Annotated in this window: 53 protein-coding genes (1 of these 53 cut by a window edge); 24 read left to right on the top strand and 29 right to left on the bottom strand. The window is 52.0% G+C overall.

Going from position 1 to position 57,671, the window contains the following annotated elements; translation table 11 throughout:
* Positions 1–1,097 carry the 5' portion of a glutamate 5-kinase gene (gene proB, locus ccrud_RS10480; protein ID WP_074025630.1) on the bottom strand. It extends 13 nt beyond the left edge of the window, so only the first 1,097 of its 1,110 coding nucleotides appear in the window; it begins with the start codon at positions 1,095–1,097; its stop codon lies off the left edge, out of view.
* A 229-nt stretch (positions 1,098–1,326) separates the two neighbouring features.
* A complete protein-coding gene (obgE, locus tag ccrud_RS10485) occupies positions 1,327–2,835 on the bottom strand; it encodes a GTPase ObgE (RefSeq protein WP_066567266.1) in 1,509 nt (502 codons plus the stop codon).
* Between the two features lie 218 nt (positions 2,836–3,053).
* Between obgE and ccrud_RS10490 the strand changes: the two genes are divergently transcribed.
* Positions 3,054–4,988 (top strand): solute carrier family 23 protein, encoded by a 1,935-nt coding sequence (locus ccrud_RS10490; RefSeq protein WP_169816473.1) that lies wholly within the window; start codon positions 3,054–3,056, stop codon positions 4,986–4,988.
* Positions 4,989–5,049: 61 nt separating this feature from the next.
* Here ccrud_RS10490 and ccrud_RS10495 read toward each other — a convergent pair whose 3' ends face one another.
* The gene (locus ccrud_RS10495; protein WP_066567270.1) at positions 5,050–5,967 is read right to left on the bottom strand and encodes an aldo/keto reductase; all 918 of its coding nucleotides are present in this window, start codon (positions 5,965–5,967) and stop codon (positions 5,050–5,052) included.
* Positions 5,968–6,066: 99 nt separating this feature from the next.
* On the opposite strand from ccrud_RS10495, the gene ccrud_RS10500 reads away from it, so the two are divergent.
* Both ccrud_RS10500 and ccrud_RS10505 read left to right on the top strand, forming a co-directional pair.
* Positions 6,067–6,690 (top strand): hypothetical protein, encoded by a 624-nt coding sequence (locus tag ccrud_RS10500; protein ID WP_066567272.1) that lies wholly within the window; start codon positions 6,067–6,069, stop codon positions 6,688–6,690.
* Between the two features lie 222 nt (positions 6,691–6,912).
* A complete protein-coding gene (locus ccrud_RS10505) occupies positions 6,913–7,185 on the top strand; it encodes a hypothetical protein (RefSeq protein WP_066567274.1) in 273 nt (90 codons plus the stop codon).
* A 320-nt stretch (positions 7,186–7,505) separates the two neighbouring features.
* On the opposite strand, the gene rpmA is transcribed toward ccrud_RS10505, so the two are convergent.
* From rpmA to ccrud_RS10520, 3 genes are all read right to left on the bottom strand, one after another.
* Complete coding sequence (rpmA, locus tag ccrud_RS10510) at positions 7,506–7,772, bottom strand: 50S ribosomal protein L27 (protein ID WP_066567276.1); 267 nt, start codon at positions 7,770–7,772, stop codon at positions 7,506–7,508.
* Positions 7,773–7,822: 50 nt separating this feature from the next.
* Positions 7,823–8,128, bottom strand: coding sequence for a 50S ribosomal protein L21 (gene rplU / locus ccrud_RS10515; RefSeq protein ID WP_066567277.1), 306 nt, complete (start codon positions 8,126–8,128; stop codon positions 7,823–7,825).
* 225 nt (positions 8,129–8,353) lie between these two features.
* Entirely contained in the window at positions 8,354–11,455 is a 3,102-nt protein-coding gene (locus ccrud_RS10520) for a translation initiation factor IF-2 N-terminal domain-containing protein (RefSeq protein ID WP_066567279.1), read from the bottom strand.
* A 281-nt stretch (positions 11,456–11,736) separates the two neighbouring features.
* Between ccrud_RS10520 and ccrud_RS10525 the strand changes: the two genes are divergently transcribed.
* The 3 genes from ccrud_RS10525 to ccrud_RS10535 all read left to right on the top strand — a co-directional run bounded on the left by ccrud_RS10525 (position 11,737) and on the right by ccrud_RS10535 (position 13,968).
* On the top strand, positions 11,737–12,402 hold the full coding sequence (locus tag ccrud_RS10525; RefSeq protein ID WP_245670248.1) for a hypothetical protein: 666 nt from the start codon (positions 11,737–11,739) through the stop codon (positions 12,400–12,402).
* A gap of 69 nt (positions 12,403–12,471) precedes the next feature.
* Positions 12,472–13,515, top strand: coding sequence for a pirin family protein (locus tag ccrud_RS10530; RefSeq protein ID WP_066567284.1), 1,044 nt, complete (start codon positions 12,472–12,474; stop codon positions 13,513–13,515).
* Entirely contained in the window at positions 13,516–13,968 is a 453-nt protein-coding gene (locus tag ccrud_RS10535; protein ID WP_066567287.1) for a carboxymuconolactone decarboxylase family protein, read from the top strand.
* Between the two features lie 51 nt (positions 13,969–14,019).
* Here the strand turns inward: ccrud_RS10535 and ndk are convergent, their stop codons facing one another.
* Positions 14,020–14,430 carry a nucleoside-diphosphate kinase gene (gene ndk, locus ccrud_RS10540; protein WP_066569839.1) on the bottom strand — a complete coding sequence of 137 codons (411 nt, stop codon included), beginning with the start codon at positions 14,428–14,430 and terminating at the stop codon, positions 14,020–14,022.
* A 49-nt stretch (positions 14,431–14,479) separates the two neighbouring features.
* Positions 14,480–14,800 (bottom strand): hypothetical protein, encoded by a 321-nt coding sequence (locus ccrud_RS10545; RefSeq protein ID WP_066567295.1) that lies wholly within the window; start codon positions 14,798–14,800, stop codon positions 14,480–14,482.
* 64 nt (positions 14,801–14,864) lie between these two features.
* Between ccrud_RS10545 and ccrud_RS10550 the strand changes: the two genes are divergently transcribed.
* Complete coding sequence (locus tag ccrud_RS10550) at positions 14,865–15,209, top strand: GNAT family N-acetyltransferase (protein WP_066569842.1); 345 nt, start codon at positions 14,865–14,867, stop codon at positions 15,207–15,209.
* Between the two features lie 273 nt (positions 15,210–15,482).
* On the opposite strand, the gene ccrud_RS10555 is transcribed toward ccrud_RS10550, so the two are convergent.
* From ccrud_RS10555 to ccrud_RS10575, 5 genes are all read right to left on the bottom strand, one after another.
* On the bottom strand, positions 15,483–15,956 hold the full coding sequence (locus tag ccrud_RS10555) for an SRPBCC family protein (RefSeq protein WP_066567307.1): 474 nt from the start codon (positions 15,954–15,956) through the stop codon (positions 15,483–15,485).
* 69 nt (positions 15,957–16,025) lie between these two features.
* Positions 16,026–16,451: a DUF4233 domain-containing protein gene (locus ccrud_RS10560; protein WP_066567309.1), complete on the bottom strand. Its 426-nt coding sequence runs from the start codon at positions 16,449–16,451 to the stop codon at positions 16,026–16,028.
* Positions 16,448–17,980: a bifunctional tetrahydrofolate synthase/dihydrofolate synthase gene (gene folC, locus ccrud_RS10565; protein ID WP_066567311.1), complete on the bottom strand. Its 1,533-nt coding sequence runs from the start codon at positions 17,978–17,980 to the stop codon at positions 16,448–16,450. Before folC ends, ccrud_RS10560 begins: the two co-directional genes overlap by 4 nt.
* Positions 17,980–20,691: a valine--tRNA ligase gene (locus tag ccrud_RS10570; RefSeq protein ID WP_066567313.1), complete on the bottom strand. Its 2,712-nt coding sequence runs from the start codon at positions 20,689–20,691 to the stop codon at positions 17,980–17,982. The genes folC and ccrud_RS10570 overlap by 1 nt, the downstream gene beginning before the upstream one ends.
* A gap of 60 nt (positions 20,692–20,751) precedes the next feature.
* A complete protein-coding gene (locus ccrud_RS10575; protein WP_066567315.1) occupies positions 20,752–22,329 on the bottom strand; it encodes a peptide ABC transporter substrate-binding protein in 1,578 nt (525 codons plus the stop codon).
* A 231-nt stretch (positions 22,330–22,560) separates the two neighbouring features.
* Here ccrud_RS10575 and ccrud_RS10580 point away from each other — a divergent pair, with 231 nt between their 5' ends.
* Entirely contained in the window at positions 22,561–24,015 is a 1,455-nt protein-coding gene (locus tag ccrud_RS10580) for an Hsp70 family protein (protein WP_066569844.1), read from the top strand.
* A 268-nt stretch (positions 24,016–24,283) separates the two neighbouring features.
* On the opposite strand, the gene ccrud_RS10585 is transcribed toward ccrud_RS10580, so the two are convergent.
* Both ccrud_RS10585 and ccrud_RS10590 read right to left on the bottom strand, forming a co-directional pair.
* Positions 24,284–24,871: an LOG family protein gene (locus ccrud_RS10585; protein ID WP_066567318.1), complete on the bottom strand. Its 588-nt coding sequence runs from the start codon at positions 24,869–24,871 to the stop codon at positions 24,284–24,286.
* Positions 24,872–24,881: 10 nt separating this feature from the next.
* Positions 24,882–25,868 (bottom strand): malate dehydrogenase, encoded by a 987-nt coding sequence (locus ccrud_RS10590; protein ID WP_066567321.1) that lies wholly within the window; start codon positions 25,866–25,868, stop codon positions 24,882–24,884.
* Between the two features lie 311 nt (positions 25,869–26,179).
* Here ccrud_RS10590 and ccrud_RS10595 point away from each other — a divergent pair, with 311 nt between their 5' ends.
* A complete protein-coding gene (locus tag ccrud_RS10595) occupies positions 26,180–26,959 on the top strand; it encodes a TetR/AcrR family transcriptional regulator (RefSeq protein WP_066567323.1) in 780 nt (259 codons plus the stop codon).
* On the opposite strand, the gene ccrud_RS10600 is transcribed toward ccrud_RS10595, so the two are convergent.
* Positions 26,956–27,546 carry a PadR family transcriptional regulator gene (locus ccrud_RS10600; RefSeq protein WP_066567328.1) on the bottom strand — a complete coding sequence of 197 codons (591 nt, stop codon included), beginning with the start codon at positions 27,544–27,546 and terminating at the stop codon, positions 26,956–26,958. The genes ccrud_RS10595 and ccrud_RS10600 overlap by 4 nt on opposite strands.
* Before the next feature lie 183 nt (positions 27,547–27,729).
* On the opposite strand from ccrud_RS10600, the gene ccrud_RS10605 reads away from it, so the two are divergent.
* The 3 genes from ccrud_RS10605 to ccrud_RS10615 are packed head-to-tail and all read left to right on the top strand — an operon-like array spanning position 27,730 to position 31,216.
* Positions 27,730–28,857, top strand: coding sequence for an aromatic ring-hydroxylating dioxygenase subunit alpha (locus tag ccrud_RS10605; protein WP_066567331.1), 1,128 nt, complete (start codon positions 27,730–27,732; stop codon positions 28,855–28,857).
* Positions 28,858–28,860: 3 nt separating this feature from the next.
* Complete coding sequence (locus ccrud_RS10610) at positions 28,861–29,856, top strand: PDR/VanB family oxidoreductase (protein WP_066567334.1); 996 nt, start codon at positions 28,861–28,863, stop codon at positions 29,854–29,856.
* Between the two features lie 10 nt (positions 29,857–29,866).
* A complete protein-coding gene (locus ccrud_RS10615) occupies positions 29,867–31,216 on the top strand; it encodes an MFS transporter (RefSeq protein ID WP_066567337.1) in 1,350 nt (449 codons plus the stop codon).
* Here the strand turns inward: ccrud_RS10615 and ccrud_RS10620 are convergent.
* Both ccrud_RS10620 and clpX read right to left on the bottom strand, forming a co-directional pair.
* Complete coding sequence (locus ccrud_RS10620) at positions 31,202–32,134, bottom strand: AEC family transporter (protein ID WP_066567340.1); 933 nt, start codon at positions 32,132–32,134, stop codon at positions 31,202–31,204. The genes ccrud_RS10615 and ccrud_RS10620 overlap by 15 nt on opposite strands.
* Positions 32,135–33,415: an ATP-dependent Clp protease ATP-binding subunit ClpX gene (clpX, locus tag ccrud_RS10625; protein WP_066567345.1), complete on the bottom strand. Its 1,281-nt coding sequence runs from the start codon at positions 33,413–33,415 to the stop codon at positions 32,135–32,137. It lies immediately after the preceding gene.
* Between the two features lie 129 nt (positions 33,416–33,544).
* On the opposite strand from clpX, the gene ccrud_RS10630 reads away from it, so the two are divergent.
* Positions 33,545–34,633 carry an SGNH/GDSL hydrolase family protein gene (locus ccrud_RS10630; RefSeq protein ID WP_066567347.1) on the top strand — a complete coding sequence of 363 codons (1,089 nt, stop codon included), beginning with the start codon at positions 33,545–33,547 and terminating at the stop codon, positions 34,631–34,633.
* Here the strand turns inward: ccrud_RS10630 and ccrud_RS10635 are convergent.
* Both ccrud_RS10635 and ccrud_RS10640 read right to left on the bottom strand, forming a co-directional pair.
* A complete protein-coding gene (locus tag ccrud_RS10635; RefSeq protein WP_066567353.1) occupies positions 34,620–35,255 on the bottom strand; it encodes a CoA transferase subunit B in 636 nt (211 codons plus the stop codon). The genes ccrud_RS10630 and ccrud_RS10635 overlap by 14 nt on opposite strands.
* Positions 35,255–35,998, bottom strand: coding sequence for a CoA transferase subunit A (locus ccrud_RS10640; protein WP_066569848.1), 744 nt, complete (start codon positions 35,996–35,998; stop codon positions 35,255–35,257). Before ccrud_RS10640 ends, ccrud_RS10635 begins: the two co-directional genes overlap by 1 nt.
* A gap of 73 nt (positions 35,999–36,071) precedes the next feature.
* Here ccrud_RS10640 and ccrud_RS10645 point away from each other — a divergent pair, with 73 nt between their 5' ends.
* From ccrud_RS10645 to ccrud_RS10660, 4 genes are read left to right on the top strand one after another with little or no spacing between them, the layout of a single operon-like run.
* Positions 36,072–36,839 carry an IclR family transcriptional regulator domain-containing protein gene (locus ccrud_RS10645; protein ID WP_066567365.1) on the top strand — a complete coding sequence of 256 codons (768 nt, stop codon included), beginning with the start codon at positions 36,072–36,074 and terminating at the stop codon, positions 36,837–36,839.
* 15 nt (positions 36,840–36,854) lie between these two features.
* Positions 36,855–38,081: an acetyl-CoA C-acetyltransferase gene (locus ccrud_RS10650; RefSeq protein ID WP_066567368.1), complete on the top strand. Its 1,227-nt coding sequence runs from the start codon at positions 36,855–36,857 to the stop codon at positions 38,079–38,081.
* Positions 38,082–38,083: 2 nt separating this feature from the next.
* The gene (gene pcaD / locus ccrud_RS10655; protein ID WP_066567370.1) at positions 38,084–38,839 is read left to right on the top strand and encodes a 3-oxoadipate enol-lactonase; all 756 of its coding nucleotides are present in this window, start codon (positions 38,084–38,086) and stop codon (positions 38,837–38,839) included.
* A gap of 10 nt (positions 38,840–38,849) precedes the next feature.
* Positions 38,850–40,910, top strand: coding sequence for a helix-turn-helix domain-containing protein (locus tag ccrud_RS10660; RefSeq protein WP_066567373.1), 2,061 nt, complete (start codon positions 38,850–38,852; stop codon positions 40,908–40,910).
* Here ccrud_RS10660 and pcaC read toward each other — a convergent pair.
* From pcaC to catA, 8 genes are all read right to left on the bottom strand, one after another.
* Positions 40,896–41,264, bottom strand: a complete 369-nt coding sequence (gene pcaC / locus ccrud_RS10665; protein WP_066567376.1) for a 4-carboxymuconolactone decarboxylase — start codon at positions 41,262–41,264, stop codon at positions 40,896–40,898. The two genes, ccrud_RS10660 and pcaC, sit on opposite strands and share 15 nt — an antisense overlap.
* Positions 41,264–42,355, bottom strand: a complete 1,092-nt coding sequence (gene pcaB / locus ccrud_RS10670; protein ID WP_066567379.1) for a 3-carboxy-cis,cis-muconate cycloisomerase — start codon at positions 42,353–42,355, stop codon at positions 41,264–41,266. Before pcaB ends, pcaC begins: the two co-directional genes overlap by 1 nt.
* A gap of 8 nt (positions 42,356–42,363) precedes the next feature.
* Positions 42,364–42,978, bottom strand: a complete 615-nt coding sequence (gene pcaG, locus ccrud_RS10675; protein ID WP_066567381.1) for a protocatechuate 3,4-dioxygenase subunit alpha — start codon at positions 42,976–42,978, stop codon at positions 42,364–42,366.
* A 12-nt stretch (positions 42,979–42,990) separates the two neighbouring features.
* The gene (gene pcaH / locus ccrud_RS10680) at positions 42,991–43,683 is read right to left on the bottom strand and encodes a protocatechuate 3,4-dioxygenase subunit beta (RefSeq protein ID WP_066567382.1); all 693 of its coding nucleotides are present in this window, start codon (positions 43,681–43,683) and stop codon (positions 42,991–42,993) included.
* Between the two features lie 159 nt (positions 43,684–43,842).
* Positions 43,843–44,040 carry a hypothetical protein gene (locus tag ccrud_RS10685; protein ID WP_066567383.1) on the bottom strand — a complete coding sequence of 66 codons (198 nt, stop codon included), beginning with the start codon at positions 44,038–44,040 and terminating at the stop codon, positions 43,843–43,845.
* A 165-nt stretch (positions 44,041–44,205) separates the two neighbouring features.
* The gene (gene catC, locus ccrud_RS10690) at positions 44,206–44,499 is read right to left on the bottom strand and encodes a muconolactone Delta-isomerase (RefSeq protein WP_066567386.1); all 294 of its coding nucleotides are present in this window, start codon (positions 44,497–44,499) and stop codon (positions 44,206–44,208) included.
* Positions 44,500–44,511: 12 nt separating this feature from the next.
* Entirely contained in the window at positions 44,512–45,633 is a 1,122-nt protein-coding gene (locus ccrud_RS10695; protein ID WP_066567389.1) for a muconate/chloromuconate family cycloisomerase, read from the bottom strand.
* A gap of 77 nt (positions 45,634–45,710) precedes the next feature.
* Positions 45,711–46,568, bottom strand: a complete 858-nt coding sequence (catA, locus tag ccrud_RS10700; RefSeq protein WP_066567392.1) for a catechol 1,2-dioxygenase — start codon at positions 46,566–46,568, stop codon at positions 45,711–45,713.
* 418 nt (positions 46,569–46,986) lie between these two features.
* Here catA and benA point away from each other — a divergent pair, with 418 nt between their 5' ends.
* The 7 genes from benA to ccrud_RS10735 all read left to right on the top strand — a co-directional run bounded on the left by benA (position 46,987) and on the right by ccrud_RS10735 (position 56,981).
* Positions 46,987–48,483, top strand: a complete 1,497-nt coding sequence (gene benA, locus ccrud_RS10705) for a benzoate 1,2-dioxygenase large subunit (RefSeq protein WP_066567395.1) — start codon at positions 46,987–46,989, stop codon at positions 48,481–48,483.
* 37 nt (positions 48,484–48,520) lie between these two features.
* Positions 48,521–49,015: a benzoate 1,2-dioxygenase small subunit gene (benB, locus tag ccrud_RS10710; protein ID WP_066567400.1), complete on the top strand. Its 495-nt coding sequence runs from the start codon at positions 48,521–48,523 to the stop codon at positions 49,013–49,015.
* Between the two features lie 12 nt (positions 49,016–49,027).
* Positions 49,028–50,566: a benzoate 1,2-dioxygenase electron transfer component BenC gene (benC, locus tag ccrud_RS10715; protein ID WP_066567406.1), complete on the top strand. Its 1,539-nt coding sequence runs from the start codon at positions 49,028–49,030 to the stop codon at positions 50,564–50,566.
* Positions 50,563–51,393, top strand: a complete 831-nt coding sequence (locus tag ccrud_RS10720) for a 1,6-dihydroxycyclohexa-2,4-diene-1-carboxylate dehydrogenase (RefSeq protein WP_066567416.1) — start codon at positions 50,563–50,565, stop codon at positions 51,391–51,393. The genes benC and ccrud_RS10720 overlap by 4 nt, the downstream gene beginning before the upstream one ends.
* 72 nt (positions 51,394–51,465) lie before the next feature.
* On the top strand, positions 51,466–54,153 hold the full coding sequence (locus ccrud_RS10725) for a helix-turn-helix transcriptional regulator (RefSeq protein WP_066567419.1): 2,688 nt from the start codon (positions 51,466–51,468) through the stop codon (positions 54,151–54,153).
* Positions 54,154–54,312: 159 nt separating this feature from the next.
* Positions 54,313–55,653: an MFS transporter gene (locus tag ccrud_RS10730; RefSeq protein WP_066567423.1), complete on the top strand. Its 1,341-nt coding sequence runs from the start codon at positions 54,313–54,315 to the stop codon at positions 55,651–55,653.
* A gap of 86 nt (positions 55,654–55,739) precedes the next feature.
* Positions 55,740–56,981: a benzoate/H(+) symporter BenE family transporter gene (locus tag ccrud_RS10735; RefSeq protein ID WP_066567426.1), complete on the top strand. Its 1,242-nt coding sequence runs from the start codon at positions 55,740–55,742 to the stop codon at positions 56,979–56,981.
* 45 nt (positions 56,982–57,026) lie between these two features.
* On the opposite strand, the gene ccrud_RS10740 is transcribed toward ccrud_RS10735, so the two are convergent.
* Positions 57,027–57,653: an ATP-dependent Clp protease proteolytic subunit gene (locus tag ccrud_RS10740; protein WP_066567429.1), complete on the bottom strand. Its 627-nt coding sequence runs from the start codon at positions 57,651–57,653 to the stop codon at positions 57,027–57,029.
* Positions 57,654–57,671 lie beyond the last annotated feature (18 nt).

The following is a 57,671-nucleotide window of genomic DNA, read 5'->3' on the forward strand; positions in this document are numbered from 1 at the left end:
GCGTAATTAGACAAATAATCTGCATGCACCACAGGACGCTGCATATCATCTGGTAGTTCTTGAGTTTGCATACCGACCATGGACTGCAAGGTATCAGAGTCATAAGACACTTCACCTCGACCAATGATCTGGCCTTCTGGGCCTAAGATCTCCACGATCTCACCCTGCTGAAAATCACCAATGATTTCTGTGATACCCACGGCTAACAAAGATTTTCCACCAGAGGTCACAGCTTCCGCGGCACCAGCATCAAGGCGAATCTTTCCTGCAGTATCTGCTGCATAAAGCGCCCAGAATTTCCACGCAGAAAGTCGGTTTTCTTTCGGGTGGAACACTGTACCCACCTGAGCATGTTCCAGAGCTGGACCAATATTTGCAGCTGAGGTCAAAAGAACCGGCACTCCACTTCGGGATGCCAAACGGGCAGCAGAGACCTTTGAAGCCATACCGCCGGTACCAACTTTTCCACCGTCTCCGGCAATCACATCTTTCAGATCCTTGCCATCTCGAACCTCAGAGATGAACTTTGCAGTGGGATCAGTTGGGTTTTTATCAAAGAGTCCATCAACATCGCTGAGCAATACCAATGCATCTGCGGAGACAAGGTGCGCCACGATGGCTGCTAGTCGGTCATTGTCTCCGAAGTTCACACCAGTGGTTGCCACGGTGTCATTTTCATTCACAATTGGAATCACACCAAGGAAGCGCAATTTATCGATAGTGCGCTGTGCATTTCGAGCACGGTCGCGTTGGCCAGCATCAGCTGCAGTGAGCAAGACCTGCCCAATAGGACGCCCATAACGTGCAAAGGATCGTCCCCATTGGTGCATGAGGTGAACTTGACCGACAGCAGCAGCTGCCTGCTTCACAGCCAAATCAGTTGGTCGGGTGGTCAAACCCAAAGGAGCCATGCCTGCTGCCACGGCACCAGAGGACACAACAATGAGGTCCGATCCGGCTTCCATGCGAGCTTGCAATGCATTGACGATAGTGTTGATGCGATTGGGATCAACGGTGTGTCCATCTTCGTCGTTGGTGAGCGAAGACGAACCAATTTTCACCACCACTCGCTTCGCGTTGGTGATGAGCTCTCGCATACTGGACTCATGCCCGTATGCGGCGCTGTCTTTGGTTTCCGGGTCTACAGCCGGGAAGCTTGCACCAATGCTTGCTTCCTGGCTGTAAGGGGTGACAGGAAGCCCTGTCACCGGCGCCATTTGAGTTGGCCTAGGGAGATTATCCCGGAGTCGAACGCTTTCAGGTGTATTCTGCGTGTCATTCATAGCGATCCCATCGTATACACGCAGACATGAAAAATGTTGTGTTTTATCCTTCCCAGCGTTCGCGGGATGCCTTTTGGCCATCGCCAAAGTCCAACTCATCGATCAGACCACGACGCACCTGAGATGCACGTTTACGCTCTTCAGCGGAAATTCGATTGTTCTTTTCCAGGCGCACATCTGTACCGCGACCAGTCAAAATTGGATCGTCACCAGCGGACGTCATTGGTTCCCATTCGAAGGTAACTCCACCGATGGTGACGTTAGATCCGGTCTGTGCGCCAGCCTTACGCAAGCCTTCTTCAATGCCCAACTTGGCAAAACGGTCTGCGAGGTAGCCAACAGCTTCATCGTTTTCGAAGTCAGTCTGCAAGATCCAACGCTCTGGCTTATCACCGGTGATGATGAAGCTATCAGGGTGCTGTGGATCAGGATTGACTTGGAACTGTCCCTTGGTACGGTGATCGATAGCCTTTGGCTTGATGATCACAGACTCTGCAAGCTTGTCCTTCGGACGCTTCTTACGATCTGCCTGCACGATTTCCAGCAGCTTATACTTCAGTGGATCCAGACCCTTGCGAGCAACAGCGGAAATGATCAGCACAGGCCAACCGAATTGTTCCTCGATGTCTTCCTTGAGGAACTCTGCAAGCTCCTCAGCTTCTGGCACATCAGCCTTATTCAGCACGACGATGCGTGGACGCTGACTCAGATCACCAAGTCCGGTGTCTTCGTCCAATGCGGACTGGTAGGCAGCAAGTTCGGCTTCCAGAGCTTCAATATCAGAGATTGGATCACGGCCTGGATCCATCGTTGCGGTATCCACCACATGCACAAGCACGGCGGTGCGTTCGATGTGGCGCAAGAAATCAAGGCCAAGGCCCTTGCCTTCAGATGCTCCAGGAATGAGGCCTGGAACGTCTGCCATGGTGAAGGTTTCATGTCCAACGTTAACCACACCAAGGTTTGGCTGCAGGGTGGTGAATGGGTAATCACCAATCTTTGGCTTCGCAGCAGACATCACGGAAACCAGCGAAGACTTACCTGCAGAAGGGAAGCCAACGAGTCCGACATCAGCCATGGATTTGAGCTCAAGCACGAGGTCATGGGCTTCGCCTGGCTCACCGATCAACGCAAAGCCTGGAGCCTTACGAGCATTAGAAGCCAATGCCGCGTTGCCCAAACCGCCGTTGCCACCTGCAGCCGCAATGAATTTCATGCCCACTGTGGTCAAATCAGCCAAGGTTTCACCCTTAGCATCAAGTACGACGGTTCCTGGAGGAACTTCCAAAACGAGATCTTGTCCACGTGCACCATTGCGGTGATCGCCAGAGCCATTGGTTCCACGCTCTGCCTTGATGTGCGGGTGGAAGTGGAAATCCAGCAGGGTGTGAACCTGGGAGGTGACTTCCAAAACGATGTCACCGCCGTGTCCACCGTTACCACCATCTGGTCCACCGAGCGGCTTAAACTTTTCGCGGTGCACCGAAACACAACCATTGCCGCCGTCACCTGCGGCGAGGTGTAGCACAACGCGGTCAATAAATCGGTTCATAAAACGGGGTCACTCCTGATCAAAGTAAAACGGCGCCAACTTAAAAAATTAACGGAGAAGTATGGACGCCAAGGTTCTTCGATCCTACCAGTGCCAACGCCGATGTGAATAACTGAAAACTAACGAGCTTATCTCATTATTTTGTACAGTGTCGAAAAAAGTGGACAATACTGTTGGATAAATTTCATATCGAGGACGAAGGGACTCCCCCGAACGCCGTGACAACAACGACACAAACCCGGGCTAAACATCCGGTTGACCAAGTGCCCCCCGCACCCAAACTGGCAGCCCTTGGGCTCCAACATGTGCTTGCATTCTATGCAGGCGCTGTTATTGTTCCGCTTCTTATCGCGCAATCCCTTAACTTGGATGCAGCGACAACGATTCACCTGATTAACGCAGACTTATTGACCTGTGGCATCGCCACATTGATCCAGTCCATTGGTATTGGCCGCCACATTGGTGTGCGCTTGCCGATTGTCCAAGGTGTCACCACCACGGCTGTCGCTCCCATCATTGCCATTGGTTTAGGCGTGACCGATGGCGAAGGCGGCGTAGCCTCCCTTCCAGCTATTTACGGCGCAGTTATCGTCGCTGGCATTTTCACTTTCTTTGCAGCACCAGTATTTGCGCGTTTCCTCAAGTACTTCCCACCTGTTGTTACTGGCACTGTACTGCTCGTGATGGGTGCTTCCCTGCTCTCCGTGTCTGCAAATGACTTTGTGAACTACGCAAGTGAAGTTCCTGCAGCTAGAGACTTGGCTTATGGCTTTGGTACCTTGGCTGTCATCATCTTGGCGCAGCGTTTCTTCCGTGGCTTCATGGGCACCTTGGCGGTACTCCTCGGCCTGGTAGGCGGCACCGCAGTTGCCATTCTGCTTGGTGATGCGAACTTGGAAGAAGTCGGTAAGGCCGAAGCTTTTGATATCACTACCCCGTTCTATTTCGGTGTTCCAGAATTCAACGCGGTAGCTATTTTCTCCATGATTATCGTCATGATCATCACCATGGTGGAGACCACCGGTGACGTATTCGCAACGGGAGAAATCGTCGGCAAGCGTACTCGCCGCTACGACGTCACCCGTGCGCTGCGCGCTGATGGACTGTCCACCCTGATCGGTGGCGTCATGAACTCTTTCCCATACACCTGCTTCGCCCAGAACGTGGGCCTCGTGCGCATCACCGGAGTGAAGTCTCGTTGGGTTGCTGCAGCTGCTGCGGGCTTCATGATCATCCTGGGTGTGCTGCCTAAGGCCGGCGCAATCGTGGCTTCTATCCCGTCACCAGTCCTCGGTGGCGCGTCCTTGGCGTTGTTCGCCAACGTTGCATGGGTAGGCATCCAGACCATCGCTAAATCTGACCTGACTGATGGCCGCAACTCCGTCATCGTCACCTCCGCGCTAGGCCTGGCAATGCTGGTCTCCTTCCGCCCAGATGTCGCCCAGGCGTTCCCTGAGTGGGCACGCATTTTCGTCTCCTCCGGCATGTCCGTTGGTGCGATTACTGCAATCCTGTTGAACCTGCTGTTCTTCCATGTAGGACGCCAATCCGGCGGACAAATAGCCACCTCAAAATCCGGCAAACGCGTCACGCTTGAAGTGGTAAACCAGATGGATCGCGCAGAGTTCGTAGACACTTTTGCACCACTGTTCAACAGCAAAACTTGGCCACTGGAAACCGCGTGGGAATCCCGCCCATTCGTCAACGTCACAGAGCTCCGCGAAGCCATCCAGGTTGCAGTTTTGACTGCACCAATCAAAGACCGCGAAGCCCTCATCCACGATTACCCAGACATGGCCCAGCTCATCTTGGCCACCGAAGAAGAAGCCGCCTCCATCTCCCAGGACCGCGGATCCCTCGGTTTGGTTGATTTGGACGATGTTGATCAAGAAAAGCTCATCACGGTCACAGAACAGTACCGCGAGCGTTTCAACATGCCATATGTGGCCTATTTTGACACCATGGACACCGTTGACTCAGTTGTCACCGCCGGCCTGCGCCGTCTCGACAACTCCGATGAACAAGAGCACCGTCAAGCACTCTCAGAGATCATTGAAATTGCCAATGATCGCTTTGATATTTTGCTTGCCGACGCCAACCCGGCGCGCTCAGCGTTCGACCGTAAGTTCACCGACACCGATTTCCTCGGCTAAAAGCTTGCTTTACGACGAAATCCCCCGGTACGTATACCGTACCGGGGGATTCTTCTTTTTTTTAGTTCAGATCATTAGGATGCGAACCGCCTCGAGCGCCACGCTCCAAGGCTGAAATAGCTGCCATTTCCTCATCGCTGAGCAAGAAATCAAACACATCAAGGTTTTCCACCATACGACTCTTGGTCACAGTCTTAGGGAAAACAATGTACCCATTCTGCAAATGCCAGCGAATAACTACCTGCGCAGGGCTCTTGCCATACTTGCTTGCTGCAGCCCCCAGAGGCTCCTCAGCGCCCAGGTCATAGCGACCCTGCCCCAATGGTCCCCAAGACTCCACAGCGATGCCAGCGGCTTCTGTAGCCTCTACAGCATCACGCTGCTGCAGCGCTGGATGCAATTCAATCTGGTTGATAGCTGGAACAGTGATTGCTTCCGCAAGCAACTTCTCCAAATGCTCCGGAAGGAAGTTACACACACCAATAGAACGCGCACGATCCCCCAGCTTCTCCAATGACTTCCACGCAGCAACGTAGTTGTCATTCTTTGGCGCAGGCCAGTGCACAAGATAAAGATCTACATAATCCAGACCAAGCTTTTCCAAAGACTCCTCAAATGCAGCCTCTACATCAAGGTGGCGATCATTCCACACCTTGGTGGTAATAAACAGCTCTTCACGAGGAATACCCGACTTAGCAATCGCCCGGCCAACGCCTTCTTCATTGCCATAAATCGCAGCAGTATCAATATGACGGTATCCCACCTCCAGAGCTTCCAAAACAACACGCTCTGCCTCGGCAGGATCAACCTTAAACACACCAAAACCAAGCTGCGGAATGGTCTTGCCGTCATTCAACGTGACCACAGGAATACCCTCAGGAGTTGACTGCTTATTCTTTTGATCCATCAAAGACTGCAGCAACTTATCGCGTTCTTCTTCTGGGGACCCAAAAAACTGGCCAGTACCCACAACAGACATACATTCTCCTTCAGAAGCCTTCATAGCTAGATTGCAGCTAAGGCAATAGTTAGGGACAAATTCGATTGCCCAGACTACTCGTCTCTACACTTGAATACCATGAGCTATGACTTTGTCCTTTTTGAAACCGATGGCGATCCAGGCAGCGCCCGTATTTCCAAAACTCCGCTAACCGAACGCATCGATTTCGCCACTCCATCCACCACCCCAGTGTTGGAATCCCTTGCAGCAGGCCTCGCAGAAACTGCACCAGAAGGCGTCAAACTTGAAGAAGATGCCATCCACCTCTCCGGTGATCGCTGCCTCTATGTAGTCACCAACTACAACTCCGCAGAAGAAGCAGCCATCTGGCTCACCTCAATCGCATTTGATTATGGATTAGGCCTTGCCGATATGAACGCCGACACAATCTTGTTGTTCGGCGACGAAGACGCCGATGCAGTTGTTCAAATCGATGACTGGTTCTCCCCCGCGTTCTCTTTCTACGGACTCCCCCACCTCTTGGTGGAAGTCATGCGACTCAAAGACTCCAAGACCCCATACCTCCGAGTCACCCTTACTGCCGATGATTCCAAATACATCCAAACTCTGTACGAAACCGACAATAAGCAATGGTTGGTAGAAACTTCTTCCACTACAGGAACTGACGAAATCCACGTCAAGACAATCAATGACGTGCTAGAACTCATTGAGAAGTGGTTCAACCAAGAAACTGCAGTGTAGTTTTTAGCAGCTTCGAGTTACTCAAACAGGTGCTGGCATAACAAGTGCTCTTCAAGGCTGTGAGAAGCAGACATGAAAAGGCTTAAAGCCTGGCACCTGATTGGACTTTAGGGGCACTCGAAGCAGCAGTTAAAGAGCCCAAAAGACATAATCCCTGTATAGGTTGAGTAGTTAGAAACTGTTTATTTTCCTACACCCTTGCGCGTTATTTAAGGAGACACAATGGCTTTAGGCGGCGGGGAACTGATGATTCTACTCATCCTGTTCGCTCTTTTCCTGGGCACAATCGCAGTGATAGCCCTCATTATCTTCAAGTTGATCCAGGGGGCTAAGAAACGTGGCTCCTCAACAACAGCCACAATTGACATTGATCAGAACCTTCATGCTGCGTTAACCGAGATCGCAGTTAGGGACGGGGTGACGGTTCCTAGAATGGTTAATGACCTTCTGAACGATTACATCAATAAACGAAGGCACTGGCCACCTACGCAATAGTTGTTTGCCCAAAAGGGACTTTTCTGTTCCAGGGATAACTTATCTACATCAAAAATTAGATGAAACGGGCCCAACTGACAATGCCCCGATGTCTCTTAATGCCCGTTGTGAATTCGACACCAAGATTTCCTAATTTCGGCCACCATTTTACCGAAATCTTGGTGCCGAAAGTACGCGTGGAAGAACATAATCTTCCCTTAACCTGAAAAGCCCCACACACATTCACCCCACAACGCACCCAAAAACCAAAAAAACTGCCCCTCACCTTCCATGAAAGGAAGGTAAGGAGCAGTTAGTCTCTCATCGAGTGAGGTGATGACTTAAGCGTCAACAGCCTCGTTCTCAACGATGTTCACCATGCGACGGTTGCGCTTGGTGGAGAACTGGACAGCGCCAGTCTTCAGTGCGAAGAGAGTGTCGTCGCCACCGCGACCGACGTTCTCACCTGGGTGGAACTTGGTGCCACGCTGACGGATCAAGATCTCGCCTGCGGAAACCTGCTGGCCACCGAATCGCTTAACGCCAAGGCGCTTGGACTCGGAATCACGACCGTTGCTGGAGCTGGATGCACCCTTCTTGTGTGCCATGTGGTAATTCCCTCCTTCAAAAGGAAAAACTCATAGAAAGCCCAGAGGGCTTACTTGATTCCGGTGACCTTCAGAACGGTCAGGGGCTGACGGTGTCCCTGGCGCTTCTTGTATCCGGTCTTGTTCTTGTACTTCAGGATCTTGATCTTCGGGCCCTTAGCGTGCTCGACGATCTCGGTGTTGACGCTCACAGAAGCGAGCTTGTCAGCGGCGGTGGTTACATCGGCGCCATCGACGAGCAGAACCGGGGTGAGAGCCACGGATGCACCCGGCTCACCCTCGATCTTCTCGACCTTAAAGAGGTCACCTTCGGCAACCTTGTACTGCTTTCCGCCGGTCTTGACGATCGCATACATAGAGGGCTACCCCTTATCTGATTCTCGGCTCAGGCACTCGGATATGAGCCCCTGAATGGACTTACGTTTACAATTGCGTTTTAGACATGAAAAGCCAGTAATGACTTAACGTCATGCACACATTCGCCGTGAAATGGGCGAATGGGAAATTATGACATTGCCTAAAACAGCGACTGTCCAAGATTACCCTTAAAGGCGGCTTCAACACAAACCGCCTTCTATACCTTAGCTGCGAGGCGCGCGTCGGGTAGCCCGTCGACGCCGGCCTGGGTTAGTGGTGCCACCTGCAGCAGCCCCACTTTGCGGAGCCTTCTTCGGTGCAGGTGCCTGGCTTTTCGACGCCACCTTCTGCTCAGCAATCGGCTCTGAAGTCACGCGTACCGCACGACGACGCTTTCTGCGCCCCTCAGACGACTGCTCGAAGATTTCCACCTGAGGGGCCTCTGGCTGTTCTGAAACGAGTTCTGGAGCTACCTCGACTACAACTTCAGGAGCTTCCACTTCTTGCCTACGAACTGCACGTCGGCGGTTCCTTGTAGATGGCGCAGAAGACGGTGCACCCACGCTGACTTCGCTTGGTCGGTTCCGTCGTGGAGTCTTCCGTTCAGTAGCTTCAGCAACCGGTTCTTCAGCAACTACTGGTGCAGATACAAAATCTTCTGCCTTTGGTGCGTGATCGGAACGTGAATTGCCACGAGTCTTCCTGCGCCTGCGTGGGCTGGATTCAAATGCTGCACGAGCCTGTTCATAGTCAACAGATTCTTCTTCAGAAGGTTTAACAGACTTCAAAGGTACTGAAAACTCAGATATCCCAGCAGCTTCAAAGTCTGAGACGTAGGAAGAACCGGAAGGTTCATCTGGATCTTCTTCATCAGCGATATCTACCGCAGCAGCAGCAATCGCTGCAATATCATCGGCTGCATTAACCAGCCCACGTCGACGAGCCCGCCTGCGTGGTCCTTCTTCTGGTTCCACAGTGGATTCAGCCAAGACACGCTCTGGCTCATCCAGATTGTCGTTGACTACGCCCTCAACGACATCGTCAAGATCAGAATCATCAAGAACGATGACTGATGCAGCCAGCTCCTCAAATTCTTGATCCAGATCATGATCATCGCTTTCGACAAGATCACGCATGGCAACAACCATTGGGTGCTCCGCAGCCTTTTTGGAGCTATCCGAAGAATCTCGGCTATGTCGACGGCTACGCTCTTCTGCCTTAGCTTCCACGCGCTCATCAATATGATCCACTGGATCTTCCAGAATCATGATTCCGCGGCCTTCACAGTGCTCACACTCTGTGGAGAACGTCTCCAACAGACCAGCGCCGATACGCTTGCGAGTCATCTGCACAAGTCCAAGTGAGGTAACTTCAGAAACCTGGTGGCGAGTGCGATCGTTTTCTAGGGCTTCGTTGAGCCTGCGCAGCACCAATTCTTGGTTTTCTGGCAGCACCATATCAATGAAGTCAACGACAATCATGCCGCCCAAATCGCGCAGACGCATCTGTCGCACGATTTCTTCAGCAGCCTCAATATTGTTGAGGGTAACTGTTTCTTCGAGGTTTCCGCCGCCCTTGCCGGTGTATCGACCAGTGTTGACGTCAATAACTGTCATGGCTTCGGTGCGGTCAATGATCAGGGATCCACCGGATGGCAGGTTCACCTTTCGTGACAGCGCTTCTTCCAGCTGAGTGTTGAGATCAAATGCCTCAAAGGCATCCTTGCCATCAAACTCTGCGCGATCAAAGTGCTCCACGCGGGAGACTAAATCTGGTGCCACAGACTGGATATACGCACGGACAGTATTCCAGGCGCGGTCGCCATCAACGATCAACGTGGTGAAATCTTCGTTGAACAGGTCACGAATGACCTTGACCAGCATATCTGGTTCTTCATACATGGTGACTGGCTTAGAACCGCGAGACTTCTTTTCCTTCGCGGCACGGTCCTTGACCTGCTCCCACAGGGTATGCAGACGGTTCACATCAGCTGAGATGTTTTCTTCCGATACGCCTTCAGCTGCGGTACGAATAATCGTGCCACCTTGTGTAGGAACAACGCGTCCCAGGATTTCCTTCAGGCGCTTGCGCTCTGGTCCAGGAAGCTTCCGGGAAATACCTGCGCTACGACCGCCAGGAACGTACACCAAATAACGACCAGCCAAAGAAATCTGAGTAGTCAGTCGGGCACCCTTATGACCCAAAGGATCTTTAGAGACCTGCACGAGGACTTGATCGCCAGCTTTCAAAGCCTGTTCAATTCGACGTCCACGTCCGCCAAGGCCAGCAGCCTTCCAGTCCACTTCACCGGCATAAAGCACGCCGTTGCGGCCTTTTCCGATATCAATAAACGCAGCTTCCATGCTTGGCAGCACGTTTTGCACGCGGCCCAAGTAAATATTGCCCACCATAGACATCTGCGCATCAGAGGTGACAAACTGCTCCACCAACTGATCGTCTTCCAACACACCAACTTGGGTGACAATTCCTGGGTGATCATGACGCTGACGCTCACGCACAATCATGCGACGCTCCATGGATTCGCGGCGTTCCAGGAATTCCTGAGTGCTCACCACATGGCGCTTCTTCTTGTTTTCTTCGCGCATTTCGGTACGGCGACGGCGTTGCGCCTCCAAACGAGTGGAACCTTTAATACCGATTGGCTCGTTTACCTCTTCTACCTCGCTTGTCGACGCCTCCTCGTGCGCCTCCGCTACGGTTTCCGTTTCGACTCCACGTCCGCGTCCGGTGCCGCGACGACCACGGCGCTTGCGCGCCGAGCGTTCGCGGGCTTGTTCATCGTCGGTTTCTTGAATATTTTCCGTAGGAATCACCGCAGGTGCCACAAAGATTGGAGTGTATGCCGGAGCTTCCGCTGGAGCTGGGGTGATTTCTGAGATGATATCTTCCAGAAGTTCTGCAGTAGCTTCTTCAAGTGCAGCGACTTCGAAATCATTAGGCTGCGCCACAGCTGCGAGTTCGCGCTCTACCTTTTCTTCGATTTGGTGGATTTCATTTTCCACATTCTTTTCCACACGGCGACGAATCTTTTCTACTGGTTCAACGTCGGGGACGGCAGCAGGTGCAACTTCGCGCACTGGCTGAGACAGGGCGTCGAGAAGCTTTTCTACTTCTTCTTTGCTCAGGTTAGACTGCGCAACCTTAACCAGGCCGATGCTATCAAGCGCGACAACAACATCTTTGGATGCCATACCAAGCTGCTTTGACAGCTGGTGGACGCGGGTTTTCTCTTTCAATGAGTCCCGGTCAAATTCCGCAGCTAATACAGCTGAGGGAGAAACTTCTGCTGCCTTATTATTGGGCACAGTGATACTCCTATTTTCTTATCTCCGCGGTCAAGCAGAATACCCGGGCGCTGGTAGGGACAAGATCTCCTACCGCCGCCGCACAGGCGTTGCATCAACCTGAATTTGTATTGTTAAAATTTCCGATCCGTGAATTAAACACAGGCCTATGGCTATTCTTCCACAACTCTTAGGTCAAGCTTGCATTTATTTAGCTAATGTTGGAAATTATGGGCGAAATTGCAAAACGAATGGGATCGCGACCTCCAGCGCTCTGGAAATTTATCCCCTTAGTAGCACTCGTGACTTCTGGACGTATCGCTTTAGAATTCGAGCCTTGGCTAGCGATACCACTATTCGCACTTGCAGCTGTGTCACTATTATTACCTTTCCCCATCTCGAAGAATAAAGGCCTTCACGATATTGATGCGTGGAAAATACACACTACAGAAGGCGATAAAAATAGGGCCGTTGCAAGATTAATCATCCCAGCAACCGTCCTAGCCATTGACTCCGTCAGTGGCCCTTCGTTATTTAGCCTATCCCCGCTCACTTCTGCTGCTGTCTATGGAAGCGTTTATGGAGTCTCCATAGCCTGGTCCGCCTACCGAGCACATCAATTGCCATTCATCCATGCGAAAGAAAGACTCACTGAACTCATGCAAGGGCTTTCACTTGACGGTGTTCGCACTGCCGATGTCGAAATCCTTGATCAATCAGATTCGCGCGAATTAGTGCGATGCTTATTGGCTCACGGTGCCGTAGATGGCACACGTGTCATGGCCAGGCAGGTGGCAAAAGTTCTAGATACTGAAGTTGATGAGGTCCATCAGGTGGCGCGAAGTCTGGAAAAGCAAGGTTTAGTGAGTCGTTCCACCATCATGTCAGGTGGAGATCCAGCAAAGATTTATCTCGAGGTATCCGTCAAAGGACTCTCCGCAATCAAGGCCTTAGAGTCCGGACGCTAGGTTGTTGATACATCAACTTCTTTCTTGGCTATACTTGAAACACATTCCTTTTAAGCCTTGGAGAGTTCCATGTCTAATGCAGAATCCAACCCAGTTGAATTTGAAATCAATAACCATGCCCCTGGCACCGCACTAAATCCGCAGTGCGAAGACGGAGCAAATGTAGAAATCATCACCTCACGCGCAGTCCCCCTCGGCGGACCACGAGCAATGACCGTGCAGCGCACACTCCCCCAGCGTCAAAGATCGCTCATCGGCGCGTGGTGTTTCGTGGATCATTACGGCCCCAACGATGTCTCCCTCACCGGCGGCATGGACGTGGCCCCACACCCTCATACCGGTTTGCAAACTGTCACCTGGCTTTTCCAAGGAGAAGTCACTCACCATGATTCCGGCGGTAACCATGCAGTAGTCCTCCCTGGCGAAGTCAACCTCATGACAGCCGGCGCAGGAATCTGCCATTCAGAGGTATCCACCATCTCAACCACCATCCTTCACGGCGTACAGCTATGGACAGTCCTTCCAGAAAAAGACCGTCAAGGCCCACGTCGCTTTGATCACTACCGCCCTGAAGAAATCTCAGTAGAGGGTGGATCAGCCCGAGTTTTCTTAGGCTCTCTCTTCGGACAACAATCTCCAGTCACTACTTTCACTCCGCTACTCGGCGCTGAAATTCACATCAATCCAGGTGAAACTGTCACCATTGATGTTGATCCCACCTTCGAGCATGGCCTTTTAGTAGACGCTGGAGAAATCCAACTCGAAGGCATCACCGTCAAACCCGCCCAGCTTGCCTATACCGGCGTCAATGAAACCCAGCTTCGCATCCGCAATACCGGCACAACCCCGGCGCGCACGGTACTGCTTGGCGGTGAGCCGTTCGAAGAGGACATCGTGATGTGGTGGAACTTCATCGGAAGAAGCCATGAAGAAATCGCCGAATACCGGGAACAATGGCAAGCAGAAGCAGAGCGCTTTGGCGTTACCCACGGATACATCGGACACACCCCGGATGGACTCCACAGGCTTCCTGCCCCAGAACTACCGAATGCTGCCATTAAGGCACGTAAAAATCCTGCACCAACCGCACGTCCAGAAACGAGAATTGATTAAATGAGCTCCGCACACGGCCCTTATATTGATAAGTTTTTCCCTGAGCCTTACAAAAACATGCTGGAACTCACCAAAACTTTGCGAAAGATCTACCCTGACGTTGATCTCCCTACTTCATTGATTGAGCTGATCAATGTTCGTGTCTCCCAGATCAATGGTTGTGGCACATGTTTGAGTGTGCATGTTCCAGCAGCACGTAAAGCCGGAGTTCCAGAAAAGAAACTTGATGCTCTGGCTGCCTGGCAGATGGTCGATGAATTTAGTGAGCAGGAAAAAGCTGCCCTGCAATTGGCAGAATCCCTGACTCTCTTGAATTCCCGTGAAGGCCACCTAGCTGCACGCATTGCATGCGATGTCTTTGCTGAAGAGCAGGTTGCGGCCCTGGAATGGTCAATTATTGCCATCAATGCCTTCAACCGCATCTCTATCGCAAGTGGACATCCTTTACTCTAGACATGTAAAAAGCTCCCGACCTTAAATGGTCGGGAGCTTTAACAACGTTGTTTAGACGTTAGGGAACCAGATGGAGATCTCGCGCTCAGCGGACTCTGGGGAATCAGAGCCGTGAACAACGTTCTCGCCAACAGTCAGTGCGAAATCACCGCGGATGGTGCCTGGGGTTGCCTTAGCAACTGGATCGGTGCCACCAGCAAGCTGACGCCATGCATCGATTGCGCGCTCGCCTTCGACGATGCCCGCGATCAGTGGTGCGGAGGTGATGAACTCAACGAGCTCACCGAAGAATGGCTTGTCAGCGTGCTCTTCGTAGTGCTTTTCAGCGGTTTCGCGGTCTGCAACACGCAGATCCAGAGCAGCGAGCTTGAGGCCCTTGCGCTCAATACGTGCGATGATTTCGCCGACGTGTCCGTTAGTAACACCGTCTGGCTTGATAAGGATGAGAGTACGTTCAGTCATGTTGAAGAATTCTACCCAATGGTGCTCTGCTTCGCGCACTCAACTCGACTTAGAGATTCCTCACAGCATCTGCCACGGCTTCATTTGATGATCCCCTACTCCACAACTGAGCCTGACGAATTGCTGCAGCTTCTTGTCCACGCGACTTTAGCTCTTGCAATTGCTCAACTTGTTCAGCGGTGAACACCACTGGTTGATCCACCAATTTCGTGCCCATGCGATTATTCAGGCCAATGAAAAGCGCAATCGCCGCCACGATAATGGCCAAAATCGGGATTATCGTTGGAGAACCTGCAATACGTGTAATCACTGCAATGACGCAAAAGAGTGCAGCTGCAGAAAAAGCAAGGCCAGTTTTAGGATTTCGCATGGTTATCAACGCTACGGCGAGTTTGCGCACACCGCTACTTGGCAAACTCCGTATTCTTAAAGCTATGACTTTAAAAGATAAGCAGAATAATGAAGTAGCGGTCACTGATAATTCAGAGAAGCGTCAGTTTGAGATCAGCTACCCTGCGGATGCTGTTACTGCTGGTTTCACTGCCTACATCGATGAGGAAGATTCTCGAATTTTCTATCACACCGTGGTCGGCGATGAATTCGGTGGAAAAGGTTTGGCATCAATTCTGGTTGCGGAAGCACTCACTGCAACTAAAGAAGCTGGCCTTACCGTTGTTCCAGTGTGTCCGTTTGTGAAGGGCTACGTGGAAAAGAACGCTTTTGAGGGTTACCGCAAGCCAACCCGTCAAGACATTGAGTTGGTTAAGAGCCAAGGATAGTTGCTGAGTTGCAAATTTTCGTTCCACAATCGAGACCGACCTCGAAATGGAACGAAGATTTGCATCCCGCCGACGGTGAGACGCAAATCTTCGTTCCAGACGCCTGGTAAAATCCGAAATGGAACAGATTTTTGCACCAGAACCTCACAGGATTCTCAACCGCCCCATATGCCTCAAAATTAACCCGTCCCAGATGCTCGTCTAAGCGCCTTAACGAGCCCATACCAGGCAAATACCCCATCAGAGCCTTAGAACCGTTACAGCCCACATAAATTAGTGGCTTTGTTCAATGATGTGTTTCATCGCAGCGAGGGTTTCAGGGATTCCGGCAACAGCTGCCAAACGTCGGTTTTCAATTTCTTCAGGTGCTTTGTCGCCAAACTTTTCCACAAAAAATTCTTGGCCCTTAGCTGTGAATTCCCATGATTCGGTGAGCGTGGTTTCGTTGCCACACGGTTCCATGGAATACACCCAGTGCACGTTTCCTTCTGACACGCTCCAGCCAAAAGCCTTATTGGGTTCTGCAATGATGACTTTGCTGCGGGTCTCCCAGGTTCTGCCAGGGACTACGTTGCGGCCAGTAAAATAAGCGCCTACTTCTGGGCCGTCACTTTCATCATCCCACCAGCACTTCTGGCATACCGGGGACCATTCTCCGGTGCGCGTGATATCAGAGACAGTTGCATAGACCGCAGATGTTGGTGCGTCAATGGTGATGGAATCAGAATATTTTAGAGAGTCAGCCATTCATAAAGTTTAAACGACGAGAGGGAGACGTCGAAAAGCAAAAAGACCCCAGTGCTGGGGCCTTAAAGTTTAAAGATGCTGCGTGGAAAGCAGACCGCGTTTCATGCGATCCACCATGTTGGACCGCAGATAAAGCAGATACGCCCACACGATGATGAAAATGATCGCAGCGATACCCATCGAAGGGTGCACAAAGAAACCAGCAAGAGCCAGTACTTGCAGCACGATGTTCATCGGGATGGACCAGCTAAACCTTTGCAAGAATGCAGCAATGAAGTGTGCACCAGCGACAGCGGAAACATAGACCCAGTTGAATGTGGTCCAGTAGATGCCATCATCCACGCGCAAAATCACAGTGAGTACGAGCGCCAACGTGATGGCCTCCATCACCATGGTGCCAGCCATGACTCCTCGGATGCCCTTCATTGGGTCTTTGAGCGGGTCGTGGCCTTTTCCTAGCGGGCCATACTCAACTGATTCTTCAGGCTTGCTCATGCAGGTTCCTTTCCAAACAGCGTGCGCGCGTCGCCGGCAGTGACAATCGAACCGGTGATCACAACACCTGATCCGGACTGTACATCGGTGTCTTCTGCCAGTTCAATGGCTAGTTCCACTGCGCCGGCAAGATCTTCTTGGACGTGCACACGCTCATCGCCGTAGATCTCTCGAGCATATTCAGCCAACTCGTAGGCGTCCAATGCACGCTCGGAAGCGGTTTGGGTACATACGATTTCGTGGATATAAGGTTCCAAAGCTTCCAAGATGCCGCGAGCATCCTTGTCACCAAGTACGCCAACGACACCAACTAGGCGGCGGAATTCGAAATCTCGATCTAAAGCTGCTCCGAGTGCTGCTGCACCATGTGGGTTGTGAGCAGCATCGATGAATACGGCCGGAGCAGAGCGCAGACGTTCCAAACGGCCTGGTGATTGCACCTGAGCAAAGCCCTCACGGACAGTCTCAATATCAAGCGTGCGACCAGCTGATGCACCAAAGAATGCTTCCACTGCTGCTAGTGCGACAGCTGCATTATCTGCTTGGTGTGCACCTGATAGTGGCAGGAAGATATCGGTGTATTCACCGCCCAAGCCCTTGATGGTAAGTTGCTGTCCGCCAACGGCCACAGCAGATTCGACTACGCCGAATTCCATGTTCAAACGTGCCACAGCGGCGTCTGTATCCACAGCTTGCTGCAGGATGACAGTCATCGCCTCAGGCTCTTGCTTGCCGACGATCACCACGTTGGCTTCTGTCTCCACACCATCTTCAACAGCTGGGCGTGCCTTGATAATGCCAGCTTTTTCACCAGCAATCTCAGCCAGGGTGTTGCCCAAACGATCAATATGATCCATGCCCACTGGGGTGATCACAGAAACCGCCGCGTTGATGACATTGGTGGCATCCCAACGTCCGCCAAGTCCAACTTCAACAACTGCAACATCAACAGGAGCATCAGCAAATCCTGCATAAGCAAGCGCAATGAGCACCTCGAATTTGCTCATGCGCGGTCCGCCCTCAGCCTCAGACCATGCATCAGTCATCTCAATATACGGTTTGATTTCTTCATAAATCCGTACGAAATCACGAGGATGAATCGGCTTACCATCAATTGCAATGCGTTCGGTGACTAATTGCAGATGTGGGCTGGTGGTCCGTCCGGTGCGTCGGTGGAAAGCACGCAGCAAAGACTCAATCATGCGAGTGGTTGAAGTCTTACCATTTGTGCCTGCCACATGGATCGCTGGGAACGCATCCTGCGGCTGTCCCATCAGATCCATAACATAGCTCATCCGGCGGAAGGTTGGATCAATTTCGGTTTCTAACCAACGTAGATCCAATTCAGCTTCCACCTGAGCCAGGCGCAGCAGATCTTCTTGGGTGATCTCTTCCGAAGCAGGTGCTTCGACTTCACCGGTCAGATCGATCGGCAAAGACAACCCGGTCTCACCCAAAGTGACATCTCCTAAGGTGACGTCCTCATTGTCCTCATTGCCTGGGTGTGCAGCCTCAAAGTTGTTAGCCACTAGGCCAGTTCCTCCAAACGCTTGTTAATGCGTACTACTTCTTCTTGTGCGATTTGCTGGCGTCCACGAATCTTATCCACCACAGCATCCGGAGCCTTAGCCAAGAATGCTTCGTTTCCAAGCTTCTTCGCGGTGGTCTCTAGTTCCTTGGTTGCGGTAGCAAGATCCTTTTCCAAACGTTTGCGCTCTGCTGCCACATCGACAGTTCCAGAAGTATCCAGCTCAACGGTGATAGTTGCTTGGCTGAGGCGAATCTCCAGGCTTGCAGATGCTGCAAAATCTTCTGCTGGCTCTTCGATACGCACGAGGGAGCGGACAGAATCTTCCAGATCTTGCAGATCGCATGCTGCGAAATCAAAACGAGCTGGAACCTTCTGGGAAGGCTTCACGCCTTGGTCAGCGCGGAAACGACGAACCTCTGTAACCAGCTTTTCGACGTCGCTGATGCGCCTAGCTGCATCCGCATCGACGGCGACGCCACCGTTGGTGTCGGCTGCGGTTGGCCAAGGAGCCACCACAATAGAGGTGCCATCAGTCAGTGTCTGCCACAGCACCTCAGTGATGAAAGGCATCGCTGGGTGCAGCAAACGCAGGAGGGAATCCAGCACATGACCGAGTACCTTCTGTGTATTTTCACCCTGAATGCTGGTGCCTTCGCGTGGAATCTGTACCTTAGCGATCTCCAGGTACCAGTCACAGAACTCATTCCATGCGAACTGGTACAGCTCTTCATTGGCCTTGGCGAACTGGTAGTTATCCAGGTAAGCATCAACATCAATGCGTACCTGCTCCAAACGGTCCACGATCCAACGATCTGCATCGGTGAGGTCTTCGCGCGCTGGAAGTCCCTCTGATACGGCACCGTTCATGAGGGCAAACTTGGTTGCGTTGAACAGCTTGGTGGCAAAGTTACGGGAGCTCTGTGCGGAATCCTCACCAACAGGCAGATCTACGCCTGGGTTTGCGCCACGTGCAAGGGTGAAACGCAGTGCATCGGCACCATAGTTTTCCACCCAATCCATAGGATCAATGCCGTTGCCCAAAGATTTAGACATCTTGCGGCCATGTTCATCGCGAACTAAACCATGCAGGAAGAGGTCAGTGAATGGAACCTGTGGGCGTCCATTCTTACCTGTACCCAAAAGTTCTGGGGTTTCCTGAGCTGCGAAGGTGCCGAACATCATCATGCGGGCAACCCAGAAGAACAAAATGTCATAGGCAGTGACCAGCACTGAAGTTGGGTAAAACTTTGCCAACTCATCGGTCTTTTCTGGCCAACCCATGGTGGAAAATGGCCACAGAGCTGAAGAGAACCAGGTATCCAGAACGTCTGGATCCTGAACGTATCCCTCAGGTGCTTGCTCATCAGGACCCACGCAGACGATTTCGCCATTTGGTCCGTACCAAATTGGGATGCGGTGTCCCCACCACAGCTGACGGGAAATGGTCCAGTCATGCATGTTGTCTACCCAGTCGAAGTAGCGAGGCTCCAAAGACTTCGGGTGAATGGTGGTGTCGCCTTCGCGCACAGCGTCGCCGGACATCTTGGCAAGCTGCTCAACCTTGACGAACCATTGCAAGGACAGGCGTGGCTCGATGGCTTCGCCAGAGCGCTCAGAGTGGCCAACAGAGTGGGAATAAGGACGAATTTCCTTCACGATGCGGCCCTGAACAGCAAGTTCTTCACGAATCTTGATGCGTGCTTCTTCGCGGGTCAGACCGTCAAACTGAGTTCCGGTATCTGCGATACGTCCGGTCTTGTCCATGATGGTTGGCATGTCCAAGTTGTGGCGCAGGCCAAGAGCATAGTCATTAGGGTCGTGTGCCGGGGTGATCTTCACTGCACCGGAACCGAACTCTGGATCTACGTAATCATCTGCAACAACCTTCAGGGAGAGGTCATCGCGGAATGGGTGAGGCAGAGTCTTTCCAACCAGATCCTTGTAGCGCTCATCTTCTGGGTGGACAGCCACAGCGACGTCACCAAGCATTGTTTCCACACGCGTGGTGGCAACAATAACGTGTGGCTCATCATCATTGAGAGAACCGTAGCGAATGGAAACAAGCTCGCCTTCAACATCTTTGTAAATCACTTCGATGTCAGACACAGCAGTTTCTAGCACTGGAGACCAGTTGACTAGGCGGTTTGCCTGGTAGATGAGGCCGGCGTCGAAAAGCTTCTTGAAAATCGTTTGGACCGAGCGGGAAAGTCCCTCGTCCAAGGTGAAACGCTCGCGGGACCAGTCCACAGAATCGCCGATGGCGCGCATCTGATCGCCGATCTTGCCGCCGTATTCCTTCTTCCACTCCCAGACCTTTGCGATGAACTCTTCGCGGTCATAGTCGTAGCGAGTTTTGCCCTCGGTCTCCTTCAGCATCGCTTCGACCTTGGTCTGAGTCGCAATACCTGCGTGATCCATGCCAGGCAGCCACAGAACCTCAAATCCCTGCATGCGCTTGCGACGTGCAAGAGCATCCATGAGAGTGTGGTCCAGAGCGTGGCCCATGTGCAGCTGGCCGGTCACATTTGGAGGTGGCAAAACAATGGAGAATCCCGGCTTATCGCTGGCAGGATCGGCGGTGAAATAACCCGCATCCACCCAGCCCTGGTACAGCTCAGCTTCTACAGCTTTCGGATCCCAGGACTTAGGCAGCTTGTCTGCGCGGTTCTGGCTGGTGTTCTCATTATTCTGGTCAGTCACGCTGACCATCTTAACCCTTGCACGGAGTAATCAAGTATCCGGATTTAGGTTAAGAAAATTTGCACGAAATTATTGCTTAGTAATAGCCCAATAAACTGGAATGGCCTTCCAGTTAACGGAGACATTATCTACCGATTCTGAGTAGCCTCCAACAACATTTGGGTACCACAGTGGAATAGCAGGAAGATCACGCAGCAACATTTCCTGAGCCTTCGCATACTCTTCGAAAGTCTGCTCCTTGGTGGAAGCGCCCGCGGCATCAGCAATCAACTGATCAAACTCTGGGTTTTCATATTTAGAGTCATTGGAAGCCACACCGCTGGTGTAGTTAGGTCCAAGGAAATTGCCGATGCTTGGGTAATCCGCAAACCATGCGGTGCGATATGCACCATCCAAACCAGTGGTGCGGTAGGTATCGCGGAAGGACTTGAAATCAGGGAAAGGATTGCCCACAGCTGATACATCAAGCTCATTGCTAATGCTGTTAGCCACAGCATCTACCCATTCCCGGTTTGGCACATCGGCGTTATAGCTAATCTGCAATTCACCATTAAAAGGCTTAATCTCTTCTGCTTCTTCCCATAGCTCGCGGGCCTTTTCAGGCTGGAAGGTCAGTACATCATTGCCTTCGAGGTCATCGCGCCAGCCATCAAGCACAGGTGCCGTGAAATCAAGGGCCGGAGTGTAGGTGCCATTGAAAATCTGCTGCGCGATTTCCTCGCGGTTAATCGCCATAGAAATTGCTTGTCGACGCAACACGCCTTGTTCCCCTTCAAAGTTCGGGGACTCCATGCGAATAGACAATTCCAAATAAGATGCCGCCGGCTGGTTAATGGAACGGCCGGATAATTCAGATTCATAAGTGGTGTACGCAGATGGTGGAATCAGATCCAACACGTCCAAGTTTCCGGCAAGAAGGTCCGAGTATGCCGCATCATTTTGTGCATAGAAGACGTACTTCAGGCCCTCATTTTGCGCTGCTCGAGGCCCGTCATATTCTTCATTCGCCACAATTTTCAGCTCAGCATTGTGATCCCACTGCTCCAATTTGTAGGGACCAGAAGTGATGGGGTTTTCACCAAATGCATCAATGTCATCACGTGCAGAAGCCGGCATTGGCGCAAAACCGTAGTAACCAATGCGCTGGGTGAATTCAGAATCCGGTTGGGTGAGCTCGATGGTAAACGTGCGCTCATCCACCACGTTTAGGCCTTCGAGGCTGTCCACGCCTTCTTCATAACCCTTAATCGGAGAGAAGAAGGAGACATTGAGCAATTCATTGGCGACAACAAAATTCCAGGTATCCACAAAATCTTGGGCAGTGATAGCTGATCCATCACTGAATTTGATACCTTCACGCAGCGTGATCTTGTATGTGGTGTCAGATTCTTGATCGATGGATTCTGCCAAGTCGTTTTGAGCAACGCCCGCTTCATCAAAGTAGACAAGCCCGGAATACAGCATGTCCACAACGCGTCCGCCACCGTTTTCATTGGTGTCTCCTGGAATGAGTCCACGCTGTGGTTCCGTACCGTTGACAGCCACATAATTGATATCAGCAGTGTCAGTAGAACTTGAACATGAGGCAAGCCCAATGGTCAAAGTTGAAGCCACCACTGCTGCGATGACGGTTTTGGCTATGCGCATGAATACTCCTTGGTGTTTTCGCATTGCTGTTTGCAACGCCTTCAGGGCCTTTAAGGTGTGGCCGAAAAATACAACAAGGAAATTTAATCAGTGAATCAACACACATTCATTATATTTCATGGCTTAAGTCTCTCAACTACCCCCGGATAGGTACTGTGGTTCAGAGTGACGCGTGCATTAAATCGCTTCCTTCGACCTGCACAGCGTGAAAATACTGCTAGGGTCAAGTTCATGCGATTTGGACTTGACCTGGGAACTACCCGCACCATAGCGGCCGCAGTGGACCGTGGAAATTACCCCATTGTCACTGTGGAAGATTCCTTAGGCGATGCCCATGATTTTATTCCGTCAGTGGTAGCGCTTAAAGCAGACAAGATAGTGGCAGGTTGGGATGCCATAGAAGTAGGCACAGACCATTCTTCTTTTGTGCGTTCTTTCAAGCGTCTTCTATCCGAGCCGAACGTCACCGAAGCAACCCCTGTTTCCCTAGGTGAACACACTCGCCCACTTGGTGCGGTGCTTGCGGCTTTCGCGGAAAATGTCGTCTCAGCGTTGCGTTCCTTCCAGGCAAGCTTGGGTGATACTTCAGAAATTGAACTAGTCATCGGTGTTCCGGCTAATGCGCATAGTGCACAGCGTTTGCTCACCATGTCTGCATTCAGTTCCACAGGCATCACGGTTGTCGGACTGGTCAATGAACCCAGCGCTGCCGCTTTTGAATACACACATCGCCATGCCAAAACACTTAATTCCAAGCGCCAAGCAATCGTGGTCTATGACTTAGGTGGTGGCACTTTTGATGCGTCACTCATCCGTATCGATGGAACCCATCACGAAGTGGTCTCCTCTATTGGTATTTCACGCCTGGGCGGCGATGATTTTGATGAACTTCTTTTACAATGCGCACTCAAGGTCGTAGGTAGAGAGCATGATGCATTTGGCAAGCGCGCTAAAAACACGCTTCTCGACGAATGCCGCAACGCCAAGGAGGCTCTGGTCCCCCAATCTCGCCGTTTGGTCCTAGAGATTGGCGACGACGATGTCACCGTGCCCGTCAACGATTTTTACGATGCAGCCACTCCCCTGGTAGCAAAATCTTTAGCAATCATGGATCCCCTCATCGGTGTCGGAGACCTCAAAGATTCCGATATTGCAGGAATTTATCTTGTCGGCGGAGCCTCCTCGCTTCCCCTCGTCTCACGATTGCTGCGTGAAAGATTCGGCCGACGAGTACACCGCTCGCCTTTTCCTTCCGGATCCACAGCAGTGGGATTAGCTATTGCAGCCGATCCTTCTTCCGGCTTTCACTTAAGAGATCGAGTTGCCCGTGGCATTGGTGTTTTCCGGGAACATAATTCCGGCCGCGCAGTAAGTTTTGACCCTTTGATCGCACCCGATACAGACTCCGCCACCGTGGTAGTCCGCCGCTACACAGCAGCGCACAATATCGGCTGGTTCAGGTTTGTTGAATATGCCACCGTTTCCGCAGATGGCAGCCCAGGAGATATTTCCCTACTCAGCGAGATCAAAATTCCTTTTGACGGATCAATCACTGATGTAGAAAATACTCCAATTGAAAAATTTGAGGGCCCTGAAGTAGAAGAAACCATCACGGTCAATGACAACGGTGTGGCCTCTATTCACATCAAAGTGCTCGGCGGTGTGGCCATCGAGCACACCATTTAACGCTGACCAAACGACAGTGCCCACGGGAACTGATTTTAGGCTCCGTGGGCACTCTCATGTGGTTATCCGGGCTCGAAACCGGACACAGCTGCCCACCGATCAGGTTTTAAGCTGCCGTGGGCACTGTCGTTTGGTCTGGCTAGAAATCTCGCTTAAAACCTAAGAAAAGTGACCTTTCAGAATCGCTTTTGAGCGCTTGTCAGGATCTCCTCCAGATAAAATGCTCATGCCAAAAATCTGAGGCCTTAAATGGGCAAATTAGCCTTGGTCACCACTTTGGTGCTGGTGGTGTCCAATTTTGCATTGCATCCAGCAGTTGGTGTGGGTCAGATTCCACGATGAGGCATTCAAAGAAATCTCGTTTGATAAAGCCACGCTGAGTCATTTGCTCCAGCATTTCTAGAAGTGGCTGCCAAAAACCATCGACATCATAAAGTGCGACCGGCTTGTGATGGATTCCTAGTTGTTGCCAGGTCCAGACCTCAAAAAGTTCTTCCAAGGTTCCAGCACCACCCGGCATTGCAATGAATCCATCGCCGAGCTCTGCCATCCGGTGTTTGCGAATATGCATGTTGGGAACCACCTCTAGTTCGGTGAGCTTTTCATGTCCAAGCTCCCCGTCCATGAGGGATTCTGTAATCACGCCAAATACTTCGCCGCCAGACTCGAGGAACGCATCCGCAACAACGCCCATGAGGCCTACTTTTCCGCCACCATAAACCAGGTCCATGCCGCGGTCCACTGCGATTTTCGCTAGTGTTTGTGCTGCTTGTTCATACAGCGTTGAGTTGCCTAGCGCGGAGCCTGTGAAAACGGTGAGGCGGTGCAGGGGCGGGGCGTCGAAAAGCGAAGTCATGGGTTAAAGATTAAAGCAGATCGCGTACGGCTTCACGCTCGGCCTGTAGTTCCTTCACATTTGCATCGATGCGGGCGCGCTGGAAATCAGAAATCTCTAGTCCCTCAACGATTTCCCATTCACCGTTGCGGGAAATAGTTGGCAGACCCACGATGATGCCCTCAGGGATACCATAAGCGCCGGTAGATGGAATTGCTGCAGAAGCCCACATATCCGTGCCCTGTACCCAATCACGCATGTGATCAATAGCAGATGATGCTGCAGACGCTGCCGAAGATTTGCCACGCACTTCAATGATCTCCGCGCCACGGTTTGCGACACGTGGGATGAATTCATTGACGTACCACTCATTATCCACCAGGTCAGATACCTTTTCTCCGCCAACAGTGGCGTAGGTAATATCCGGGAATTGGGTTGCAGAGTGATTTCCCCAGACCACGAGGTTTTCAAATTCAGCAGCACCACGGTCCAGTTTGGTGGCCAACTGAGAAATTGCGCGGTTGTGATCGAGTCGCATCATGGCGTTAAAACGGGATGCTGGAACGTCTGGTGCTGCGGCTAAAGCAATCAATGCGTTGGTGTTTGCAGGATTGCCAACAACCAATACGCGAATATCATCTGCTGCATGATCGTTAATGGCCTTGCCCTGAGGGCCAAAAATCTTGCCGTTGTTCGCTAGAAGGTCTGCGCGTTCTTCGCCCTTGCCACGAGGCTTAGCACCGACGAGGAACGCAGCATTAGCACCATCAAATGCTTCATTGGCATCTGCGGTGATCGTGATGTTACGCAGGAGTGGGAATGCGGAATCCAACAGCTCCATGGCAACGCCTTCTGCGCCGCTCAGAGCTTGTGGGATCTCAAGCAAGTTAAGTTCCACAGGAGTGTCAGTGCCAAACACCTCACCATTGGCAATACGCCACAGGAGTGAATAGGAAATTTGACCAGCTGCGCCGGTGACAGTGACCTTCTTTGGGGAGATATTCTGCGGGGAATTCATCAACAATCCTCAATCCTTGTAGGGGGTCCTCTAAGTACCCATGCTATCCCGGCAAAAAGATAACAGCCACAACTTTTAGGTGATCTTGGCGATACCCGAAAATCACCCCCGAATTCTTCCTTTACGTACCCCTTACCTGCCAAAAATTGGGCTTCAACCAACCAGTGGCGTGGTGTGCGAGCAATTTTCCCTAATTTCGGGCACCATTTATAGGTGTCAGTTGGGATTAGCTTATGGTGTTATCTTTAATATTCACTTTGCCGCTTTTACTTATTCAAGTTTTCTCGTTACCCGAAAGGAATTAATCGATTATGGCGCCATCAGATCGAGATGCCGACAACCTAAACTTTAACGGTAGCGAGTTTACTGCAGCTGATTCAGGCCACACCGCCACTCCTGAAGAGGTTGTTGCAACAGCCCTGAGTTTCTTCGCCGAGCAGGGATTCAGCGAAACCAAACTAGAAAAAATTGCCAAGGCATCCGGAATGTCCAAGCGCATGATCCACTATCATTTTGGCGATAAAAAAGGCCTTTACATTAAGACCGTTTCCCACGCCCTCCAGCTACTTCGCCCAGAAGCTGAAGCCATGCAACTTGATTCGGCGGTTCCAGTTGATGGTGTTCGTAAAATCGTGGAAGCGGTTTACACCCAGATCACTCAGCACCCAGAAGCCGCACGTTTACTGCTGATGGAAAACCTGCACAGCCAAGACAGTAATGATTCCGCTGTGGCTTATGCAGATGAATCCAATGTGTTGCTCAACCTGGACAAGCTCCTCATGTTGGGACAAGATGCCGGAGCTTTCCGCCCAGGAATCTCCGCCGAAGATGTCTTGGTACTGATCAGTTCACTCGCCTACTTCCGCGTATCCAACAAATTCACCATGAAAAACCTCTACGCTCTCGACTTGGGGTCAGAGGCCAATATTGAGGGCATGAAGCGAATTGTTGTGGATACCGTGTTGGCATTTTTGACGTCCAACATCCAAAATTCTGGCAACTCCAGCTATCTCGCAGTTGGCGCCAAGGCAACAGAGCCAGAAACTGATGACAGCGTCTATAACTTTGATACGGATGTTTTCACGGACTAGCTTCCACTTCCCAGGACATCGAGAAGCTTTAAGCCCTTTTCCGCCCACCCTATCTCTGCCTGAGCATGTGCAATTTGCCCCTCATAAGCAAGTACCTTGAAGGCAACAATTCGCACATGCTCTTCATCTGGAGCTCCAGCGAGTCTCCTCGCTAATGTTGGATGAGTTTTAGCTTCTAACTCTTCAATCATGGATTCTGATTGAATTTTCATTTTCTCAAAATGTGCGATGTGAGCACGAAGATGTCGACGCGCATCTGCATTTGACGCAATCTCAAAATATGCGGATTTCAAGCGCGCAGGATCACGATTAGGCCCATAGACTATCGGCGCAATCCACGCTTTCTTCAAGGCCTCCCAGCCCTTGTCACTGAGAGCATATTCCGTCTTTGTGGCACCTTTTGAGCCCCACGGAACCTCTTCGCCGACCAATAATTCTTCGGCCTGCATTTTTCGCAATTCGGGATAAATCTGCGAATCAGAAGCACTCCACACAAAGCCCACCGATGCCCCAAACCGTTGGGAGGCGTCATATCCCGTCAAAGGACCAGCGCTAAGCAACGCAAGTAATGCGGATCGAAGAGTCATTTATCCATTGTTGCACATTGCTACCCCCTCTCAGTCATGAATATCTGCAGCTCACGGGCCCCAGGTGACAAAAGGCCACATTTACCTATTGACAGTGAGATACCCCACATGCAAAATATGACCCAGACCATAAACTAACTAAGGGTTTAGGTATTTGCTTAAGTAGTTGCATAGGAGCGCAAGATGACACTTTCAGAACGCAAACTCACCACCACCGCAAAAATTCTTCCTCATCCCCTCAATGCGTGGTACGTCGCAGCCTGGGATTATGAGGTCACTGCAAAGAAGCCAACAGCCCGCACCATCGCCAATAAACCACTGGCCTTATACCGCACAAAAGATGGCCGCGCTGTAGCCCTAGCTGACTCCTGCTGGCACCGCCTTGCTCCACTATCCAAGGGAAAGCTGGTGGGCAATGATGGAATCCAATGCCCTTATCACGGCTTGGAATACAACTCTGCTGGTCGCTGCATGAAAATGCCTGCGCAAGAAACTCTAAATCCTTCAGCTGCAGTAAATTCTTATCCCGTTGTGGAAGCACACCGCTTTGTATGGGTCTGGCTAGGAGATCCGACACTGGCAGATCCCACCCTGGTGCCTGATATGCATCAAATGAAGCACCCCGACTGGGCCGGAGACGGACACACCATTGCAGCAGACTGCAACTACCAATTAGTCCTTGATAACTTGATGGATCTCACCCATGAAGAGTTCGTGCACTCCTCCAGTATCGGTCAAGATGAACTCAGCGAATCCGAATTCATAGTTACCCATACTGAAAATTCAGTCACAGTCTCAAGGTGGATGCGCGATATCGATGCCCCACCGTTTTGGCAAAAGAATATGAATGATAAGTTCCCAGGCTTCGAAGGAAAAGTGGATCGCTGGCAAATCATCCACTACTACTACCCTTCTACAATCTGCATCGATGTAGGTGTAGCCAAGGCTGGAACAGGTGCCCCAGAAGGGGATCGCAGCCAGGGGGTTAATGGTTATGTCATGAACTCAATCACTCCAGATTCTGATCGTTCATCCCATTATTTCTGGGCATTCATGCGCGATTACTGCTTGGATAGCCAAACCATCACCACGCAGCTACGTGACGGGGTTACAGGCGTATTCAAAGAAGATGAAGACATGCTGAAGGCTCAACAAGATGCCATCGATGCAAACCCTGACCACGAGTTCTATAACCTCAACATTGATGCAGGTGGAATGTGGGTGCGCCGGATCCTCGAAGAGGCTCTAGAAAAGGAAGGTCGGCTCAATATCGCCACCACTTTCCCTCGTCCTGCAAAGCCGGAGGTATAAGCCATGTTGTCTAAATCTGAATGGCAAAACGCGGTGGTCACATCAAGTGAAATCATCGCAGAAGATATTCGAAGAATAGAACTAGCACCGAAATTTGCGATTCCGGTAAAACCCGGCGAACATCTCAAGATCATGGTGCCCTTAAAAAGCGGACAGGAAAAGAGATCTTATTCCATTGTTGATGCCCATCACGATGGTTCGACTCTTGCCTTAAGTGTGCTTAAAACCAGAAACTCTCGCGGAGGATCTGAGTTTATGCATACTCTTCGGCCAGGAGATGAAATCTCGGTCTCGAGGCCGTCTCAAGATTTTCCTCTTCGCGTAGGAGCACCTGAGTATGTACTTGTTGCTGGAGGTATCGGTATCACCGCTATTCGGGGCATGGCTTCCTTGTTGAAAAAATTGGGCGCAAATTATCGTATTATTTTTGCAGCACGCAGCCCTGAAGCCATGGCTTATAAAGATGAGCTGATCGCAGAACATGGCACCAATCTGCATCTCCATTTTGATTCCGATGGCAGCACCATTGATGTCGAGCAACTCATCGATTCACTCAACCACAATGTCGAGCTGTATATGTGTGGCCCCATCCGCTTGATGGATGCCATCCGACGGGCATGGAATCAGCGCGGCCTGGACCCCACTAATTTACGTTTTGAAACATTTGGCAACAGTGGCTGGTTTTCTTCAGAGGTCTTTAACATCGAGGTCCCGGAACTGGGTATTCACACCACGGTAAAGAAGGACGAAAGCATGTTGGAGGCTCTGCAACGCGCTGGTGCCAACATGATGTTTGATTGCCGTAAGGGTGAGTGTGGTTTGTGCCAAGTCCGCATCCTTAATGTGGATGGCCACGTGGATCACCGTGATGTTTTTCTCTCTGATCGCCAAAAAGAATCCGATACTAAGGCCTGTGCCTGTGTCTCCCGAGTAGTTTCTTCTCCTGTTTCATCATCACCATCATCCCCTACCTCGACCATTTCGGTCGCCCTCTCCTAAAGGAGTTTGCATGGATATTCGCCACACGATCAACAGCACGTCGATGTCGACGTATCAGTGGTTCATTGTTTTCATCGCGGTCATGCTCAATGCACTAGATGGTTTCGATGTTCTTGCTATGTCGTTTACTGCAAATGCAGTAACCCAAGAATTTGGCCTAAGTGGCAGCCAGCTTGGTGTATTGCTCAGTTCTGCACTGTTCGGCATGACGATGGGATCTTTGCTGTTCGGTCCAATCGGTGACCGTTTTGGCCGTAAGAATGCACTAATGATTGCGCTGCTGTTCAACGTAGTGGGATTGATATTGTCCGCAACTGCACAGTCCGCAGGTCAGTTGGGCGTGTGGCGTTTGATCACAGGTATCGGCATCGGCGGAATCCTTGCTTGTATCACCGTGGTGATCAGTGAGTTCTCCAACAACAAAAACCGCGGCATGGCGATGTCTATCTACGCTGCGGGTTATGGAATCGGCGCATCCTTAGGAGGCTTCGGAGCCGCGCAGCTGATCCCAACGTTTGGTTGGCGGTCGGTGTTTGCAGCCGGTGCAATCGCAACAGGTATCGCCACCATCGCTACTTTCTTCTTCCTTCCGGAATCTGTTGATTGGTTGAGTACTCGCCGCCCTGCGGGCGCTCGCGACAAGATCAATAATATTGCTCACCGTTTGGGCAAGGTTGGCACCTTCGAGCTGCCAGGCGAGCAACGCTTGTCGACGAAAAAAGCCGGTCTCCAATCGTATGCTGTACTGGTTAACAAAGAGAACCGTGGCACCAGCATCAAGCTGTGGGTTGCATTCGGAATCGTGATGTTCGGCTTCTACTTTGCTAACACTTGGACTCCGAAGCTGCTCGTGGAAACCGGCATGTCAGAAGAACAAGGCATCATCGGTGGATTGATGTTGTCCATGGGCGGAGCTTTCGGTTCCCTGCTTTATGGTTTCCTCACAACCAAGTTCAGCTCCCGCAATACTCTGATGACCTTCATAGTGTTGTCTGGACTGACACTGATTCTGTTCATTTCCTCCACTTCTGTTCCATCCATCGCGTTTGCCAGCGGCGTTATCGTGGGCATGCTGATCAATGGTTGTGTGGCTGGTCTGTATACCTTGTCCCCACAGCTGTACTCCGCTGAAGTACGCACCACTGGTGTGGGTGCTGCGATTGGTATGGGCCGTGTCGGTGCGATTTCTGCGCCACTGCTGGTGGGTAGCCTGCTGGATTCCGGCTGGTCCCCAACTCAGCTCTATGTGGGTGTTGCCATCATCGTCATCGCTGGTGCAACCTCATTGATCGGACTGCGCACTCAAGCGGCAGCAGTCGTCGAGAAGCAGCCTGAAAATCAGCCCTTAGCGGCCAAATAGGGCCGCGATTCCTAGCATGCCTATCAGTGCTAGGAATGTCGTTAAAAAGACTGTATCGCGGGCAAGTATTTCGCCCTTACGGTACGTCGCCGCGTAGTTATAAACATTCTGTGCAGCCGGTAGCGCTGCCAGAATGACCGCGGCATAAAGATAATCGCCTTCCAGTCCAAAGGCCTTGGCAATCAGCCAGGTGATCGCCGGCATACCCACAATTTTCATTGCTGTTGCCGTGAGGACGCTGGGGCGATCGGCTTTGGAAGACAAGACATTTGTCGATGGCAATGAGGCACCAAAGCTCATCAAGATGAGTGGAATAGATGCACCGCCCAAAATAATGGTTGGTTCCATTACTGCTGCAGGAAGTTCAATTTCTAGCAGACATACAATCAGCCCCGCGATGGAAGCCAGCACGATCGGGCTGAGCAAAGATCCTTTAATGGCCGCCCAGATCTTTTGCCCACGTGATCCTTTCGTATCGCCAGAAGTCAAAGCAGCTAGGATCATGGGTGCAAAAATCACCATCTGCATGACCAAAATCGGAGCTACATAAGCGCCTGTTCCAAGCACATAAATGGAGACCGGCAGGCCAATATTGTTGGAGTTCACATAGGCGGAAGCCGCGGCGCCAGTAGCTGTTGTGGCTATGTCTTTTTTAAAGAAAATTGCTGAAATAATGCAATAGACAACTGCTGTGACGATGGTGGCAATAAAGGTCACCACGATTACCGGTGAGATCAATTCACTGGGATCCGATTGCGCTACAACATTAAAAAGCAACGCTGGGGTCGCAGCATAAAAAGCAATGCGGTTTAACACCAAGCGTTGTTTATCATCGTTAATCACGCCGAGCTTTGCCAACAGAAATCCGACTCCAATGACGGATAAAATAATGGCAAAGCCCGTGATAACTCCGGTCAACTAAGCAGTCTTTTCTTCTGCTGCAGCATCAAGCATTTCAGGTTCGGCCTCACCACGGACCACGGAGCCAGAGATAATAACTTCGGTGACGTCTTCGCGATCAGGTAGGTCATACATGATCGGAACCAGGATTTCTTCCATGATGGCGCGCAGTCCTCGGGCACCAGTTTTGCGTTCCAGGGCTTGGTTTGCGATCTCTTCTAGAGCATCATCAGTAAAAGTTAGTGCTGCATCATCCATCTCGAACAGACTCTGGTACTGCTTGACCAAAGAGTTACGTGGCTCGGTCAGGACCTTAACCAAAGATTTTTGATCCAGGTTGGATACCGTGGCCACAACTGGCAGACGACCAATGAATTCTGGAATAAGACCAAATTTCACTAGATCTTCAGGGCGCACATCTTTAAAGATATCGATAATATTGGCTTCTTCCTTCTTGGAAGAAACCTCTACGCCGAAACCAAGCCCCTTCTTGCCATTGCGGTCAGCGATTACTTTTTCCAGACCGGAGAAAGCACCAGCAACAATAAACAAAATATTGGTGGTATCGAGCTGAATGAAATCTTGGTTCGGGTGCTTACGTCCGCCTTGCGGTGGGATCGCAGCAACGGTGCCTTCTAGAATTTTCAGCAGGGCTTGTTGCACGCCTTCGCCAGATACATCACGTGTGATGGAAGGATTTTCAGATTTGCGGGAAATCTTATCCACTTCGTCGATGTAGATGATGCCGCGCTGGGCACGCTCTACATCGAAATCGGCAGCTTGGAGCAGTTTAAGCAAGATGTTTTCCACATCTTCGCCCACATATCCGGCCTCAGTCAATGAGGTGGCATCCGCGATAGCAAAAGGTACATCAAGCAGTTTTGCCAAAGTTTGAGCCAGGAAAGTCTTGCCGGAACCGGTTGGGCCAAGCATCAAAATATTGGATTTAACAAGCTCAATTTCTGCTTCATCGCCACGACGACGGCTGATGGTCTCAGCAGCGCGCAGACGCTTGTAGTGGTTGTATACGGCAACCGACAAAATGCGTTTCGCTGGATCCTGTCCAATGACATAGGTATCTAAGAACGCAGAAATTTCAGAAGGCTTAGGAAGCGCGCTTCGATCTTCATCCTCATGCTGAGCCTGCCCGAGCTCTTCTTCAATAATCTCGTTGCACAGCTCAATGCACTCATCACAGATGTATACGGCACCACCTGCGATGAGTTTTTTTACCTGCTTTTGGCTCTTGCCACAGAAAGAACATTTGAGCAGATCGGCGCTTTCCTGCATACGTGCCATAAGAGTGTGAGACCCGCTTCCACGATCGAAAAGATTTACTGCTTACAACTCTAACCAACAATATTGGCAATGGGTTGTTCCATCTTAGCGCTTCCCGCATTGACTCTGCAGAGCGGTACGCTTTGAGGAATGAATATTGATTTTTTCCACGGCACAACAGAGATAGAAACCACCACACGCGGCCTGCGCCCACATAGGCTCCCCGCTAAGCTCGTTGAAAATTATTGTGATCGTCAGTTCAGTTCCATGGAACGCCAGCCCTCAGGTGTGCGCATCATGTGTCGCACCACCGCCACACATATCACCTTAACCACTTTTTCCACGCGCGTTGTCTACCTTGATTCCGGTAGGTCGGGTGGCAAAATTGATGTGCTTATCGACGGCGCCCCAGCGCTTTCCACGCCAACCTCCGGAGGCGAGACGACGCAGGTCGATTTCACCACGGGTGCTACAACGCACAGCGTTGAGGCACCTCAAAAAATCACCCTAGAAAATCTCTCTGCAGCAGAAAAGGTGGTGGAATTTTGGTTGCCTCACAATGAGGAAATCGAGGTCATCTCACTAGATGCCAATGCGCCACTGGAAACAGTTGAAGATACCCGCCCAGTGTGGATTAATTATGGCAGTTCGATTAGCCAGGGTTCCAATGCTACCTCCCCCACCGCCATCTGGCCTGCACTAGTCGCACAAGCCAAGCAGCTTAATCTCCGCAACTTGGGTTTTGGCGGCAGCGCAATGCTTGATCCATTCATGGCGCGGTTGATCAGGGACACTCCGGCAGATCTGATCACCTTGGAAATTGGCATCAATATTGTCAATGCTGATGTGATGCGACGCCGTGGTTTAGAAGCTGCTGTGGATGGGTTTGTCGCCACTATTAAAGAGGGACATCCCAACACACCAATTAAGATTGTGTCGCCGTTTTATTGCCCTATCCATGAACAAACACCTGGCCCCGGCGCGTTTGATACGTCTACTTTTGGTAGTGGTCAGATCAAATTTATTGCTACAGGTGAACCGGATAATTTTGGTCGCTTGACTCTGGAAATGGTGCGTGAGGTGTTGGAGGGGTTCGTCGAAAAGCAAAAAGACCCGCACCTGAGCTATCTCGATGGTGCGAGTCTTTATGCGGAAGGCGATGCGCCGTTGCTGGATAATTTGCATCCAGACGAGGCGACGCACGCCTTAATTGCACAGCGCGTGCTTAAGCAACTTTGAAATCAGCTTCGGTGATTTCGCGCAGCTCCTCAACGGTGACGCCATCGGCGCACTCAACCAGGGTGAGGCCTTCGATTGGGTCCACGTTGAACACAGCGTGGGTGGTGACAATCATGTCAACGCACTTTGCGCCGGTCAGTGGGAGGCGACACGCTTCCAAAATCTTTGGTGCGCCCTTCTTGGTGACGTGATCGGTCATGGCGATGATCTTGGATGCGCCGTGGACTAGGTCCATTGCGCCGCCCATGCCCTTGACGAGCTTGCCTGGAATCATCCAGTTAGCGAGGTCGCCGTACTGAGAAACTTCCATCACGCCCAAGACTGCAACGTCTACGGAGCGGGAACGGATCATGGCGAAAGAATCAGAGGAAGAGAAGTAGGAAGCACCTGGTGCAACAGTGATGGTTTCCTTACCAGCGTTGATCAGCTCAGGGTCAAGCTGCTCTTCGGTTGGGTAAGGTCCAACGCCCAGCACGCCGTTTTCGGAGTGTAGGACTACTTCCAAGCCCTCAGGCAGGTAGCCCGGGATGAGGGTCGGCATGCCGATGCCGAGGTTGACGTACTGGCCGTCTTCGAGTTCTTGGGCAACGCGAGCTGCCATTTGGTTATGATCCCAAGTCATTAGTTAGACACCGTCCTGTTTTCGATACCGGTTTCCTGTGGTCCGACGTGGACAACGCGGTTGACATAAATTCCTGGCAGATCAATCTCGTCTGGGTGGAGCTCGTCCACGAAGTGCTCGACCTGAGCGATGGTGATCTTGCCACTCATTGCTGCATCTGGGTTGAAGTTCTGTGCAGTCTTACGGAAGACAAGGTTTCCGAAGCGATCTGCCTTGTGTGCGTGCACGAGGGCGTAATCTGCGCGGATGCCCTCTTCCATGACATAAAGCTGGCCGTTGAATTCACGGGTTTCTTTAGGCTTGGAGACAACGGCAACGGTGCCGTCGGTGTTGTAACGCTGTGGCAGACCACCTTCTGCGACCTGGGTGCCAACGCCTGCGGTGGTAAAGAATGCTGGGATGCCAGCGCCACCTGCGCGAAGACGCTCTGCAAGAGTGCCCTGTGGGGTGAACTCAACGGTGAGCTCGCCTTCGAGGTACTGGCGTGCGTACTCTTTGTTGGATCCTAGATAGGAGCCAATGGACTTGGAGATTTTCTTATCCAGCAACAGCAGGCCAAGGCCAAAGCCATCGGTGCCAAGGTTGTTGGAAATGATGGTCAAATCCCCTACGCCGAGTTCACGCAAAGCAAGGATCAGTGCAGTAGGAATGCCCACGAGGCCGAATCCGCCAACGGCAATGGAGGCGCCGTCTGGGATATCAGCCACCGCTTCAGCAGTGGAGGAAACGCTCTTGTTAATCATGTGAGACATGCTATCGTAATGTTCATACTATGCACAAGGGTTCGCAATGCGAACGTAAAGAGGAGTTGATGGGATGGTCGAACAATCACCGGATTTCGTACAATCATTTGCCCGTGGCTTATCCGTGATTCGAAGTTTTAGCGCAGATAATCCCGATCAAACATTGTCTGAAGTTGCCAGCCAAACCGGCCTCTCCCGGGCCACAGCCAGGCGCTTTCTCCACACACTGACAGACCTTGGCTATGCGGTAAACATAGACTCCCGCTTCCAGCTCACACCACATGTTTTAGAGCTCGGCGCCAGCTACCTCTCCGCACTGTCATTACCTGCAATTGCACAGCCCCGCCTGGAACTCCTCTCCCGCCAGATCGGCGAATCAAGCTCCATGTCAGTGCTTGATGGAAGTGACATCATCTACGTATGCCGCGTTCCAGTACGTCGCATAATGACGGTCAATATCACCATCGGCACCCGCTTCCCTGCCTACGCAACCTCCATGGGTCGCATCCTATTAGCCAGCTTGCCGGATGAAGAATTGAACGAGATGCTCGCCGCAGCACCCCCGGAGCAACTAACCACCCGGTCATTGACCACCGTTGCGGCGATCCGAGAAGAGATCGAAGCTACCCGCGAAAGGGGGTGGTCGTTGGTGGATCAAGAACTCGAACCAGGTTTAAGATCACTTGCAGCCCCCATTGCCAACGGTAAGGGCGAAGTGGTAGCAGCCATCAATGTGTCTACGCAATCAGCGTCCCACTCGGTGGAAGATATCCGGAAGATCGTGCTCCCACAGCTTCTTGAAACAGCTCAAACAATTTCTGCAGACCTCGCATCCCTTTAGATTTAAGGAAGAAATATGAATCCTCAAGATATTGTCATTTGTTCCCCACTGCGCACCCCAGTTGGCGCTTACGGCGGATCCTTCACCGGAATCCCAGTCCAGGATCTTGCCACCACCGTGATTAACGCAATCGTTGATGCAACCGGCATCACCGGCAGCGATGTCGATGATCTCATTTTGGGACAGGGTTCCCCTAACGGTTCCGCACCTGCACTTGGTCGCGTTGTCGCACTGGATTCCAAGCTCGGCATGGAGGTTCCAGGCATGCAGCTTGATCGCCGTTGTGGCTCCGGACTGCAGGCTATTCTTACCGCTGCTTCCCATATCGCTACTGGCGCCGCTGACCTCATCATTGCAGGTGGCGCAGAATCCATGAGCCGGACTGAGTACACCGTCTCCGGCGATATCCGTTGGGGTGTCAAGGGCGGAGATATGCAGATGCGTGACCGTTTGGCAGAAGCTCGCGAAACCGCCGGCGGACGCAACCACCCAATCCCTGGTGGCATGATCGAAACTGCGGAAAACCTCCGCCGCGAATACGGTATCTCCCGCGAAGAGCAGGACCAGATCTCCGCAGCATCCCAGCAGCGTTGGGGCAAGGCAGCAGACGCTGGAGTATTCGATGCAGAAATCGTGCCAGTGACCATCCCGGCGAAAAAGCGTGGACAAGAACCAACCATCATGGCTCGCGATGAGCATGGTCGACCTGGAACGACCGTCGAAAAGCTTGCTTCCCTACGCCCAATCATGGGCCGCCAGGATGAAGAAGCCACCGTTACCGCTGGCAACGCTTCCGGACAAAATGACGGCGCTGCTGCCGTAATCGTGACCACCCGCGCGAAGGCAGAAGAAAAGGGCCTGCGTCCAGTCATGCGTCTTGCTGGCTGGTCTGTTGCTGCCGTTCCTCCAGAGACCATGGGTATTGGACCAGTTCCAGCAACCAAGAAGGTGCTTGATCGCCTGGGACTGACCTTGGACGATATCGGAGCTATCGAGCTCAACGAAGCTTTCGCAGCTCAGGCACTGTCTGTGCTCAAGGAGTGGGGCATTTCTTGGGAAGACGAGCGCGTCAACCCACTGGGCTCAGGCATCTCCATGGGCCACCCAGTCGGCGCCACCGGTGCTCGCATGGCAGTTACCCTGGCACACCGTATGCAGCGTGAAAACTCCCAGTACGGCCTCGCAACCATGTGCATCGGTGGCGGCCAGGGTCTAGCAGCAGTATTTGAAAAGGAGAACTAAACATGGCTATTTTGCACAGCGTTTCTTATGGCTCATCCGACAACACTTTGGTGTTCATCGGTTCACTGGGCTCCACCACCGATATGTGGTTGCCTCAGCTTGATGCCCTGCACAAGGATTTCCGCGTCATTGCAGTTGATCACCGCGGACACGGTCTAACTGAGCTCATCGAAGGCACTCCAACCGTTGCTGACTTGGCACAGGATGTTCTCGATACCCTCGATGAACTGGACGTAGACAAATTTGGCGTCATCGGACTCTCCCTTGGCGGCGCAGTTGCTCAGTACCTGACTGCCACTTCTAACCGCGTCACCAAGGCTGCTTTCATGTGCACCGCTGCAAAGTTCGGCGAGCCACAGGGCTGGATCGACCGCGCAGCTGCAACTCGTGAAAACGGCACCGCATCGCTATCTGAAGCTGTGATCCAGCGTTGGTTCTCCCCTTCTTGGTTGGAGAACAACCCGGCATCCCGCGAGCATTTCGAAGCAATGGTAGCTGGCACCCCTTCCGAGGGTTATGCACTGTGCTGCGAAGCTTTAGCTACCTGGGACTTCACTGATCGCCTCGGTGAAATCACTGTTCCAGTGCTCACCATTGCCGGTGCAGATGATCCTTCTACCCCTCCAGCAATCCTGCAGATCATTGCTGATGGTGTATCTGGTGAATCCCGCGCAGAGGTGCTCTCCCCTGCTGCCCACGTTCCTACTGTCGAGCGTCCTGCAGAGGTAAATGAACTGCTAGCACAGCATTTCGCATAATGTTATAGGTATGTTTACAACAAGTCTCCTGCCTCGTCGTCAGTTGTTGCTTAGGCGTCTTCTCGCTGAGTTCACCACTGATCGCCGGGGCAGGTTTCTTGTTGTTACCGGCCCCCACGGGGTCAACAAAGAGCACTTCATCAGAGAGTTCGCTACAAAGCTCGGTGAATTTGAAGTTAATCACCGGCTGAAGAAAAAGCCGCGCCTGGGCATCGTTGTGGTCGATGATATTCATCTGGCAGAGCGCGAAGATATCGAAAAAACACTTACTTTGGTGCACACCAAGGGGCTCATTGTCTTAAGCACAGCACCGCATCGCATCAGTGGCGCCACAGATTTGCTGGCTTTGCCACCGCTCACGGTCCCGGAAACAGCGTTGCTTGCGCGCCAAATTGTCGGCCATTGCACGCCCGCCACCGCGCATCGGCTCAACGACGCGGCTGGCGGTTTGCCTCAATTAATCAGAGAGCTTCTCGACGCTGCCCCCATCGATCACTGGAGCACTGAACGCCCCTCCCTCACTGTTCCGGAACACTGGGTCACTGATATTGATGTCAAAGATGCCGTGCTTCGGGAAGTAGCCTCACACCCATTTTTTGATGGTTGCCCAGTAGATGATCTTGATGTAGATGCACACGTAGAACACGGCACCCTCATCCACGAAAATGGCATCTTAAGGTTCCATAGCCCAGAGGTGCGAACCCTGGTGCGAGCGTCTACGCCCCCCTCGAAAGCGCAACACCCGCGGGAGGAAAGCGTCGAAAAGCTTATTGAATCTGGAAACCTTCCTCTGGCGCGCCTTCATGTGGAGGCACTTCCCCATTCGCAAGCCGCGGAGCAACGCGCCTTTTTGGCGCTGTATGGCGGTCAGTCTTTTGAGGCCCAATCTGACTCCCCGTTTTATGCGCTAGCCACCTGGGATCCAATTGCGTTGCGCGGGATAAACCCCACTTTTGATATGTTCGCAGATGCGTTGGACACGGGTTCTTATACCAAGGCCAACTGCCCGCAAGATCCTGCGCAACAGCAGATTCATAATTTCATCAGCGGCTGGCTCGCCCTGGTTTATGATGATCCGCTCAACGCCCGCCGGCTGCTCTCTAGGAAAGGTCCCTCCGATCTTGTCGGATTATGGCAATCTGCATTTCTAGCTCGCGCGCACTATGTGCTGGGCGAATTTCAGGAAGCTTCCGCAGTTGTCGAACGTGGCCTTGCTACTGGCGATCGCACCGGAGCGTCTCTTCTAGAACCAGTTCACCTGTGGACAGGTGCGCAAGTAGCTGCCATGTCTGGCCGCACGGAATTAGCCAATCATTATTTACAGCGTTTAACGGTCCCCGAAGATGCGTTCCTCATCCAAAAACTCAGCGCATCGATGGGCAAACTCATCACCGCTTCCATGACTTCAGATACACGCACTGCCTCCTTAGCCGGCGATCGCATGGCCTCCGTTGTCTACACCACCAACACCCAACAACCTGGTTTTTGGGCTTGGGAAGACATGTATGCGATTTCACTGATTCGGACAGGTCGCATTGACGCTGCTGCTGCAGTCATGGATGGCATCCCCGACTCCACCATCCCATCGCTGCGCGCCCGAAACCTAGTTCCGCAAGCCAATATTGAGATTCAACGAGGCTCCACCGCCCGTGGTGTGAAAATGCTGTCAGAGGCTGTCGAGCTCATCTCTACAGTCAACATGCCAGCTTATGAAGCCCGCATCCTTTTTGAATACGGATTGGTCTTGCGCCGGATGGGAAGAAGAAGCCAAGCAGCAGAAATATTCACCCGCGCAGAAGAAGTTTTTATAGCCATGGGAGCAGTGACCCTTGCGGCCCGCTGCCACGGTGAAAAGAAAGTCGCAGGAGTAGGTGGCGCACGCAGATCAGCGCAGGGACTTACCCCTCAAGAGGAACAAATCACTGCGCTGGTTGTCGATGGCTACTCCAATCAAGAAGTTGCCCGCGAACTATCACTATCTGCAAAAACCGTGGAATATCACCTCACACGGGTGTACAAAAAAATGGGTGTCACATCCCGTGCAGAGTTACGTGAACTACTTAAGGTCTGATACTGCCTGGTTAAGAAGCTTGAATCCATGGTTGGAATTAGGCACGCCAGCATAAACAGCCGTGTGCAACAAGACCTCGCCGATGGTTTCCTGATCCACGCCAGCTCGCAGCGCAGCCTTAATATGCATATCCAACTCGCCATCATTGCCCACGGCAGTCAAAATTGCGATGGTGAGTAAACGGCGCTGAGTATGATCCAGGCCTGGTCGTTCCCAGATATCGCCCCATGCGGTGCGGGTGATGAAGTCCTGAAACTTTTCCGTCACCTCAGTGGTGTTTTCCACCGCACGATCTACGTGTGCATCTCCCAGCACAGCGCGACGGTTTTTCATTCCAGTTTCATAGCGATCCATTAGTTCAGTCCTTTTTCATAGATTTCTAGAGCACGTTCCGCCAAGTCCTGCGCATGTCCGGTGGGGCCATTAACGCGGGAAGCCATAACGTCTGTGTTCACAGTGATTCCATCAATGCTTGTGGATGCACGGCTCACCGCAGAATGAGTCACCGCTGCAAGCTCACGAAGCGTTGACCACTCCGCGTGCCAGCTGCCAGTGCCACGCTGAAGGCGACAGTCCAAGGCGTCGAAAAGCGTCGCTGCAAGCCCCGGGGCCCGGCGCGCATAGCCATCACACGCAATCGCTGCTGCCGGATTTGCTTTATGCGGCATGGCGGAGCTGCCGCCTGGTGCCTTTTCGCGTAGTTCTCCGACTTCGGTCTGCGAGTAAAACACTACGTCACCGGCAATTTTCCGTACGACACCTGAAGCAGTTGCCAGCGCTTGCGCAATCGCAGTAATCGGCATGCGATCCGAATGCCAGACCCACTGCGGATCAAAAAGACCCAATTCTTCAGCCAGCTTGGCTTGTATATCAAAGCCCCGCGGATGTACCGCTGTCATATTACCGCTTGCACCGCCATAAGACACTGGAAATTCCAGTGCCTCCAGCATGCGTGTGGAGTTTGCCACCGCAACGAGCCAGCCGCCAGTCAGCGCGCCAAACGTGGTCGGCGTAGCAATCTGGCCTAAAGTACGCCCCATGATCGGTGTAACTTTATGCTCGCGGGTGAGCTCAGCTAAATCGCGCGCAAGCTTTTTAAGCTTGTCGACGACGTCCCCCACCCCTTGTTTCATGCACAACATCAATGCAGAATCAATAATGTCCTGACTGGTAGCACCTGGGTGAATACCTGTTGGATTGATAGCTTTGAGGTCTGCGACCAGCGGAATCAGTGGATTTCCGCCTTCTGCTGCGCGACGAGACAACGCCTCTACATCCAGCTGATAAGAATCAATGGTTGCTTTGGCTGTTGCTGCATCTTCAGGAGTTGCGGCAACAGCCAAAGCAGCCTCCACGATGAGAAGACTGTTTAAGAAATTCTCATCAGAAAGGCTACTGAGGTGTTCTCCGCTACCGGCAAGGTCGGAGTATAAAGATCGGGTCATATGTTTATTTAGAGTCCAAAAAATGGGGTTTCGTCGGTTTCTGCCTGGACCTTGATGTCAAAGCGGAAACCATCTTCGGTTTTCTTTGCTACCAAAAGCTCACGACGCTCTGCAGGAACCACAGCCAATACTGGGTCAGTGCTGAGGTCTACCTCTGGCAGGTAGGCGCGAGTGTACAGACGTTCCAAAATGCCACGAGCAAACAGGCCAACCTTGAAGTGTGGTGCTTCATCATTGAAGGTGCCTGGCACAAGTGTGGTGAAAGTTGCTTCACCATCAGCGTTAGCCATCGCACGTCCCAAGCCACGGAAGCCATCTACGGTAGCTGCTTCTTTGCGGTTTGGGTCCAAATCCGAATTGTGCACGCCTTCAGCATCCGCCTGCCACAATTCAAACATCGCATCCGCAATAGGATCGCCGTTGCCATCAGTTGCAGAAACGGTGAATGAGACTGCGCCTTCAGTACCTGGAGCCACAAGATGCTCAGCTCCATCAAGTGTCAAACCAATGTGGACATATGGTCCCACTGTTTGTGATGGAGTGATGCCGAATTCTGCTTCATTTTGATCTACGATATTCGACTGTTCGTAACGGAACTCGCCGTTCTTCCCTGTATCAATCATTGCAAATACCTTTTACTCGAATGGGGTGGCGTTGCGGCCACGAAGGACGATGTCGAACTTATAGCCGAGCGCAAAGTTTTCGCGGGTCTCGTCATAATCAAACGTTGCGATCATGCGCTCGCGTGCACCCAGAGGTACTGCGTTGTAGATCGGATCCTGGAAGAACAATGGATCATTCGGGAAATACATCTGAGTGACAAGGCGCTCAGTGAATTGGCGACCATACAGTGAGAAGTGGATGTGCGCTGGACGCCATGCATTGTGGTGGTTACCCCAAGGGTAATTACCTGGCATAACTGTCCAGAAGTGGTACTGGCCGTCCTTATCAGTCAAGGTACGAGCCACACCATTGAAGTGTGGATCCAGTGGTGCTGGCCAGGAGTCATTCTTGTGACGGTAACGACCTGCTGCATTAGCCTGCCATGCTTCAACAAGAGTGTGTGGCACTGGCTTGCCATCAAATCCAAGAACGCGTCCATGGACAAAGATGCGCTGGCCGACTGCCTCGCCGCCATTGACCTTGGTCATGTCATTATCGGTGTTGCCAAGATCGCGGTCGCCGAAGACAGGTCCCGTGGACTCACCGAGTCGGTTTGGAACCATAATGAGATCGTTACTTGGGTTGCGCTTAATGGTGGTCCGGTACTCCGGGAAATGCAGTGGGGAGTACTCGCCTCCCGTTGGAGCGAAGTGTGGAATGTCCATGCGAGACCTTTCTACAGCTAGTGATGTACATCTCAAACTAGGGATAAGTGAGCCCATTAACAAGTGGTTCGTCAAACGAACATGTCAGATTGCGCACCTACATTCACTGCCAGCACAAACCCAAAACATCAGGGGTTAGCTAGGGGTGTGCATAAGGGATTACCCATCCAACACTTCCAGTGAGCTGCACATCGGCACAAAACCCTTCACTATGGTTCTTAACTCCACAATCAACGTGCTGGCATCCGCTTCCGGATTTGGAATAAGCAAACTCCAGCGTTGGATTTCCATTTGAGCTATCTCGAAGTTGATCTGATTTTCCGGACCATGCGGATCCCAATAACTAAAGTACGACATTCCCCATGTCCCCTAATGTTTTAAAATTCCCCTTATTTAATTGATTAACCACCACCCTATTTCAACACCACTAAACAAATAAGAGTCCTAACGAAAGTTTGTGCTAATTCTTTGTAATGGAAAAGCCACCCTACCGAAATTGAAGGTAGGGCGGCTGAAATTCGATTATCCCTTGAGGTAATAATCCAGGGCGTTTGGATGCTTCGCCAATGGAGTGATCTTGACGTTCATGTACTTAAACATCGGGAAACCACTCAGGATCGCATGCAATTCATCATGATCATCAACATCGAAAATAGAGTAGTTTGCATACTCTCCAACGACGCGCCAGATCGCCTTCATGATCCCGCGCTCTTGAAGATCTCCAGAATAAGCCTTTTCCTTAACCTGGAAATCTGCCATAACATCGGCTTCCATAGAATCTGGGAACACAACGTCCATGCGTGCTAGAAACAGCATTTCATCTTCTCCTTACTTACGGGTATAGAAGTTAACTTTGTCCACATCAATATCAACACCCAAGCCTGGCCCCTGAGGAACCGCAACCTGGCCATTGCTGTAATCGAATTCTTGGACGATATAAGTATCTTTCAGCAGCTGTGGACCAAATAGTTCAGTGCCGAAAGAAATTGCCTTGGTGGATGCTGCAAACTGCAACGATGCTGCGGTTCCGATTGGCCCCTCCAAGCTGGTAGCGCCGTGGCAAGCAAGTCCGCCGGCTTCTGCGATTGCTGCAATCTTTTTAGATTCCAGCAATCCGCCATGCTTGGTGGTCTTCAGTGCGATAACGTCCGCAGCCTGGGTTTTTACTACGGCCAAAGCTTCAGCAGGAGTCCATACAGACTCATCCGCCATCACAGAAACATTGGTGCGACGAGTAATTTCGCGCAGAGTTTCCAAGTCATCGGCTGGAGTTGGCTGCTCAAATAGTTCCACGCCTGCATCCGCCAAGATTGGCAGGTAGTGCAGTGCAGTGCGGCGATCCCAACGCGCATTGATATCGATGCGGATGGAAACGCGGTCTCCTACTGCGCGGGTCAATTCCGCCACTCGTCGAGTGTCTTCTGCAGGATCTCCTGCGCCCATCTTAAGCTTGAAGGAACGGTTACCGAACTCTTCGATGCGTTCTTCGATCTCAGCAACAGCCACATCCAACGGCAAAACGCCCAAAGCCCAGGTGACATCAAGCCTGTCACGGACGGTGCCACCAAGAAGATCACGCACTGGGATATTCAGGCTTCGTGCCCATGCATCATGCATTGCAACATCGACTGCCGACTTGGCATAGCGCGCACGTGCAACAACACGCTCAAGATCCGCCATAATGCCTGCAAGCTCAGACACAGCACGCCCGACGAGCACTGGGGCGAGGTAGCCGTCGACAAGCGCCTTCATAGTCTCAACCGACTCGCCGCCCCACCATGGACCGCCCGGCACAACGCCCTCGCCGTAGCCGATAACGCCATTTTCCAAGTGCACACTCACCAGCAGAATGTGCTGCTCAGTGGAAGTTGTGGTGGCAAAGCCATGCGGGCGAATCAGAGGAACATCGAGGATCCGGGATTCAACTTTTTTAATCGTCAGATTAGACATTTTTCGAACTTTCTAGACAAGTGGGAAAAGTCCCGCCACAAAATGTGGTCGGGACTCTAGGGTGAATAGGTTAAAACCTAGTCTTCCTTATCCAAGACGAATGGGTACTGAACGCGGTTGCCATCTTCGCCAGCTACTGGGTGCAGAACGAGTTCTGGCTTCACAGCGGTTGCAACGTCGTTGTCCACGTAGTCGCCACCCTCAAAGTACAGCTGGGTAGTAATGGTGCGGTAGCCAGGGCTGGAAACGCGCAGGTGAAGGTGCGCTGGACGCCATGGGTGTCCACCGTAGGACTCAATGAACCAGCCGGTTGGGCCATCGTGAGGAATCATGTAAGGAGCAGGCTGCAGAGTCTTGATGCTGTAGCGGCCTTCCTCATCGGTAACGATGGTGCCACGCAGGTTCCACTCTGGGATTCCTGGTGCAAACTGTGCGTAGAAGCCCTCTTCATCCGCGTGCCACAGTTCAACCTCGGCGCCGCCGATGCCGTTGCCCTCAAGGTCAGTAACCTGGCCTTCGAAGAACAGTGGGGTGCAAGCCTTGTCCTTGTCGCGCATTGGCATTTCGCCGTTCCAAGGAAGCTTAGGTGAGTTCTCAACGTAGTAAGGGCCTTCGATGGAGCCCTTGGTGCCGGTGTAATCGTGGCGGTTGTAGTTGATCTCTTCGATCTCATGCTCGACGAAAACGTCCAACCATAGTGGCCACTCGCCGTACTCGCCGACGTCAATCATCCACTGCTTGAGCACGTTGTACTCTTCGTAGGTGACCTCGTGCTTATGAGCTACCTGAGCGATCGCAGCAAGAAGATCGGTGTAGATCGCATTTGCACGGTCTTTAGAAGTATCAGAGGAAACGCGGTTTGCCTTGAACTTATCGGTTGCCTTGTTACCTGAATCATGGGCAGTTGGATCAACGTGCTGATCAGCTGTAGTCATGTCATACTCCTTGAGACTGTGGGGGGTGAAGTGGGGGTGCAAGTTCAGTGGCTACAACATCAGAAGTTTCGTTGTGATCGGATGAACTTGATAACAACACTGTGGTCTGAATCATCGATTACGTCAATACCCCGATTTTCGCCGGATCTGGAAAAATCTACCAAAATCCATAAATTTTACTCCATAAAACCACGTCAAGTCCACAAGATTGGCAATTTGTTTCACCATACGAACAGCACCCCCCGACCAAACCCTAGGAATTCCCCTAATGTGATTCAGTTCATCATTAGGGCAGTGTTAGTGTTACGCCACCGGGAAAGCCCTAAACTCGCAGATGTCCCCTACTGCTTTAAAGCACAGAACCAATACGACATTTTGGTGGCAATTCAAACTTCTTTACACTCTCACGGAGGTTCACATGTCAACACCAGTTTCAAATTTGGATAGCGTTCAGAAAACCCTGGACCATGCACTTGAGGACCGTCCAGAAGAAGGCATCGTTCGCGTTAACCGCAACATCTTCACTGATCCAGAGATCTTCGAGCTGGAGATGCGCCACATCTTCGAGGGCAACTGGATCTACCTGGCACACGAGTCCCAGATCCCTAACCCGGGTGATTACTTCACCACTTACATTGGCCGCCAGCCAATCATGATCACTCGCTCCAAGGACGGCACCCTTAACTGCCTAATCAATGCTTGTTCCCACCGTGGAGCTATGTTGTGCCGCCGTAAGACCGACAACCGCACCACTTTGACCTGCCCATTCCACGGCTGGACCTTCAGCAACGACGGTGCCCTTCTTAAGGTCAAGGATCAAAAGGAAGGTGCATACCCAGAACAATTCCACACTGATGGCTCCCACGACCTGCGTCGCGTGCCTAAGTTCGAGTCCTACCGTGGCTTCCTCTTCGGTTCCCTCAACGATGATGTTGTCTCCCTAGAAGAGCACCTCGGCGATACCCGCACCGTCATTGACATGCTGGTTGACCAGTCCCCAGAGGGCCTTGAGGTTCTTCGCGGTTCTTCCACCTACACCTACGACGGCAACTGGAAGCTCCAGACCGAAAACGGTGCGGATGGCTACCACGTTTCCTCCACTCACTGGAACTACGCTGCAACCACTTCCCGCCGTGGCACTGGCGAATCCGCCAACGAGACCAAGGCAATGGATGCAGGCACCTGGGGCAAGCAGGGTGGCGGCTACTTCTCCTACCCATACGGCCACATGCTGCTCTGGATGTGGTGGGGTAACCCAGAAGACCGCCCACTGTTCGAGCGTCGTGAAGAATTCAAGCAGCAGTTCGGTGAGGAAAAGGGCGAGTTCATGGTTGGTGCTTCCCGCAACCTGTGCCTCTACCCTAACGTTTACTTGATGGATCAGTTCTCCTCTCAGATCCGCCACTTCCGTCCAATCTCTGTTGATCAGACAGAAGTCACCATCTACTGCATCGCTCCAAAGGGCGAGTCTGCAGATGCACGTGCAAACCGTATCCGCCAGTACGAAGACTTCTTCAACGCAACTGGCATGGCTACTCCAGATGACTTGGAAGAGTTCCGCTCTTGCCAGAAGACCTACCAGGCAACTTCCTTCCCTTGGAACGATATGACCCGTGGTTTGGGCCACCAGGTTCAGGGACCAAATGAAGTTGCACAGGGTCTGGGCATGAATGAAGTGCTCTCCTCCGGTGCTCGTACTGAAGACGAAGGTCTCTACCCAATCCAGCACGCTTTCTGGCATGAGCTCATGCAGGAAGCTGTCAACAAGCAGACCATTAAGGAAAAAGAGCTTGCCGACGACGCAGCCTCTTCTGCAGTGACTGTTGCTGCCGCGAAGCAGCGTGAAGCAGCCAAGGCTGCTGCGAAGGCTGATTCCGGAGACGAACCACGCCGCCGTCGCCGCACCCGCGGTTAATCGTCGATAAGCACTAATCTTTTAAGGAGAACACCACATGTCTAATATCACTCGCTCTGAGATTGAAGATTTCCTTTACTTCGAGTCACGTCTGCTCGACGACCGCAAGTTTGAAGAGTGGCTCGACTGCTACCGCGAGGACGCAGAGTTCTGGATGCCAGCTTGGGATGACAACGGTGAACTGACCGAAGACCCACAGTCTGAAATCTCCCTCATTTACTACGCAAACCGTGGTGGCCTTGAGGATCGCGTTTTCCGTATCCGCACCGAGCGTTCCTCTTCTACTTCCCTGCCTGAACCACGCACCGGACACAACACCACCAATGTTGAAATCCTGGAGCGCCGTGACGGTGAAGTAGACATCCGTTTCAACTGGATCACTTTCTACTTCCGCTACAACACCACCGACACCTACTTCGGCACCACTTTCATGACTCTTGATGTCTCTGGTGAAACCCCGAAGATCGTGAAGAAGAAGGTCGTTTTGAAGAACGACTACATTCACCACGTTGTTGATATCTACCACGTCTAGGAGGCACTTTTCATGACCCACCAAGTTGCTCTAGCCTTTGAAGACGGCATTACCCGATTCATCGACTGCGAAGAAACACAAACTGTTGCTGACGCTGCCTACCAGGCACGCATCAACATTCCATTCGATTGCCGTGACGGCGCTTGCGGAACCTGTAAAGCGTTCTGTGAGTCCGGCGACTACGAAGAAGGCGACTACATCGACGACGCTCTGTCCGAAGATGAAGCTGCCGACGGCTACTGCCTGCCTTGCCAGATGACGCCAAAATCCGACCTCATTCTGCAGATCGCTACCACTTCTGTGCTCGCGAAAACTGGCGCTTCTACGTTCGATGGTGAGCTCAAAGAGATCAACCAATACTCTGATTCCACCATTGGAATTGAGATCGAGCTGGAAAACCGCAAGGATCTTGCATTCTTACCAGGTCAGTACATGAACATCTTGGTGCCTGGTAGTGAACAGACCCGTTCCTACTCTTTCTCTTCTGCGCAGGATTCCAACTATGTGCAGTTCCTAGTCAAGGTCACCCCTGGTGGACTCATGACTACTTACCTCACAGAGGAAGCAAAGGTCGGCGATAAGCTCACACTGACTGGTCCAATGGGATCATTCTTCTTGCGTGAACCTGTCCGCCCAATCCTGCTGCTTGCTGGCGGCACCGGTTTGGCACCGATCTTGGCTATCTTGGAGAAACTCTCCCGTGACGAGCAATTGGATGTTCCTATCCGTTTGGTTTACGGTGCGAACTTCACCCATGACCTCGTTGAGCTTGAGCGCCTTGATGCATTCAAGGAGAAGTTTGACTTTGACTACATCACCGTGTTGTCAGACAAGGACACCGAGCACCCACGCAAGGGCTTCGTTCCAGCTCACCTGACCGGCGAGTACGAACCAGATGAGGATACAGACGTCTACCTCTGTGGACCTCCTCCAATGGTTGAAGCTGTCCGCCAGTTCTTGGGCACTCTGGACAACCCACCACTGGACTTCTACTACGAGAAGTTCACCTCTGCAGCAGCTCCAGCAGCAGCAAGGCCTGAGGTCACTGTGGATTCCAGCGAGGTCAAGGATGACTTCTCACTCGTTGAGGTCTCTACTCCAGGCATGACTTCTGGTGAGGTTCACTCCTCTGCAACCCAGCTCAACGCACGCATGGCTCTCGAGCTAGGCGCGCTAGAACTTGCAATCAATAAGCTCGGCGATCGCGATATCGAGCGATTCCGCAACTTGGCAAACACTGCGAACTCCTTCATCGATGGAGATAAGCTAGTTGACGCGGTGAAGTTCACCGAGGCAAACGCTGATTTCCATGAGTTCCTCTTCCGCCGCGCTAACAACGAGGCACTGCTCATGGCTTACCAGAACCTCCAGGTTGTTCAAGAAATGAAGGCGACCCTTCCAGGCGCTGATTGGATTGATCCAGCGATTACTGCTGAGCACTTGGCGCTTGTCGACGCTGTCGCCCAAGGCGACCTAGATTCGGCTCGCACTATCATTCGTGAACATGCAGAGCACGGCATTGGCACTATGGCTAAGGCCAGCAACGAATGAGCGCACCAGTAGGAAAAGGCACTGAGGGCCGCCCCACCCACATCACCGCGGAACGTTTTTTCGGCCAAGGTGTAGTGGTAACGGGTGCTGCTCAAGGCATCGGAAAAGCCGTGGCTCAGCGCATTGCATACGAAGACGGTAACCTAGTGTTGGTTGACCGCTCTCCGATCGTGCATGAGGTAGCCGAGGAACTCCGTCAGGCAGGTGCCGGCACAGTGGATTCTTTCACTACCGACTTGGAGACTTTCGAAGGTGCAACTGCTGCTTTAGAGTTCGCTGGTGAAAAGCTCAAGAACTTGGATGTGGTGATCAACAATGTTGGTGGCACCATCTGGGCGAAGCCTTTCCATGAGTATTCAGAAGAGGAAATCCGCAAGGAGATCAACCGTAGCCTCTTCCCTACCCTGTGGATGTGTCGAGCAGCGTTGCCTATTTTGATAGAAAACGGTGGAGGAACAATCGTTAATGTTTCTTCCATTGCTACCGGCGGTATCAACCGTGTCCCTTATGCAGCTGCAAAGGGTGGCGTCAACGGTATTGTTTCTGCTCTGGCACATGAAGCTGCACAGCACAACGTTCGTGTCGTGGCTACTGCACCGGGCGGTACTCTTGCACCTGAGCGCGCTGTGAAGCGTGGCCCAGGCCCTGAGGGCGAATTGGAAAAGAAGTGGTATCAGCAGATTGTTGATCAAACTATCGATTCCACTTTAATGAAGCGCTACGGAACTCTTGAAGAGCAAGCTGCACCAATTTGCTTCCTCGCATCTGAGGAAGCGTCCTACATCACCGGCTCTGTTATGCCGGTGGGTGGAGGTGACCAGGGCTAGCCCTAGTCAACACTTAGGGACTTGTATCTGTCTTGGCAGATACAAGTCCCTTTTTTAGTCTAAAATTGATCCATGGTTGCATCAGTTCCGTTTACGCCGTCTTCTTTCCAAGTCTTTTTACCTCGAGCTTCGATCATTGTGCAGGAAGTAAGCTCTCTGATTAAAAGCCTAGAGTCCGGTGACGGAAAACTCTTCCACATCAGTGGCCAGCCAGGCGCTGGAAAAACCGAGTTTGGCATGCAGCTTATTGAAGAGCTCCAAGGATGGACCATTGTCCGTGCGACAGCGTTGTCCTGGTTGAAAAACAGTCCACGTAATCTGCTTGGACATGTAGCGCACAAATTAGGTGCGCATTCCGCCAACTCCATCCGCGGTGTTATTGATCGCCTCGATGCTGCCACGGTAGTAATCGTTGACGATGTCCACTGGGCTGATATCGAATCATTGCAAAAACTTATCGAGTACTCCATGCGCATGGTGTCTGGTCGGTTTGCCCTCATCATGATCGGTTTAGATGAGGAAGAGCTAGTGTTCCACGATGAAGTAGTGTCTTTGCCTTCCATTGCAGATGCCACCTACGTCCTCCCGCCGATGAGCATCGAAGAAATCCGACAACTAGCGCTCACTGATGTCCGCGGACGCATCAGTGCCACCACCGCAACTGATATCCAGCGCATCACCGGTGGTGTTTACGGCAGAGTAAAAGAAGTTTTACACGCAGAATCCCCCGATCATTGGAAGCTGCCGAGCCCTAATATTCCCATCCCACAGAGCTGGTGGGCCAATCTCAATCGACGTGTCAGCAGCCAACGCTTTTGGCCAGTATTGCTGGCTGTGGCTGTATTACCAGCAGGTGGCCCCATCGATCTGGTCAAGCTTTTAGGCAATGACCCAACGGGTATGCTTTGCGACGATGCCGTACGCGCCGGCTTGCTCCGCGTGCTGCCCTCCGATGGTCCGCCACAGCTTGACCTTGTATTACCAATGGACCGGGCAGTCTTAAGATCACGTACTCCGCTAAACACACTAGCTGAGTTACACAATACTGCTGCTGATTATTATTCCAGGTGGAATCATGTTGACGCTACGCTTCAACACCAAGCTTTTGCAGCCTTAGATCCAGAAAATCCTGCAGTCAGAGCCCTTGCTCAACGTGGCTATGCATTAGGACGAGCAGGCCATTGGATGGAAGCTGCACACGCTCTTGCCCTTGCAGCTAACCGCACCGCTCACCGAGAAGAATCCAATAAATACTTATTGGAATCCATTGATTCCCTGATCTCTGCCTCAGATCTCCCGCAAGCACGCTCCAAAGTAGCAACTTTAGATCTGGGGGAATCCGGCATTCAGCAAGAATCTATGCTTGGCTACTTAGCCATCCATGAAGGCCGACGATCAGAAGCACGCAACCTTTTAGACCGTGCTGCCTCCGAGCTTTTGTCGCAGCATCCAATCGACCCCATCCATGGTCCTCGCATGGCACAGCGCAAAGTGCTTTTAAACTTGGTCGATTGGCGCCCTGATGAGCTACTTGTCTGGGCAAATCGTGCTGTGGCATGGACGGACGAAGATGCAGGCGAAAAGATTGAAGCCCAATCCATTTCGCTCATCGGTCAATCCGTACTTGATGGAAAACTTCCCGAAGACAAGCCCATTCCCGGTGAAACAACCCTCCACGCGCAACGTCGACATATGGCCATGGGGTGGCTTTCTATGGTTCATGATGATCCTGTTACAGCACGTCAAAAACTTGAACGCCGCAGTTCAATCAGTGGTTCTGAGCGCATTAGTCTCTGGCAAGACGGCTGGCTTGCTCGTTCTCTGTTGCTCTTGGGTGAATGGGAAGAAGCAGCTCGTACTGTAGAAATTGGTTTGGCACGCGCAGAACAATTCGGTATTCGCTTCCTGGAGCCTTTACTTCTCTGGACTGGAGCCACCGTAGCGACTGCCCGCGGTAATGATGATCTGGCACGTAACTATATGCGGAGGCTTTCTGCAGACCAAGACGCCTTCATCATTCAATCCATGCCTTCTGCCATGTGCCGACTGTGGGTGCATAGGCAAAGAAATGAAATTCCTGGCGCCATTGTGGCCGGCGAGCAATTAGAAAAACTCGCTTCCAAAGAATACGTCAATGCTCCTGGTTTCTGGCCGTGGCAAGATGTTCATGCCACTCACCTAATCCGCATTGGAGAAATCGAGCGTGCAGAGAACCTGGTTAATTCCACCCTTGAAGAACTCAAAGGTTCCACCATCGCATCTGCCCATGCCAAAATAGCCGTTCCGGATGCAATGTTGCTGATCCACCACGGCGATATAAAAAAGGGGTTCCAGCGTTTTGAGGACGCCCTAGACATGCTTGATCCGCTCACGCTTCCCTACTACCGTGCTCGTATTTGTTTTGAATATGGCCAAGCTCTGCGACGCCAAGGCCAACGCCGACGCGCCGATGAACAATTCGCTCGAGCATCTTCGCTCTTCCAAGACATGGGCGCCAACGCAATGGTCACCCTTGCTAATCGCGAACGCAGAGTTGGCGGTTTAGGGCAGCGCTCAGAACAATCCGGAGGACTCACACCACAGGAATTTGAAATTGCGCGTTTGGTAGCCTCTGGACACTCCAATAGAGAGGTTGCACAGGAACTTTTTCTTTCCCCCAAGACTGTGGAATATCACCTCACTCGAGTATATAAAAAGCTCGGAATCCGCAATCGTATGGAACTTGCTGAGGCTTTGAAGAGATACTCTCACCGCTCTTAGCAGGGGTTATACCTCCGGACAAGTATCCCCTAGAACTCTTTAGGGCAATCCCTAGTTTCAGGTTTTCTCAACGCAGGATTAAATGTGAATCACATCACCAGCAGGTGAATAGAAGCAATTAATTCACATTCCTGTGTAGGGATTCAAGGAGAATTTCCAGTGGCTACCCAAATTTCTGGCGGTTGGCAAAGCGCCAAACACCGCACCACCGTCTACATGATCCTCGCGGTCGTAGGCATTTCCATTCTTTTTGATGGCTACGACCTGGTGATCTATGGTGCGGTCCTTTCCTCATTGCTCGAGGACCCCAACCAGATCGGTGCGCTTAGCCCTGCCATTGCAGGTACCCTCGGTTCCTACGCCATGATCGGCGTGATGATCGGTGCACTATCTGCAGGTGCAGTCGGTGACCGCCTCGGCCGACGCAAGGTTATGCTCACCGCCATCGTCTGGTTCTCCATCGGCATGGCACTGACCTCCATGGCTACTTCCATCGCCATGTTCGGCGCCCTCCGCCTTCTCACCGGCTTAGGCGTCGGCATGATCGTTGCCACTGGTGGCGCTATTATTGCAGAGTTTGCCCCAGCTAATAGGCGCAACCTTTTCAACGCAATTGTCTACTCAGGCGTTCCAGCAGGTGGCGTTTTAGCTTCCATCCTTGCTCTGCTCTTTGAAGACATCATCGGTTGGCGCGGACTCTTCCTCATCGGTGGCTCACCACTGCTATTCCTCCTCCCACTTGCATACTTCTTCCTTCCAGAGTCCCCACGTTGGTTGACTTCCCGTGGACGCATCGAAGAGGCTAAGGCCCTATGCGAACGCCGTGGCCTGCCAACGCAGGAGTTTGTCGTCGAAAAGCAGCTGACGACGAAGGGCACCGGATTCGCTGGAATCTTCTCCTCCAAGTACCTCATGGGCACCATCTTGATTGGTGCGATGAGCTTCATCGGCCTGCTCTCTACCTACGGCCTCAACACCTGGTTGCCAAAGATCATGGAATCTAACGGCGCATCCTCCCACGATTCCCTATACTCCCTGCTGTTCCTCAACGGTGGCGCAGTCTTCGGTGGCCTGATCGCTTCATGGTTCGCTGACCGTATCGGCGCAAAGACCATCATCACCTCCACATTCGCACTTGCTGCAATCTGCCTCGGCGTGCTGCCTTATATCTCCTCATGGCCTCTCATGTACACCGCAATTGCACTCGCAGGAATCGGCGTTCTGGGAACCCAGGTTCTTACCTACGGCCTGACCTCCAACTTCTTCGGAACCGAATGCCGCGCCGCAGGTGTAGCTTGGTGTGCAGGATTCGGCCGCCTCGGCGGAATCTTCGGACCAGCAATCGGCGGTCTGATCATCGGCGCAGGATTCGGCCCTAGCTCTGCATTCCTCATCTTCGCTGCAGCAGCTGTCATCGGCGCACTATGCACCGCAATGATTCCGCGTTCACCAGCAGAAGCTGAAGTTAAGATCCAGCAGGAGCCACTTGCACGCGTCTAAACCTTAAATATCGAAAAAGGGAAGCCTCGGCTTCCCTTTTTGTCATTTTCCACCACTGTTATCTAATCTGATAAGGGGTAAAAAAATTGGCCAACTCAATACTAATGGCAGTAGAACGACCAGTCCTTCCCCGTCCCAGTTTCGCAGAAATCAAACGAGACTTAAGCCCCCAAGAAATCGGCAATGGGCTTGTCGCATTAATTTTCTCCGCCTCTGGACCAATTGCCGTCATCCTTGCAGCAGCCGCAGCCGGTAACCTCAGCCCAGATCAGACATCCTCCTGGATTTTCGGCGCTTTCCTAGGCAACGGATTACTTACCTTGTGGTTGACGTACATGTACCGCACCCCGCAAGCTTATTTTTGGACAATTCCTGGCACCGTCATTGTGGGAGATTCCCTCACCCATTTAAGCTTTCCGGAAGTAATTGGCTCATATTTAGTCACTGGTGTGCTGGTATTTCTACTTGGCTGGACCGGGTTAATCGGCAAGATTATGGCTGTGCTTCCGCCCACCATTGTCATGGCCATGGTGGCAGGAATCTTCTTGCGTTTTGGCCTCGATCTCATTAATTCCAGTATTTCTGATCCATTGATTGCGCTTCCCATGGTTGCCGTATTCGTAGCATTAAGCATCAGCCCACGCATTGCCAACATTGCTCCACCAGTTGCTGTTGCCGCTGTTGTAGGCACCATTGTTGCCATTGCAGCAGGCCGTCTGGCACCTGGAATTTTAGACAACGGAATTATCTCTAAACCAGTTTTTACTGCTCCTGAGTTTTCTTTCGCAGCCATCATGGAACTTGTTGTGCCTTTGGCTATCACTGTGGTGATTGTGCAAAACGGCCAAGGCGTTGCAGTACTCCGGGCTGCTGGGCACAAGCCAGGAGTAAATCTTGCCGCTGCAGCCTCTGGATTGTGGTCAATTCCGATGGCTCTGATTGGCAATGTCACTACCTGCTTAACAGGCCCGACTAATGCCCTCATCGTATCTGGACCAAATACACGCCGACACTACACTGCAGCCATGGTGACAGCCATGGGCGCAATCATCGTTGGTCTTTTCTCACCAGCATTTGTGGGCTTCATGCTCGCCATGCCAGTATCCTTCATTGCAGCACTCGCAGGTATTGCAATGCTTACCCCCTTGAAAAATGCTTTCATCACAGGATTCTCAGGACCTTATTCCACAGGCGCACTGGTGTGCTTTTTAGTCACAGTGTCAGAAATTAGCATTGTCGGCATCACTGCCCCATTCTGGGGAATTGTCTTCGGATGTCTCATTGGTTGGCTTCTGGATAGCAACCTTTTAAATAAAAAACAGGCTTGATCCTTCTATTGAAAGAAGGATCAAGCCCTGATATTTTTAACCGATTTAGCGCTTGAGCTTACGGTAATCGAAGATCTGGTCAACGATGCCATATTCAAGTGCTTCCTCAGCGGTGAGGATCTTGTCACGGTCAGTATCAATGCGAATCTGCTCCGCAGTACGACCAGTGTGTTCAGCCAAGGTGCTCTCCATCAGACGGCGCATGCGTTCGATCTCTGCAGCCTGGATCTCCAAGTCAGAAACCTGGCCCTGAGTGCCCTGGGTTGCTGGCTGGTGGATAAGAACGCGGGAGTTCGGAAGAACTGCGCGCTTTCCTGGTGCACCTGCAGCGAGTAGAACTGCCGCAGCGGATGCAGCCTGACCAAGGCAGACAGTCTGCACATCTGGACGTACGTACTGCATGGTGTCATAAATTGCCATCAACGAGGTGAAAGAACCACCTGGAGAGTTGATGTACAAGGTGATATCGCGGTCAGGATCCATGCCTTCTAGGACAAGAAGCTGCGCCATGATGTCATTTGCAGAGGTGTCATCTACCTGAGTACCGAGGAAGATGATGCGCTCTTCAAAAAGCTTTGCGTAAGGGTTGGTCTCTTTGGTGCCGTACGCGGACTGCTCAATAAAAGAAGGCAGCACATAACGTGAGTTTGGCATCTGGAATCCGTTGCTCATTATTTTTCTCTCCTTTAA

Origin of the sequence: Corynebacterium crudilactis, from assembly GCF_001643015.1 — a bacterium.
GTDB lineage: Bacteria > Actinomycetota > Actinomycetes > Mycobacteriales > Mycobacteriaceae > Corynebacterium > Corynebacterium crudilactis.

Bases quoted from the DNA above. Each gene is read 5' to 3' on its own strand.
- ccrud_RS10635 (WP_066567353.1), bottom strand. From the start codon at position 35,255: ATGACTTGGGATCATAACCAAATGGCAGCTCGCGTTGCCCAAGAACTC.
- ccrud_RS10615 (WP_066567337.1), top strand. From the start codon at position 29,867: ATGGATATTCGCCACACGATCAACAGCACGTCGATGTCGACGTATCAG.
- ccrud_RS10640 (WP_066569848.1), bottom strand. From the start codon at position 35,998: ATGATTAACAAGAGCGTTTCCTCCACTGCTGAAGCGGTGGCTGATATC.
- catA (WP_066567392.1), bottom strand. From the start codon at position 46,568: ATGACTACAGCTGATCAGCACGTTGATCCAACTGCCCATGATTCAGGT.
- benC (WP_066567406.1), top strand. From the start codon at position 49,028: ATGACCCACCAAGTTGCTCTAGCCTTTGAAGACGGCATTACCCGATTC.
- ccrud_RS10495 (WP_066567270.1), bottom strand. From the start codon at position 5,967: ATGTCTGTTGTGGGTACTGGCCAGTTTTTTGGGTCCCCAGAAGAAGAA.
- ccrud_RS10590 (WP_066567321.1), bottom strand. From the start codon at position 25,868: ATGAATTCCCCGCAGAATATCTCCCCAAAGAAGGTCACTGTCACCGGC.
- rplU (WP_066567277.1), bottom strand. From the start codon at position 8,128: ATGTATGCGATCGTCAAGACCGGCGGAAAGCAGTACAAGGTTGCCGAA.
- ndk (WP_066569839.1), bottom strand. From the start codon at position 14,430: ATGACTGAACGTACTCTCATCCTTATCAAGCCAGACGGTGTTACTAAC.
- ccrud_RS10555 (WP_066567307.1), bottom strand. From the start codon at position 15,956: ATGGCTGACTCTCTAAAATATTCTGATTCCATCACCATTGACGCACCA.
- benA (WP_066567395.1), top strand. From the start codon at position 46,987: ATGTCAACACCAGTTTCAAATTTGGATAGCGTTCAGAAAACCCTGGAC.
- ccrud_RS10500 (WP_066567272.1), top strand. From the start codon at position 6,067: ATGAGCTATGACTTTGTCCTTTTTGAAACCGATGGCGATCCAGGCAGC.
- pcaD (WP_066567370.1), top strand. From the start codon at position 38,084: ATGGCTATTTTGCACAGCGTTTCTTATGGCTCATCCGACAACACTTTG.
- ccrud_RS10685 (WP_066567383.1), bottom strand. From the start codon at position 44,040: ATGTCGTACTTTAGTTATTGGGATCCGCATGGTCCGGAAAATCAGATC.
- clpX (WP_066567345.1), bottom strand. From the start codon at position 33,415: ATGGCACGTATGCAGGAAAGCGCCGATCTGCTCAAATGTTCTTTCTGT.
- ccrud_RS10740 (WP_066567429.1), bottom strand. From the start codon at position 57,653: ATGAGCAACGGATTCCAGATGCCAAACTCACGTTATGTGCTGCCTTCT.
- pcaG (WP_066567381.1), bottom strand. From the start codon at position 42,978: ATGATTGATACAGGGAAGAACGGCGAGTTCCGTTACGAACAGTCGAAT.
- pcaH (WP_066567382.1), bottom strand. From the start codon at position 43,683: ATGGACATTCCACACTTCGCTCCAACGGGAGGCGAGTACTCCCCACTG.
- ccrud_RS10580 (WP_066569844.1), top strand. From the start codon at position 22,561: ATGCGATTTGGACTTGACCTGGGAACTACCCGCACCATAGCGGCCGCA.
- obgE (WP_066567266.1), bottom strand. From the start codon at position 2,835: ATGAACCGATTTATTGACCGCGTTGTGCTACACCTCGCCGCAGGTGAC.
- ccrud_RS10600 (WP_066567328.1), bottom strand. From the start codon at position 27,546: ATGACTCTTCGATCCGCATTACTTGCGTTGCTTAGCGCTGGTCCTTTG.
- ccrud_RS10610 (WP_066567334.1), top strand. From the start codon at position 28,861: ATGTTGTCTAAATCTGAATGGCAAAACGCGGTGGTCACATCAAGTGAA.
- ccrud_RS10645 (WP_066567365.1), top strand. From the start codon at position 36,072: ATGGTCGAACAATCACCGGATTTCGTACAATCATTTGCCCGTGGCTTA.
- ccrud_RS10575 (WP_066567315.1), bottom strand. From the start codon at position 22,329: ATGCGCATAGCCAAAACCGTCATCGCAGCAGTGGTGGCTTCAACTTTG.
- ccrud_RS10660 (WP_066567373.1), top strand. From the start codon at position 38,850: ATGTTTACAACAAGTCTCCTGCCTCGTCGTCAGTTGTTGCTTAGGCGT.
- ccrud_RS10650 (WP_066567368.1), top strand. From the start codon at position 36,855: ATGAATCCTCAAGATATTGTCATTTGTTCCCCACTGCGCACCCCAGTT.
- pcaC (WP_066567376.1), bottom strand. From the start codon at position 41,264: ATGGATCGCTATGAAACTGGAATGAAAAACCGTCGCGCTGTGCTGGGA.
- ccrud_RS10530 (WP_066567284.1), top strand. From the start codon at position 12,472: ATGTCTAATGCAGAATCCAACCCAGTTGAATTTGAAATCAATAACCAT.
- ccrud_RS10570 (WP_066567313.1), bottom strand. From the start codon at position 20,691: ATGGTCAGCGTGACTGACCAGAATAATGAGAACACCAGCCAGAACCGC.
- ccrud_RS10505 (WP_066567274.1), top strand. From the start codon at position 6,913: ATGGCTTTAGGCGGCGGGGAACTGATGATTCTACTCATCCTGTTCGCT.
- ccrud_RS10605 (WP_066567331.1), top strand. From the start codon at position 27,730: ATGACACTTTCAGAACGCAAACTCACCACCACCGCAAAAATTCTTCCT.
- ccrud_RS10585 (WP_066567318.1), bottom strand. From the start codon at position 24,871: ATGACTTCGCTTTTCGACGCCCCGCCCCTGCACCGCCTCACCGTTTTC.
- benB (WP_066567400.1), top strand. From the start codon at position 48,521: ATGTCTAATATCACTCGCTCTGAGATTGAAGATTTCCTTTACTTCGAG.
- ccrud_RS10545 (WP_066567295.1), bottom strand. From the start codon at position 14,800: ATGCGAAATCCTAAAACTGGCCTTGCTTTTTCTGCAGCTGCACTCTTT.
- catC (WP_066567386.1), bottom strand. From the start codon at position 44,499: ATGCTGTTTCTAGCACGCATGGACGTTGTGTTCCCAGATTCTATGGAA.
- pcaB (WP_066567379.1), bottom strand. From the start codon at position 42,355: ATGACCCGATCTTTATACTCCGACCTTGCCGGTAGCGGAGAACACCTC.
- ccrud_RS10535 (WP_066567287.1), top strand. From the start codon at position 13,516: ATGAGCTCCGCACACGGCCCTTATATTGATAAGTTTTTCCCTGAGCCT.
- ccrud_RS10695 (WP_066567389.1), bottom strand. From the start codon at position 45,633: ATGTCTAATCTGACGATTAAAAAAGTTGAATCCCGGATCCTCGATGTT.
- ccrud_RS10630 (WP_066567347.1), top strand. From the start codon at position 33,545: ATGAATATTGATTTTTTCCACGGCACAACAGAGATAGAAACCACCACA.
- ccrud_RS10720 (WP_066567416.1), top strand. From the start codon at position 50,563: ATGAGCGCACCAGTAGGAAAAGGCACTGAGGGCCGCCCCACCCACATC.
- ccrud_RS10550 (WP_066569842.1), top strand. From the start codon at position 14,865: ATGACTTTAAAAGATAAGCAGAATAATGAAGTAGCGGTCACTGATAAT.
- ccrud_RS10595 (WP_066567323.1), top strand. From the start codon at position 26,180: ATGGCGCCATCAGATCGAGATGCCGACAACCTAAACTTTAACGGTAGC.
- ccrud_RS10725 (WP_066567419.1), top strand. From the start codon at position 51,466: ATGGTTGCATCAGTTCCGTTTACGCCGTCTTCTTTCCAAGTCTTTTTA.
- ccrud_RS10560 (WP_066567309.1), bottom strand. From the start codon at position 16,451: ATGAGCAAGCCTGAAGAATCAGTTGAGTATGGCCCGCTAGGAAAAGGC.
- rpmA (WP_066567276.1), bottom strand. From the start codon at position 7,772: ATGGCACACAAGAAGGGTGCATCCAGCTCCAGCAACGGTCGTGATTCC.